The 57,671-nt window shown below is 42.5% G+C and carries 51 protein-coding genes, 1 tRNA gene and 6 pseudogenes; 29 read left to right on the forward strand and 29 right to left on the reverse strand.

Annotated elements, in window-relative coordinates; genetic code table 11:
• Positions 1-182: 182 nt before the first annotated feature.
• Both nadC and V7L05_RS30395 read left to right on the forward strand, forming a co-directional pair.
• Positions 183-1,049: a carboxylating nicotinate-nucleotide diphosphorylase gene (gene nadC, locus V7L05_RS30390; protein ID WP_335169794.1), complete on the forward strand. Its 867-nt coding sequence runs from the start codon at positions 183-185 to the stop codon at positions 1,047-1,049.
• A gap of 145 nt (positions 1,050-1,194) precedes the next feature.
• Positions 1,195-1,461, forward strand: coding sequence for a hypothetical protein (locus V7L05_RS30395; protein ID WP_335169796.1), 267 nt, complete (start codon positions 1,195-1,197; stop codon positions 1,459-1,461).
• A gap of 488 nt (positions 1,462-1,949) precedes the next feature.
• Here V7L05_RS30395 and V7L05_RS30400 read toward each other — a convergent pair.
• The 5 genes and pseudogenes from V7L05_RS30400 to V7L05_RS30420 all read right to left on the reverse strand — a co-directional run.
• Positions 1,950-2,536 (reverse strand): annotated as a pseudogene (locus tag V7L05_RS30400) (Uma2 family endonuclease).
• Positions 2,537-2,605: 69 nt separating this feature from the next.
• Positions 2,606-3,781, reverse strand: coding sequence for a DNA double-strand break repair nuclease NurA (locus V7L05_RS30405; RefSeq protein WP_334789673.1), 1,176 nt, complete (start codon positions 3,779-3,781; stop codon positions 2,606-2,608).
• Positions 3,782-4,192: 411 nt separating this feature from the next.
• On the reverse strand, positions 4,193-4,978 hold the full coding sequence (locus V7L05_RS30410; RefSeq protein ID WP_335169923.1) for an HAD family hydrolase: 786 nt from the start codon (positions 4,976-4,978) through the stop codon (positions 4,193-4,195).
• Positions 4,979-5,115: 137 nt separating this feature from the next.
• The gene (locus V7L05_RS30415) at positions 5,116-5,685 is read right to left on the reverse strand and encodes a Rieske 2Fe-2S domain-containing protein (RefSeq protein ID WP_335169799.1); all 570 of its coding nucleotides are present in this window, start codon (positions 5,683-5,685) and stop codon (positions 5,116-5,118) included.
• Positions 5,686-5,740: 55 nt separating this feature from the next.
• Positions 5,741-5,938 (reverse strand): annotated as a pseudogene (locus tag V7L05_RS30420) (metal ABC transporter permease); the annotation flags it as partial.
• Positions 5,939-6,014: 76 nt separating this feature from the next.
• Here V7L05_RS30420 and V7L05_RS30425 point away from each other — a divergent pair.
• From V7L05_RS30425 to V7L05_RS30435, 3 genes and pseudogenes are all read left to right on the forward strand, one after another.
• Positions 6,015-6,312: pseudogene (locus tag V7L05_RS30425) on the forward strand (metal ABC transporter solute-binding protein, Zn/Mn family); the annotation flags it as partial.
• 141 nt (positions 6,313-6,453) lie between these two features.
• Complete coding sequence (locus V7L05_RS30430; RefSeq protein WP_335169801.1) at positions 6,454-6,786, forward strand: hypothetical protein; 333 nt, start codon at positions 6,454-6,456, stop codon at positions 6,784-6,786.
• A 236-nt stretch (positions 6,787-7,022) separates the two neighbouring features.
• Positions 7,023-7,718: a prolyl oligopeptidase family serine peptidase gene (locus V7L05_RS30435; protein ID WP_335169803.1), complete on the forward strand. Its 696-nt coding sequence runs from the start codon at positions 7,023-7,025 to the stop codon at positions 7,716-7,718.
• A 35-nt stretch (positions 7,719-7,753) separates the two neighbouring features.
• Here V7L05_RS30435 and V7L05_RS30440 read toward each other — a convergent pair whose 3' ends face one another.
• A complete protein-coding gene (locus tag V7L05_RS30440) occupies positions 7,754-8,995 on the reverse strand; it encodes a PDDEXK nuclease domain-containing protein (protein ID WP_335169805.1) in 1,242 nt (413 codons plus the stop codon).
• 276 nt (positions 8,996-9,271) lie between these two features.
• Between V7L05_RS30440 and V7L05_RS30445 the strand changes: the two genes are divergently transcribed.
• From V7L05_RS30445 to V7L05_RS30460, 5 genes and pseudogenes are all read left to right on the forward strand, one after another.
• Positions 9,272-10,618, forward strand: coding sequence for a GTP-binding protein (locus V7L05_RS30445; RefSeq protein ID WP_335169925.1), 1,347 nt, complete (start codon positions 9,272-9,274; stop codon positions 10,616-10,618).
• Positions 10,619-10,855: 237 nt separating this feature from the next.
• The gene (locus V7L05_RS30450) at positions 10,856-11,221 is read left to right on the forward strand and encodes a DUF1818 family protein (protein WP_335169807.1); all 366 of its coding nucleotides are present in this window, start codon (positions 10,856-10,858) and stop codon (positions 11,219-11,221) included.
• A gap of 50 nt (positions 11,222-11,271) precedes the next feature.
• Positions 11,272-11,345 (forward strand) — tRNA-Pro (locus V7L05_RS30455).
• 63 nt (positions 11,346-11,408) lie between these two features.
• Positions 11,409-11,660 (forward strand): annotated as a pseudogene (locus V7L05_RS34905) (family 10 glycosylhydrolase); the annotation flags it as partial.
• 67 nt (positions 11,661-11,727) lie between these two features.
• Positions 11,728-12,159, forward strand: a complete 432-nt coding sequence (locus V7L05_RS30460) for a DUF2358 domain-containing protein (RefSeq protein WP_335095072.1) — start codon at positions 11,728-11,730, stop codon at positions 12,157-12,159.
• A 357-nt stretch (positions 12,160-12,516) separates the two neighbouring features.
• Here V7L05_RS30460 and V7L05_RS30465 read toward each other — a convergent pair whose 3' ends face one another.
• Complete coding sequence (locus V7L05_RS30465; protein ID WP_335169810.1) at positions 12,517-13,140, reverse strand: TenA family protein; 624 nt, start codon at positions 13,138-13,140, stop codon at positions 12,517-12,519.
• Positions 13,141-13,205: 65 nt separating this feature from the next.
• Positions 13,206-13,976: a pentapeptide repeat-containing protein gene (locus V7L05_RS30470; RefSeq protein ID WP_335169812.1), complete on the reverse strand. Its 771-nt coding sequence runs from the start codon at positions 13,974-13,976 to the stop codon at positions 13,206-13,208.
• 538 nt (positions 13,977-14,514) lie between these two features.
• Between V7L05_RS30470 and V7L05_RS30475 the strand changes: the two genes are divergently transcribed.
• From V7L05_RS30475 to V7L05_RS30485, 3 genes are all read left to right on the forward strand, one after another.
• Positions 14,515-14,781, forward strand: coding sequence for a type II toxin-antitoxin system HicA family toxin (locus V7L05_RS30475; RefSeq protein ID WP_335169814.1), 267 nt, complete (start codon positions 14,515-14,517; stop codon positions 14,779-14,781).
• Positions 14,765-14,977, forward strand: a complete 213-nt coding sequence (locus tag V7L05_RS30480) for a type II toxin-antitoxin system HicB family antitoxin (protein WP_335169816.1) — start codon at positions 14,765-14,767, stop codon at positions 14,975-14,977. The genes V7L05_RS30475 and V7L05_RS30480 overlap by 17 nt, the downstream gene beginning before the upstream one ends.
• Positions 14,978-15,315: 338 nt before the next feature.
• A complete protein-coding gene (locus tag V7L05_RS30485) occupies positions 15,316-17,109 on the forward strand; it encodes an ABC transporter ATP-binding protein (protein ID WP_335169817.1) in 1,794 nt (597 codons plus the stop codon).
• A gap of 19 nt (positions 17,110-17,128) precedes the next feature.
• Here V7L05_RS30485 and V7L05_RS30490 read toward each other — a convergent pair whose 3' ends face one another.
• Positions 17,129-17,455, reverse strand: a complete 327-nt coding sequence (locus tag V7L05_RS30490) for a helix-turn-helix domain-containing protein (RefSeq protein ID WP_335169819.1) — start codon at positions 17,453-17,455, stop codon at positions 17,129-17,131.
• Positions 17,452-17,832: a type II toxin-antitoxin system RelE/ParE family toxin gene (locus V7L05_RS30495; RefSeq protein WP_335169821.1), complete on the reverse strand. Its 381-nt coding sequence runs from the start codon at positions 17,830-17,832 to the stop codon at positions 17,452-17,454. Before V7L05_RS30495 ends, V7L05_RS30490 begins: the two co-directional genes overlap by 4 nt.
• 294 nt (positions 17,833-18,126) lie before the next feature.
• Here V7L05_RS30495 and V7L05_RS30500 point away from each other — a divergent pair, with 294 nt between their 5' ends.
• Both V7L05_RS30500 and V7L05_RS30505 read left to right on the forward strand, forming a co-directional pair.
• Positions 18,127-19,917 carry an ABC transporter ATP-binding protein gene (locus V7L05_RS30500; RefSeq protein ID WP_335169823.1) on the forward strand — a complete coding sequence of 597 codons (1,791 nt, stop codon included), beginning with the start codon at positions 18,127-18,129 and terminating at the stop codon, positions 19,915-19,917.
• Between the two features lie 645 nt (positions 19,918-20,562).
• Entirely contained in the window at positions 20,563-20,859 is a 297-nt protein-coding gene (locus tag V7L05_RS30505; protein ID WP_334947791.1) for a hypothetical protein, read from the forward strand.
• A gap of 162 nt (positions 20,860-21,021) precedes the next feature.
• Here the strand turns inward: V7L05_RS30505 and V7L05_RS30510 are convergent, their stop codons facing one another.
• The 3 genes from V7L05_RS30510 to V7L05_RS30520 all read right to left on the reverse strand — a co-directional run bounded on the left by V7L05_RS30510 (position 21,022) and on the right by V7L05_RS30520 (position 24,950).
• On the reverse strand, positions 21,022-22,650 hold the full coding sequence (locus V7L05_RS30510; RefSeq protein WP_335169825.1) for an outer membrane protein assembly factor BamB family protein: 1,629 nt from the start codon (positions 22,648-22,650) through the stop codon (positions 21,022-21,024).
• A 1,210-nt stretch (positions 22,651-23,860) separates the two neighbouring features.
• A complete protein-coding gene (locus V7L05_RS30515; RefSeq protein ID WP_335169827.1) occupies positions 23,861-24,409 on the reverse strand; it encodes a GIY-YIG nuclease family protein in 549 nt (182 codons plus the stop codon).
• A 211-nt stretch (positions 24,410-24,620) separates the two neighbouring features.
• On the reverse strand, positions 24,621-24,950 hold the full coding sequence (locus tag V7L05_RS30520) for a hypothetical protein (RefSeq protein ID WP_335169829.1): 330 nt from the start codon (positions 24,948-24,950) through the stop codon (positions 24,621-24,623).
• A 658-nt stretch (positions 24,951-25,608) separates the two neighbouring features.
• Here V7L05_RS30520 and V7L05_RS30525 point away from each other — a divergent pair.
• On the forward strand, positions 25,609-25,839 hold the full coding sequence (locus tag V7L05_RS30525) for a hypothetical protein (protein WP_335169832.1): 231 nt from the start codon (positions 25,609-25,611) through the stop codon (positions 25,837-25,839).
• An 89-nt stretch (positions 25,840-25,928) separates the two neighbouring features.
• On the opposite strand, the gene V7L05_RS30530 is transcribed toward V7L05_RS30525, so the two are convergent.
• Positions 25,929-28,199, reverse strand: coding sequence for a RelA/SpoT family protein (locus V7L05_RS30530; RefSeq protein ID WP_335169834.1), 2,271 nt, complete (start codon positions 28,197-28,199; stop codon positions 25,929-25,931).
• Positions 28,200-28,477: 278 nt separating this feature from the next.
• Here V7L05_RS30530 and patD point away from each other — a divergent pair, with 278 nt between their 5' ends.
• On the forward strand, positions 28,478-28,831 hold the full coding sequence (gene patD, locus V7L05_RS30535) for a heterocyst frequency control protein PatD (RefSeq protein ID WP_335169836.1): 354 nt from the start codon (positions 28,478-28,480) through the stop codon (positions 28,829-28,831).
• A 349-nt stretch (positions 28,832-29,180) separates the two neighbouring features.
• On the opposite strand, the gene V7L05_RS30540 is transcribed toward patD, so the two are convergent.
• The gene (locus V7L05_RS30540; protein ID WP_335169838.1) at positions 29,181-29,813 is read right to left on the reverse strand and encodes a TetR/AcrR family transcriptional regulator; all 633 of its coding nucleotides are present in this window, start codon (positions 29,811-29,813) and stop codon (positions 29,181-29,183) included.
• Positions 29,814-30,054: 241 nt separating this feature from the next.
• Between V7L05_RS30540 and V7L05_RS30545 the strand changes: the two genes are divergently transcribed.
• Positions 30,055-31,644, forward strand: coding sequence for a DHA2 family efflux MFS transporter permease subunit (locus tag V7L05_RS30545; RefSeq protein WP_335169840.1), 1,590 nt, complete (start codon positions 30,055-30,057; stop codon positions 31,642-31,644).
• A gap of 543 nt (positions 31,645-32,187) precedes the next feature.
• Here the strand turns inward: V7L05_RS30545 and V7L05_RS30550 are convergent.
• A complete protein-coding gene (locus V7L05_RS30550) occupies positions 32,188-33,498 on the reverse strand; it encodes an ATP-binding protein (RefSeq protein ID WP_335169842.1) in 1,311 nt (436 codons plus the stop codon).
• 157 nt (positions 33,499-33,655) lie between these two features.
• Positions 33,656-34,192: a methanogen output domain 1-containing protein gene (locus V7L05_RS30555; RefSeq protein WP_335169927.1), complete on the reverse strand. Its 537-nt coding sequence runs from the start codon at positions 34,190-34,192 to the stop codon at positions 33,656-33,658.
• Between the two features lie 709 nt (positions 34,193-34,901).
• Between V7L05_RS30555 and V7L05_RS30560 the strand changes: the two genes are divergently transcribed.
• The 7 genes and pseudogenes from V7L05_RS30560 to V7L05_RS30590 form a co-directional block, all read left to right on the forward strand.
• The gene (locus tag V7L05_RS30560) at positions 34,902-35,063 is read left to right on the forward strand and encodes a hypothetical protein (protein ID WP_335169844.1); all 162 of its coding nucleotides are present in this window, start codon (positions 34,902-34,904) and stop codon (positions 35,061-35,063) included.
• Between the two features lie 104 nt (positions 35,064-35,167).
• Positions 35,168-35,893 (forward strand): phosphoadenosine phosphosulfate reductase, encoded by a 726-nt coding sequence (gene cysH, locus V7L05_RS30565; RefSeq protein ID WP_335169845.1) that lies wholly within the window; start codon positions 35,168-35,170, stop codon positions 35,891-35,893.
• A gap of 244 nt (positions 35,894-36,137) precedes the next feature.
• A pseudogene (locus V7L05_RS30570) lies at positions 36,138-36,335 on the forward strand (ABC transporter ATP-binding protein); the annotation flags it as partial.
• A gap of 9 nt (positions 36,336-36,344) precedes the next feature.
• Positions 36,345-37,508, forward strand: coding sequence for a bifunctional glutamate N-acetyltransferase/amino-acid acetyltransferase ArgJ (argJ, locus tag V7L05_RS30575; protein ID WP_335169928.1), 1,164 nt, complete (start codon positions 36,345-36,347; stop codon positions 37,506-37,508).
• A 555-nt stretch (positions 37,509-38,063) separates the two neighbouring features.
• Complete coding sequence (locus V7L05_RS30580) at positions 38,064-39,266, forward strand: AAA family ATPase (protein ID WP_335169847.1); 1,203 nt, start codon at positions 38,064-38,066, stop codon at positions 39,264-39,266.
• 129 nt (positions 39,267-39,395) lie between these two features.
• On the forward strand, positions 39,396-40,232 hold the full coding sequence (locus tag V7L05_RS30585; RefSeq protein ID WP_335169849.1) for a GNAT family N-acetyltransferase: 837 nt from the start codon (positions 39,396-39,398) through the stop codon (positions 40,230-40,232).
• Positions 40,233-40,266: 34 nt separating this feature from the next.
• Positions 40,267-40,414, forward strand: a pseudogene (locus V7L05_RS30590) (pyridoxal-5'-phosphate-dependent protein); the annotation flags it as partial.
• 93 nt (positions 40,415-40,507) lie between these two features.
• On the opposite strand, the gene V7L05_RS30595 reads toward V7L05_RS30590, so the two are convergent.
• The 6 genes from V7L05_RS30595 to V7L05_RS30620 form a co-directional block, all read right to left on the reverse strand.
• The gene (locus V7L05_RS30595; protein ID WP_335169851.1) at positions 40,508-41,320 is read right to left on the reverse strand and encodes an SDR family NAD(P)-dependent oxidoreductase; all 813 of its coding nucleotides are present in this window, start codon (positions 41,318-41,320) and stop codon (positions 40,508-40,510) included.
• Between the two features lie 690 nt (positions 41,321-42,010).
• Entirely contained in the window at positions 42,011-43,240 is a 1,230-nt protein-coding gene (gene cbiE / locus V7L05_RS30600; protein ID WP_335169853.1) for a precorrin-6y C5,15-methyltransferase (decarboxylating) subunit CbiE, read from the reverse strand.
• Positions 43,241-43,290: 50 nt separating this feature from the next.
• Complete coding sequence (locus V7L05_RS30605; protein ID WP_334947822.1) at positions 43,291-43,734, reverse strand: SRPBCC family protein; 444 nt, start codon at positions 43,732-43,734, stop codon at positions 43,291-43,293.
• 65 nt (positions 43,735-43,799) lie between these two features.
• Positions 43,800-45,239, reverse strand: coding sequence for a 9,9'-di-cis-zeta-carotene desaturase (gene zds, locus V7L05_RS30610; RefSeq protein WP_335169854.1), 1,440 nt, complete (start codon positions 45,237-45,239; stop codon positions 43,800-43,802).
• 426 nt (positions 45,240-45,665) lie between these two features.
• Positions 45,666-45,827 carry a CopG family transcriptional regulator gene (locus V7L05_RS30615; protein ID WP_334947826.1) on the reverse strand — a complete coding sequence of 54 codons (162 nt, stop codon included), beginning with the start codon at positions 45,825-45,827 and terminating at the stop codon, positions 45,666-45,668.
• A gap of 1,481 nt (positions 45,828-47,308) precedes the next feature.
• Positions 47,309-48,952 (reverse strand): DUF6930 domain-containing protein, encoded by a 1,644-nt coding sequence (locus V7L05_RS30620; RefSeq protein WP_335169856.1) that lies wholly within the window; start codon positions 48,950-48,952, stop codon positions 47,309-47,311.
• Between the two features lie 329 nt (positions 48,953-49,281).
• Between V7L05_RS30620 and V7L05_RS30625 the strand changes: the two genes are divergently transcribed.
• The 3 genes from V7L05_RS30625 to V7L05_RS30635 all read left to right on the forward strand — a co-directional run bounded on the left by V7L05_RS30625 (position 49,282) and on the right by V7L05_RS30635 (position 50,596).
• On the forward strand, positions 49,282-49,638 hold the full coding sequence (locus tag V7L05_RS30625; RefSeq protein ID WP_292823481.1) for an iron-sulfur cluster assembly accessory protein: 357 nt from the start codon (positions 49,282-49,284) through the stop codon (positions 49,636-49,638).
• A gap of 123 nt (positions 49,639-49,761) precedes the next feature.
• Complete coding sequence (locus V7L05_RS30630; protein ID WP_335169858.1) at positions 49,762-50,184, forward strand: tetratricopeptide repeat protein; 423 nt, start codon at positions 49,762-49,764, stop codon at positions 50,182-50,184.
• A gap of 166 nt (positions 50,185-50,350) precedes the next feature.
• Entirely contained in the window at positions 50,351-50,596 is a 246-nt protein-coding gene (locus V7L05_RS30635) for a hypothetical protein (protein ID WP_334947832.1), read from the forward strand.
• Here the strand turns inward: V7L05_RS30635 and V7L05_RS30640 are convergent.
• Together V7L05_RS30640 and thyD are read right to left on the reverse strand one after the other, a co-directional pair.
• Positions 50,590-50,712 carry a hypothetical protein gene (locus V7L05_RS30640; RefSeq protein ID WP_335169860.1) on the reverse strand — a complete coding sequence of 41 codons (123 nt, stop codon included), beginning with the start codon at positions 50,710-50,712 and terminating at the stop codon, positions 50,590-50,592. The genes V7L05_RS30635 and V7L05_RS30640 overlap by 7 nt on opposite strands.
• Positions 50,713-50,718: 6 nt before the next feature.
• Positions 50,719-51,639 (reverse strand): thylakoid membrane protein ThyD, encoded by a 921-nt coding sequence (gene thyD / locus V7L05_RS30645; RefSeq protein ID WP_335169862.1) that lies wholly within the window; start codon positions 51,637-51,639, stop codon positions 50,719-50,721.
• Positions 51,640-51,969: 330 nt separating this feature from the next.
• On the opposite strand from thyD, the gene V7L05_RS30650 reads away from it, so the two are divergent.
• Complete coding sequence (locus V7L05_RS30650; protein ID WP_334827109.1) at positions 51,970-52,317, forward strand: hypothetical protein; 348 nt, start codon at positions 51,970-51,972, stop codon at positions 52,315-52,317.
• A 75-nt stretch (positions 52,318-52,392) separates the two neighbouring features.
• Here V7L05_RS30650 and V7L05_RS30655 read toward each other — a convergent pair whose 3' ends face one another.
• The 4 genes from V7L05_RS30655 to V7L05_RS30670 all read right to left on the reverse strand — a co-directional run bounded on the left by V7L05_RS30655 (position 52,393) and on the right by V7L05_RS30670 (position 57,108).
• Complete coding sequence (locus V7L05_RS30655) at positions 52,393-52,890, reverse strand: FHA domain-containing protein (RefSeq protein WP_335169864.1); 498 nt, start codon at positions 52,888-52,890, stop codon at positions 52,393-52,395.
• 81 nt (positions 52,891-52,971) lie between these two features.
• Complete coding sequence (locus V7L05_RS30660) at positions 52,972-53,310, reverse strand: hypothetical protein (RefSeq protein WP_335169866.1); 339 nt, start codon at positions 53,308-53,310, stop codon at positions 52,972-52,974.
• Positions 53,311-53,612: 302 nt separating this feature from the next.
• Complete coding sequence (locus V7L05_RS30665; RefSeq protein WP_335169868.1) at positions 53,613-56,081, reverse strand: heavy metal translocating P-type ATPase; 2,469 nt, start codon at positions 56,079-56,081, stop codon at positions 53,613-53,615.
• Positions 56,082-56,832: 751 nt separating this feature from the next.
• Positions 56,833-57,108 carry a TM2 domain-containing protein gene (locus tag V7L05_RS30670; protein ID WP_335169870.1) on the reverse strand — a complete coding sequence of 92 codons (276 nt, stop codon included), beginning with the start codon at positions 57,106-57,108 and terminating at the stop codon, positions 56,833-56,835.
• Positions 57,109-57,671 lie beyond the last annotated feature (563 nt).

Genomic DNA, 57,671 nt, shown 5'->3' on the forward strand with positions numbered 1-57,671 from the left:
TCACAGCGTCGCTTTTTCTCGCTTCGCTTCAGGCACTTATTCAATATAGCGAACCTCTTTTATCTTGTCAACTATTTTTCCAAAAATATTTTTGGACTGCTTTCCAGTCCCCATCAAAGCCCTAGAGAGTAAGGGTTTTAGGCTATAGTATTCCTGGAAGTGACTAAGGAAGCAATAAGGTTGTGAGAAAGTCTGGTGTTTTGCCGCCTTGGCTGGTTTTAGATCCACTATTGCGTGGCTGGTTGTTGGAGGATATTGGCAGGGGCGATCGCACTACAAATACGCTACTAGTAGAAGATGTGACGCTAGGCTCGGCTAAATGGATCGCTAAAGCTTCAGGGGTAATTGCTGGCTTACCAGTTGCAGCTAGGGTGTTTCAGATATTGAATGAAAAAGTCAGCTTTGTGGCGGTTGCGGCTGAAGGTGCATGGTGTGAGCCGGGACAGGTTGTAGCTGAAGTTCATGGTTCGCTGGATGCGCTGCTGATGGGGGAACGGGTGGCGCTCAACTTGGCTATGCGGTTGAGCGGGATTGCGACGCTGACTAATATATATGTAGAGAAAATTGCTGATTTACCTGCTCAGTTGGTGGATACGCGTAAAACGACACCTGGGCTGAGACTGTTGGAAAAGTACGCGACTGCGGTGGGTGGGGCGATTAATCACCGCATCGGGTTGGATGATGCGGTGATGATTAAGGATAATCACATTGCGGCGGGTGGGGGAATTGGAGAAGCAGTTATCCGTATTCGTTCTCAGATACCTTATCCATTGACTATAGAGGTTGAGACGGAAAGTTTAGAGCAGGTGAAAGAAGCTTTGCAGCACAACGCTGACATTATTATGTTGGACAATATGCCTTTGGATATGATGCGTCAAGCGGTGGAGTTGATTCGCCAGCAAAATAGCCGGGTGAAAATTGAAGCTTCGGGGAATGTGACTTTGGAAACTATTCGCGGTGTTGCAGAGACGGGTGTGGATTATATTTCTACCAGTGCGCCGATTACTCAGTCGAAGTGGTTGGATTTGAGTATGAGGATTGTACTTTAATTGTCAAAATATCAGTAAAAGTTTATAAATACATAGGAAAAATTACATAGGAAAAATATACGTAAATTTTACTATTGCTACTTAGAAAAATGTTGTCATATGTTGTCATATAATGTAAAAAAAGTTACCTGGAGAAAAATATAAAATGAAAGACGAATTAATTGCAGGGATGACGACATTTGCAGGTTATTCATTAGGGTCAATTACCGTCGCTACAGTACCTGTAGTTGTTACTACTACTACATCTGCTGGTGGTATTGCAGGTTGGTTAGGCTTTACAACAGCTGCTACAACAATCATGGCTGCTCCAATTACTGTACCAGTGGGTGGGATTGTAGCAGCAGGAGCATTACTGACTTATGGAGGATATAAAGTATATAAACATATCAAAAGTCGAGAATGTCAATCCTAGACTTTGAATTACTGTGATGAACACTGCTTACCCTAATTTTTTAGATATTTCAAGACATTAGAAGATAATATAGCGGTTTGCAGTTGAGTCCAATACAGACCTAACCCCCAACCCCTTCCCTACAAGGGAAGGGGAGTAAGATTCAAAGCCTCTCTCCTTGTAGTAGAGATGTGAAAACTGTACTGCACTCAGCCAAGAACTGCTATATTGATGCAACTTTTAAGCTAGGTATCTTGGGTAAAACGAAGCGATATGCAGCGTACTATTCTGTAACTGATTTAAAGGAACGTGGCTTGATCAATGAGTAAAAAGTTAGGACAGCAACTAAGGACAATCACCCTAGCTTTCATTCTGTTTTCTGCCATCGATAATTTGTGCTGTTACGGCTACTTATGCAAGCATTAGATTAAGGACTAATTTTTGTTAGACTACGATGTGAAATAAGAAAAGTGAGATAAAAGCGATCGCTGAAATCTAGACTTGATGCTTCAGTCCTCGCTCATCTGAAAATTTACCATTTCATAAATATCACTGAATGAAATTTCAAAATTTAGAGAAACCAGTATTAACAATGCATGGGGGATTCATATTCAGTTAATACCCATTTACCATCTGAGTTTTTAGCAAATTGCTCAACGTAAAATTTGTATTGGTCGATTAGGATATATTCTTGAAATTCAGGAATTGAACGATAACAACGAAACTTATCTGATTCGTCATAACTTCTGGTTGATTTTGACAAAACCTCAATAATTATTAAGGGATTTCTAACAGTGGTAGTGTTGTCACTCTCATACACTGGTTCTCCCGCGATCGCCATCACATCTGGATATGTGTATCTTCTGTAGCCTGGTATCCACAAACGCACATCGCTAGTAAATAAATTATAATTTTACCCTCTTAAAGCAAATTTTAAATGAGCAACTAAATTAACGATGATATGGTTATGATTAGTTGTACCCCCTGCAATTAGCACTATTTCTCCATCTCGGTATTCACTTTTGGATTCGGCTGCTTCTTCTAGTGCTAAATATTCTTCACGGGTGTAGTAGCGTTTTCCTGTCTGTGTTTGCATAAAAACCTCTTTAACAATTCAAAATTCAAAATTCAAAATTGAAGAGAGCAATCTTCATTATTTCCTGATTTAAGCAATACTGCCCCGCTTTCTCGCTTCTTTGTAGGAAGTTCCGACATTTTTCAAACCAGCTTTAATCATTTGTTGTTCGAGGAGGGCAAAAAAACGCGCTCTATCGCCACCTTTTACTACTGCTTGATTATGCGCTTCGGCGATCGCTACAGGATAGCCATATCCTTTTTGTACTTGTGCTAGCATTAGTCCCAATGCTTGATCTAACATGGTTGCATTCTCCGCTACCCATGCCGGAACTTCGATTCGGGCGATTTCAGTACCAACGTGGACATAGCAAAAGTAAATGGTTTGATCTCCGTATAGTTCGAGAATGGGGGAATTACTGCGCCACAAGGTACTGCGTTGTCCTGGTTTGAGTCGGGTTGCCCAAACAGAAGTATCTCGCAACTGTTCAAAAATTTTACAAGGTACTTTTTCTAGCTGATTTGGGCAATGACTTTTACAGTCTGGCGCTGGATGGGGACAAGCCAGCAACCGTAAAAAGTTCATTGTTTCGATGCTGCGAGAGGCGCTGAGATAGCCCATCAGGGGAATTTGAGCATCACGCATCTGCTGCCAAGCTTCGAGGATGGGAGGTAAAATGCGATCGCGTGCATCCATCGGCAATTGTTCTAAAAACCAGTAAATTAATGAACCATCTACCATCGCCAATGCTGGCGCTTCCCCCTTGGTCGCACACGCAAGTTCTGCCAACACTGTTGTTTCTGAAGCAGTGCGACGAAAACTCATCCATTCCTCGGTTCTAATTCCCCACTGCCGAGACATATATAAATCTTCCGGGCGGTAAAATACCTCTGGCAAACTATCAAGTAGCGGATGGCGATTTTGTCCGTAGTGTAAGACTACTCTGCCGATATTTAGGAGATAACAGTAAGCAATTTCGTGATGGTTGGGGGCAATTTGGGAACCATCGGTAGCGATGACAGTATGAATTTTTGGGGGAACTGGGATATCAATGCAGGTTTCTAGTGGTTCAATTGGGGTAGCATTAGCAAAGAGAATGCGATCGCGCCATTTTTCCTGGCGATCGATTAAATCTTGTTGACACTCGTAAGCATTTTTGAGATGTTGTTGCGCCAATTCTAAACGCTGGCGACTGGCAACAGCTTCTAAGGTAAGATGCTGACTTAAACCCTGCATTTGTCGCGCCAGTTTTGTCAGGTCAAGCATAAAGTTAAGTGAAGAGTCAAGAGTTATGAGTTATTATTTCACTGAAATGTCAGGACGGAAGCTCTGATTTCTAATCCTTGTTATTTACGTAGATATGTATAAATATTCTACTTCGTTGATTTCAGTCCACTTGAGTGGACTTGGGCTATTAGCCCGGAACTTAAGTTCCGGGCAGGATATCGGTAAGGGCAACAATTTGACTGTTTCAAACATCTGGGCAATGACAGGCCCTTTTAGGGTGAAGGCATCAAGAGATTATTGCAACAGGTTTAATACAGCAGAATTCAGAATTTAGGAGCAAAGCTTGGGATTGCTCCGCCGAGGCGTCATAATTCAGAAGTAAAACAGCCTTTATACCTGGCTTTGAGACGAATCGTTGTGTACTTCACCTTCCTTAAAATTTACTGTATATTAAAGCCAACTTGAGAAATCTTTGGCAAATTGAGACAGTGATAACAACTGAATTCGCCGATCATTTTGGGCAGCTTCACGTTCTGCTTGGGTATTATAGCCCCAGTCTGCAAGGAACAGTTTCACATCTTCAAGGTCTATTTGCTGTTGAACTAAGTGCAATGTCGTGAGTCTATCTTCTACAAACCATAGACTAACTGGCTTGTCTGTTTCTGCCTGCTTTAATTCTCGCAGAATTTCGTATTTAGAACGCTTGACTTCTTTCCCAAAAATTGCTGCTGCGGGTAAATTCACTCCTTGCTGTTGCAACAACTGCTGTACAAAACGCCCTTCTTTAGTTGTCACAATGTATAGCTTAACTCCACTGTCAAGAGTTAATTTTATTTTTTCTATTACACCCGGATAAAATCTATGCAGACTTAGCCAACCTTCTAAATCGGTGGTAATCCATTCATCCCGTTGGTTATCTAGTTTTGCACCAATTTCTCTTGCTTGTAGGTTGTCATTTAACAAAAGTTTCGGGGCGATGCTTGGCCATTCATGAAGAATTTTTTCATCAGGAATTCCATCTACCAAAGCTTTGATTAAAAGGGGCATTTCCCAACCTGTTTCAATTACAGGTCGCAGGCGATAGAATCTCAAAGCTAAATCATCTGGTGGTGTGTCATTAACAGGCGACCAAATTTCACAGTAGGTGAGCCATGCTACCTCAAAATATTCAATTAGTCCGTCGCAAATCACTCCATCAAAGTCCAGGGCTAAAATCGTGGGACTACTTGCGGTCATTGTTTTGAGGATTAAAACTGCTGTTGTCAGCTTACCCGACAAATTCAAATCATGCAGTAATTTTTATTAGTCTTTTATAATTTATAACTTGCTTAAAAAGTATGGTGGCATTGCCAATCTGATTTGATATTGGTAGGTTAACGAGGATCTACAGCAGGTTTGCGATCAACTAAACGAATTTGGTTTTGCTTGACTACTACAGTGATTAGTGGCAGAGAACGTTTAGCTGGGCCATGAACGACTCGACCCTGAGAATCGTATTCTGACCCATGACAAGGGCAAATAAAGTGATTCTTCTCAAGATTCCACTCAACTGTACATCCTAAATGAGTGCAAATTGGATTGATCGCGTACTCAGCAATCTGTGGCCCGTCTTGAATGATCAGATAATCAACGCTATGATCTGGCAAGCCTTGGACAAAAATCGGAATTCCGGGCTTTACAGTTGCCAATAGTGCATTAGCGTCAATTTCCTTGTGGTCTTTAGCCAGTGCCACTGAACCTGGAAGATAATTTTGACAGCGTGAATTCTTTGGATACAGTGAGCAAAGGGTTTCTAGGTCTATTTCACGACTTTGGCTGACTTTGGGAAATAGATATCCGATCGCTACTGATGCAACTGTAGTACCTAGCATGTAGGTTAAGAAATCCCGGCGGGTTTTTATCCTCGCTGGAATTTTGTCGTTAGTAGAAGAATGTTCTTTCATGACTTGATTTACCAATAAATGTTTAATATTATACTACGACGCGATCGCATTAGGATTATCCTTTGGTTTTAAGATACTTAGCGGTAAAAATTCCGTATTTAAGACTAGGTAGTAACGCCAACAGAAACAATCCCGATACGACTAAAACGATCGCAGTCCCAGAGGGCAAGTTATAAAAGTAGTTGAGGTACATACCGCTAATACTAGAAAACACCCCAATTACCGTTTCGGGGAGAGGAATGGAAGCGGGGTTTCTAGTATACTTTGCGACTTTTCAAACCTCCTCTTAGCACCATAAGTCCAAAGTTCAGCCGATTGACTGGCAAACTACTTTAATTGGGATGAGTACCGAAGAACAACCAAGCGCTCAAACAGTCGAGAGATTGGTTGAGTCAATTAAAAAGATCGGCGTTTCCGCAATTTTTTCCGAAACTACAATTAACCCAGCTTTAATTAAAACTGTTGCTCAAAAAGCAGGGGTGAAATTAGCACCAAATCAACTTTACTCTGATTCAATTGGTGCAAAGGGAAGTGATGGGGATTCCTACATTAAAATGATCCAAGCGAATACCCGCAGCATTGTAGAAGCATTGGGGGAAATATACGCCATTTCAACTAAAGAAGTAAATTCATCCGATCAAATATCTAACCTCAGAGGTGTTTCGCTCAAATCTATTCTCAAAGTCTCTCCAGAGAAAGAACTCTTTATATCTTCGATTTTCTATAGTGTTATTGGTAAAGCTACATTGTTTAATACCTGAGAAAGCTATGACTGAGAATAATCAAGAAAATCAAATTAATCAACCAGTGAGCGAAGATACACATTTATGCGAAGAACCAAACGTCAAAGAAAGAAACTTAACAGCCAATCCGGGAGATAGAATTGCTGATGAATCTCAATCAGTTGAAGAGAAGGGTCAGCAGGTAGCTGTTGATGATGTACCAGACATTACAGGCGACAAAATCACAGTTCCAACTTACTTCGTTGTGGATGAACCCAACGGCGAAAAGAAGGCACTTCACCACGTTAAAGATGCTGAAGAGATTTCCGACGTAATTCGGCAAGCACGAGTTGACGAAAATGGAAATCGAATTTGGTAGTAGTTTTTCATTGAAAAGACACGGGGACACAGGGAGTTCTTTCTTTGCGTCCCCATATCTGTCTTCTTTGGTCAAGTTAGTCTATTAATAATGCAATCAAAATCTGGAAATTCTTCCAGGATGAACAGTAATGGCAAATGTCACAAGGTTAGTTAAGAGTCAACGAGAAGCAACACAGCGACCAAATTATACAATTGCTGTTCGCAGAGGTTGAACTAACAATAGTTATGAACATTATGCCCTCAACACAACAGCAAGTTACTTCTACTGATAGCTACAACTACCTGCTATTCTTACCCGATGGGCTACGCCCCGCCGGAAGCGATCGCAATGAAATACAACAGACACTTTTGCCAACAATCCTGTTTTTACATGGTGCGGCTGAGAGAGGTTCTGACTTAGATAATGTGAAAAAGCAGGGTGTTGCCAAAATTGTTGAACAACAGCCAGACTTTCCCTTCATTGTGATTTCTCCCCAATGTCCGCGCGGTGAACATTGGAATGTAGAACGATTGAGTGTCCTTCTGAATGAGGCGATGTCTCTTGACTCACCCCAAAGCGGTTACGCATCCTATGTTGATCCAGATCGGGTTTACCTGACCGGCTTAAGTATGGGTGGTTACGGAACATGGCATTTAGCAGCAACACAGCCCGAAAGATTTGCTGCGATCGCGCCTATCTGTGGCGGTGGGAACCCCCAAGCAGCACGTAAGTTGAAAAATCTTCCCGTGTGGGCATTTCACGGAGCCAAAGATAATGTCGTTCCCTTAAAGGAATCTGAAATCATGGTTTCTGCACTCAAAGCCCGCGACGGCAATGTGAAATTTACAGTTTACCCAGAAGCCAATCACGACTCGTGGACGCAGACATACAATAATCCAGAACTTTATGAGTGGTTTTTACAGCATCGGCGGCAGCCGATTGAGGGTTAAAGATATTTTTCTCTGCATTGGAATACATTATAAATTCAATCAGAATCTTTAGTTGTATTAGCGTTTATTTCGCTCCGAATTTTTGCAACTTCGTTTCCTATTTCTTCTGGTGAAAACTCGGTTTTTTTTGTCCGTAGCCTAAGCCTTTGATATGCTTCATCTAGTGGATAATGTGTTACTTGCATTTTTCCATCTGAACCACTGAGTCCAGTGATTATCTCAATAATGGACACCGTTTCCAACTCAGCTTCTAACTGCTCAATCGTTGGTAAATTTCCTTTCAACGGTTCCGGTAAAGTATCTTTTAGCTGATACGCCGAAACACTAATTGGCTTATGCATATCCCTCAGAGAGTATTCGGCAATTACCTTATTTTTGCTTTTGCACAAAATCATCCCAATCGTAGGCTGATCATCTGGATGTCTCAATAAATCATCTACCGCACTAACATAGAAATTCATCTTACCAGAAAACTCTGGTTTGAACTCTTCAATTTTCAGGTCAATCACTATATAACAGCGTAAACGCAAGTGGTAAAACAATAAATCAATATAAAAATCTTCACCGCCAACTTCAAGATGATATTGGCTACCTACAAAAGCAAAACCAACCCCTAACTCTAGGAAAAAATCACGGATGTGGTTGATTAAAGCACGTTCTAAATCGCGTTCCAGAAAATCTGTCGCTAAATTGAGAAAATCAAAACTGTAAGGGTCTTTCAACAATTGCTGTGCTAATTCTGATTGTGGTTGAGGTAGAGTACGGTTAAAGTTGTTGGTTGCTTTACCCTGACGGTGATACAACTTACTTTCAATTTGGTGAACTAAAACATTTCGACTCCACCCATACTGGATTGTCTGTTGTACGTACCACAAGCGTTCTGTTTGGTCTTTAATGGTATCCAATATACGGACATTATGACCCCAAGGAATTTGTCCAACAACTTGTTGGACAATTTGCTCGTCTGGGTAAGCCTCAGCGAATGCTCTCATGTACATGAGATTAGTACGCGAAAAGCCCTTCATCTCAGGAAAAGCTTTCTGCAAATCAGCCGCCAGACGATTGATAACTTTTGCTCCCCAACCCTGCTGCTGTTGGCGATTCAGAATATCTCGCCCAATTTGCCAGTAGAGTAATACTAATTCTTTATTGACTGCAACTGCCGCCCGTAATTGAGCGCTAGAAATTCGGCTTTTTAATTCAGTTAAAAAATCTTCATAACCAACGATCGCAGATGCGCCCCTTCCTGAAGCTTCGGATTTATCGTCTCTAGGCATAAAAAAGAATTAACACTACTTCTATACTGCCAGCATCACGCAAAATTTTGCTAACCAAATTAGGGATACACTGAGCAGCGAGTCCGAAATAATGGTTTCCGTGCTGAAAGGCTGCGGCGGGAAGGGAAATTTCCAGTTTACCCAGAAGGCGATCGCAATACAACAATCCAGCATTGGCAAAAGGCTTAATTTGACAAAACAGGTTAAGAGCCTGGGAATTAGATCAAAATGGATATGTAGCCTGTTGTTTGTCCAACCTTGAATCAACCTAACTTCGTGCGTAATCTGCAAGAAACTCACTTAAATCGTGCCCGCGCCAGTCTCAGACAAGCGCTGTCTTGGTATGGATATCTTCGCAAGTCAGGACAGTTGTCATCTAACCCAGAATTGGCAGGTTTGATGAAACCGGAATTGGAAACTTTGAATTCCACACTCAATAAGCTGGACTCAAACATCATTAGAATTGCCGCTTTTGGTTTGGTGAGTCGGGGAAAGTCAGCAGTTTTAAATGCCTTGCTGGGAGAGAAGATTCTGCAAACTGGGCCTCTGAATGGTGTCACTCAATGGCCGCGTTCCGTTCGTTGGCAGCCCGGTGGTAAGGTATTAGTAGAGTTAATTGATACCCCTGGATTAGATGAAATTGAGGGTGAGTCACGGGCGGACATGGCACGAGAAGTCGTACATCAGGCGGATTTAATTTTGTTTGTCGTCTCTGGTGATATCACGCACACTGAGTATCAGGCACTACTGGAATTGCGGCAAGCACAAAAACCTCTAATTTTAGTGTTTAACAAGATAGATTTATACCCAGATACAGACCAGGGAGCGATTTACCAAAATTTGCAACAACTGGGTGCAGGAAATTCCCAAGCGAAGCCTCTACTACCTGATGAAATTGTGATGGTGGCGGCGGAACCAGCACCAATGGAAGTACGGGTTGAGTGGCCTGATGGGCGTGTCAGTTATGAATGGGAGACACCACCACCACAAGTAGATGAACTCAAAGAGACAATTCTGAATATTCTGAATCGAGAAGGGCGATCGCTTCTGGCTTTAAATGCACTGATCCAAGCACGGGATGCAGAAGCCGCGATCGCTCAAAAAACCATCGACTTACGCGAACAAGAAGCCGAAAATATCATTTGGCAATTTACCAAATACAAAGCTTTGGCAGTAATGCTCAATCCCATTGCTTTTTTAGATATCCTTGGCGGAACTGTCGCCGATTTAGCTTTAATTCGCGCTCTAGCTAGATTGTATGGTTTGCCGATGACTAGCTATGAAGCCGGGAAAATTTTAAAAACGATTTTATTTAGCTCTGGTGGTTTGCTGCTGGGGGAATTAGGCAGTAGTTTCCTTTTGGGTTTGGGTAAGAGTACGGCTGCAATAACCAGTGGTGACAATCCCAGCAATATTACTGCCTTTGCTGGCAGTGCGATCGCTCAAGCTGGAATCGCCGGTTATGGAGCATACTCCGTTGGCAAAGCTGCTCAGGTGTATCTCGAAAAAGGCTGCACTTGGGGACAGTTGGGCGCTAGCAGCGTCATTCAAGAAATTCTTTCTCAAGTTGACCAGAACACAATTCTCTATCGTCTCCGACAGGAATTAGGATTAAAATTCTAAGATTTTTGAGTTGTGTTCCGAAAAGTTTTCGGTAAGCACATTCAGGGAAAGTTGATGAGTAAAGTCGTAAACCTGTTGTTCCAGGAATTGTATAAAATAATTGTCCTGATGTGAGGTTATTAACTCTTCCTTTGGATGAAGGGTTTTAAGTCTAATTTTTTAGAGTGAAATAACAAGTATCAGAGGCGCTAAAATTGTTCAACCCAATTCTTGATGCACATCAACTCCTAACTTTTTATGGAACGCGTTGTCAAAACCGGATTTGGTTGGCGTATTGGCTGGAACCCTGATGCATCTGAGTTTAAAGGTTTAGTGGGTACAGATGATTGGGCAATTGAGTTAACAGAAGCCGAGTTGAATGATTTTTGCCGTCTACTAGCACAGCTAGCAGACACCATGAAACAACTTACAACTGAATTAATGGAAGAGGAAAAAATTGCTTGTGAAGCCGAAAGCGATTTATTATGGATGGAGGTAGAAGGCTATCCTCATGCTTACAGTTTGCGCTTGATCTTGAATACAGGGCGATGTGTAGAGGGTAAATGGGATGCTTCTGCTGTTCTGGATTTACTGCAAGCTACTGGGATGCTTAAGGTTTTTTAAATTTACCTCTTGATTATCCTAGAGTTTTGATGTATGATAATAATTCTGACCGGGGCGTAGCGCAGCTTGGTAGCGCGCCACTTTGGGGTAGTGGAGGTCGTGGGTTCGAATCCCGCCGCTCCGATTGATGATAAGCCATGCCTGCTATTCTTTTCAAAAGATTGGCAGGTTTTTCAATCAGGTCTATCGCTTCCCTGCATTACCCTGTGAAGGTAGCTATGACGAGGGAATTATCACCCGTTATCGCCAGCGATTTGATTATAATCCGCCACAGAACCCCAAGGACAGACAATAGTTACAGTGGCGTGCAGATATTCTCACTGACTTCTTAGCGCATCTCTACTGGGAGGTGAAACCGGTGAATCGTAACTTGCTAGTAGCGATCGCACCTAATATTTATGATTGGGCATTCCAGGAATATTTGCAAGAGTCACCTACATGACCGAAGCGGGAAATAGTTGATAATAGTTGAGATGATTCACCCGCAGATTTAAGGGAAAAGGCGCGTGGAATTTAAATTGCCAGTGGAACGGATAATTAAAACTCTCAAACAAGATTTACCGACACTGTTTGAAAAAGATATTTCCTATGATATTTATACACAGGATATCTATTTTAAAGACCCAGTGAATACATTCAAATACAAATTTAATTATCGCATTATATTTTGGACTTTGCGATTTCACGCTCGGCTATTTTTTACCCAAATTTACTTTGATGTCCATGAGGTTTATCAGTCAGCCGAAGACACTATTTTAGCAAAGTGGACGGTGCGGGGAGTGTTGCGTGTTCCTTGGAAAGCAGGTTTGCTTTTTAATGGCTATTCAACTTATAAACTCAACCAAGATAATTTGATATACGAGCATATCGACACCTGGGATCGCAAACCTGGCGAGATTTTAAAGCAGTTTTGGCAAAGGGGAGAGATAGCTAATTAGATAATAAAATATAGTAATCCGCTTTGATTTTTGTTCGCGCAGCGTGGCGTAGCCATAATTATTTGCGTAGACAGGGAGTAGGGATTGGGGAGTCGGGAGTGGGGAAGAAACCTTTTCGAGGTGTACTGATTTTTTTCAAAAATCAAATACGAGTCCTATATGACAAAGACTCCTGAATTATGACTTCTTCTTCAATTTAGCGATGCCTACGGTGGTAACAGAGCTTACCGAAGTGCTGACTACGCCTAAATATTTGTTACTCCAGCGATGCCTACGGCGGGCTTCTCTACGAGTTCTTGATAATTAGACATAAAATTTAGATAAATTGAATTTCTCTCGCCAACTTAATTAAGCAGACTACTCCAAAATCCATGCAGCCTGAAAAAAGTCGCGCTCACAAAACATCGCATAACGATAGGTTGAATGCACAACAGGATTGGTAGTGGCATAATTGTCAACTAAACTTTCTAATTGTTGTGTTGGTAGTTGAAAGTCTGCGCTGCTGTAAGTACGAATCCAGTCTGTATATTGATGATTAGGAATACCGTTACGAGCTAACTGTTCTCCTAAAAAGGCATACAAACGCATACAAGGAGACATCGCCGCCGCAGTTAAACCCACATCTGGACCCCAAGCAGTTGCTAACAAAAAGTCAGTATAGCGGCGGGTGGCAGTTCCTGGTTCCACAGAATGCAAATTGACTCCCCATTCAGAAGCATAGCCACTATGCAGCCGCAGTTCTTCTAAAACTCCACTAGCTAAGTTATGAAATGTGGTGAAACCTAACCAATCTGGTGCTTTAGCTGCGGCGATACTATACGCACGGGCAAAAGCTTCTAAGAAAAAAGCATCTTGCCCTACGTAGTAAGCAAATTTAACCTGCTCAAGAGTACCATCGCCAATGCCTTGAACGAAAGGATGCTCTAGGCAAGCTTGGGCTAAGTCTTGATTTGCTGCCCATAATTTGTTAGATAAAGTCATTTGTCATTTGTCATCTATATATTATCTCTCTGTTGTTTCAAATCTCCCTTTCAAAAAGGAAGTACTCAAAAAGGGAAGAACTGGAGCAAAATTGAGCCAAGACTTCCCAAAAATTCAACGAAACTGGGGCTACCAGCACTTACTTTATCATTTACGGGTGTTTGCAGTTCTTTAATAAAAGCTTGGGCTGTTTGCGTTCCCAGGCTGTTGTTTTGAGATGTAAACAATTTTTGAGCAACTTGGGCATCTTGGAATGCACCTTGCTTATCTAGTATTTGGTAACGGGCGACACCACGAGCTAAAAAAGCACCCGCATATTCTGGTTTAATAGCGATCGCTTGATTAAAATAACTAATTGCTTGCTGTTGGTTGCCTTTTTGCCCTTCTGCTACACCCCAAGCATAAAATTCTTCTGGTGAAGCAATTTGTGATGGTATACCAACTGCACCCTGAAAGTTAGCGCCATTCAGGTAAGCACCAGTCAGTTCTGCATTTGCTAAATAAGTATTTCTCAAATCAGCACCCGTCAAATTTGCCCCACCAAGTTTAGCTTCGCTCAGGTTAACACCAAATAAACTAGCGCCACTCAAATTTGCACCCCGCAAATCTGCGCCGCTCAAGTTTGCACGGCTGAGGTTAGCACCTGTGAGATTAGCACCGTTCAAATTTGCTCCAGATAAGTCAGCCATCACTAAACCTGCACTAGTCAAATCACAGTTTTGACATTGTTTGGTTGCCAATAACTGTTTAACATGTTCAGAATTTGCTGCTTGTACGGTTGTTGTCAAAATAATTGTGGTTAAAAATGCGGCTGTGCCGAGAATTTGATTTTTCATATTCGCGTAATATTTCTTACTCAATATTAAACATTGACTGAGACGGATTTATACTTCAGCCTATGATATGAGCAATCTTAACAATTTACCCTCTGTAGTTGCCTATATCACTTATAAATTTGAGTATAGCGGTTCTCAGTTGGCTTAAATATTCCCGCTTCTTGAGGAGTCAGGAGAACTCTAGATTGTAGCTCCTGGCTTATTGAAGTTAGGTGTATTTTATTCATCTAAGAATCGCTATAAATACTCGCTGGTTGTGCAAGTTCACTTCTCCAGTCTTCTGGTTTGGAGAAGATAAACTCAATTTTGCAAATAAGCTCAGGGTGAATGTTAGAATAACTGCTGTCAAACTGCTAATTATTTATACTGAGGTTAACCCTTGATAGGCGTACTGTTGCCTTTACAGCCTAAGTACAAAATCTCGTTAATGTGTAGCGAATTCTCCGCGTGCATATACGTTTAAATTGCAACCCTCAATTCGCCACGATTTTACGCCTCCACAATAGTCAAAACAAACATTAAGATAGTCAAAAAAAACGTGACTCAGCAAGACAAAATCTTAGAAAAAATTCTCTCTGGGATTTCTGATACAGATATCCCTTTTGCCCAACTATGGCAACTTTTATATAGACTAGGCTTTGATGAACGGATTCGTGGCGATCATCGGATTTTTATCAAAGCCGAAGTTGAGGAAATATTGAACCTACAACATAAGAAAGGAAAAGCCAAAAGCTATCAAATTAAACAAGTTCGTGCAGTGATTATCAAGTATAAGCTAGGAATTAAAAATGATGTTTCGCTATGAAATTATTCTCTACTGGAGTGAATTAGATCAAGCCTTTATTGCTGAAGTGCCAGAGTTATCAGGCTGTGCTACTGACGGCGATACTTATCAAGAAGCCCTGCATAATGTAGAATTAGTTATGCAGGAATGGATAGAAACAGCTAAGGATTTAGGGCGTCCAATTCCTGAGCCTAGACCGCGTTTAATGTATATTTAATTGATGCACAAGCCAACTCCAATTGATTTTTTAGCAGCATCATAAATATTTAACACCATTTTTAGATACAGACAAGAAAAATTTTCGCTTAGAGAGATTTATCCTCTGATTTCTAATGCATAAATTCTCCCTAAAACTTTTTCTTTGGAAAAAATAGAGTAGAACTCAAAACTTGGTTTTGCTATGCAACCGATAGCAGTTGAGATATCCGAGGGGAGTTGGGAATTGCAATGAAAATTTTGATCCAACCTCACACAATCGCCTTGCTCCCACTGACCAATTGATTTTTTACAATCAAAATACGAGATAATTTTTCAAAGATACAAGGGTGAATACCATTGGTTCAGCAACCAGAACTCCAGGAAACTTCGTCGATCCAGTCAACCGGGCGCGTGCTTAAAAGTTTGAGTACTTACCGATGGACTTCGCTGGGAGCCTTAGCCAGCCTGTTGCTGTTGACGATCGCCAACGCACTTACCCCGCAACTATTTCGCTGGGGAATTGATCAGGGCATCATGAAACAAAACCTCCAAATTGTGCTATATAGCGCCGGTTGGATGGTAGTCGCCGCGATCGCTCGTGGTTTATTTAACTTTGGACAAAGCTATTTGGCAGAAGCAGCGTCTCAGGGTGTAGCCTATGACCTGCGTAACAAAATTTTCAGCAAGATTCAAAATCTCAGTTTCAGTTATCATGACCAGGCACAGACTTCCCAACTACTAACCCGTGTCACCAGCGACATTGAGCAGATTCGTACCTTTGTTGGCACCAGCTTAATTCAGGTAATTGGTGGAGTTGTGACGTTGGTGAGTGTTTCAGTGATTTTGCTGGTGATGAACTGGGAATTAGCACTGATTACGCTAACAGTAGTACCCCTAGCCGGATGGTTGATGGCGCGATTCATCACCCAAAATAATCAACTTTTTCGGCAAGTACAAGAACAACTGAGCGACCTGAATGCTGTATTGCAAGAGAACTTGCTAGGAATCCGGGTAGTGAAAGCGTTTGTGCGAGAGTCAACTGAAAGATCGCGTTATACGAGTATGAATGATGCCCTAATTAAGGCAAACATGAAGACCATTAGCGCCATCCGTAATACCTTCCCGTTGATCTTTTTGCTGAGTAATTTGGTAACACTGGCAGTTTTCGCCTACGGGGGAGCGCAGGTGATTGGGCGTAGATTTTCCATTGGCGAACTGGTGGCGTTTAACTCCTACCTAGCGTTGATTCTCCAACCGATTTTGTTGATTGGATTTGCAGCACCCGCGATCGCTCAATCAGCTGCTTCCGCCGAACGAGTCTACGAAGTTGTAGATGCGGAAGTAGAAATTCGCGATCGCCCCGGTGCTGTCCCATTTGACACTTGCGGTGGTAGAATTACCTTTGAAAATGTTTCCTTTCGTTATCCAGGAGCGACAACCGAAACTCTCAAAGAAGTTTCCTTTGAAACGAAACCCAACGAACTAATCGCCGTTCTAGGGATGACTGGCTCAGGAAAAAGCACAATTATGAACTTGATTCCCCGTTTTTACGATGTTACAGGGGGAGCAGTTCGCATTGATGGGCGAGATGTAACAAGTTTCACACTAAAAAGCCTGCGATCGCATATTGGCATTGTATTTCAGGAAACCACCCTCTTCTCCGGCACAATCCGCGAAAATATTGCCTATGCAAAACCCGATGCAACCTTAAAGCAGGTGATTGAAGTTGCAAAAACCGCACAAATGCACGATTTTATTACCAGTCTACCCGATGGCTACGAGACAATTGTGGGTGAACGGGGCGTGGGCTTGTCTGGTGGACAAAAACAACGAATTGCGATCGCTCGTACCTTACTAACCGATTACAGCATTCTGATTTTGGATGATAGTACCTCGGCTGTGGATGCCAAAACTGCTGCCCAAATTCAAGCCGAACTAGATGACTTAATGCGCCAAAAAGCTTGTACAACCTTTGTAGTAGCTCAACGCATTAGCACCGTCAGGAATGCCGATCGGATTTTTCTGATGGATAAAGGACGATTGGTAGCACAAGGCACTCACGAGGAATTGATGCAAACCAGCCCACTCTACGGCGTGATTTTGGAATCTCAGGTAAAGCCGAAGGAGAAAAATGATCTCAAATTAGCATAATTAGTCTGTCCGAAAATTTTTATAGCAATATCACAATTTCAGCAGACTGTCCCGGCGCATGACGAGGGCGAAGATGTAAGGTGATTTCCGTATCGAGTCGCTTGAGAAAAATGAGGAGTTTGCCCTCGCTGAACCGTTGAAACTCTCCTTTCATCAAATGAGATACTTCTGGCTGGGTAATGCCAAGAAGTTCGCTGATTTCGCGCTGTTTCAGGTTGCGTTGAGAGAGGAGGCGGAGTACCTGAATCCCTATCTTGCCCCGCGTAAAAAGTTCTGAAGCATCCGACAAACCAAGGTCAGCGAATACGTTGCCACTGCTTTCTTCAAAAACGGGTTCTTGTGTCATTGTGATTGTTGTTTCTCCCTTGCCACTGCGTCCTTATAGCGTTGTTTAATTAGGTCAACATCAGCCTGTGGGGTTTTAATCCGCTGCTTTGATTTCTTCTGAAAAGCGTGCAGTACATAGATTTTCTCTCCAATCTTTACCGCATAGACTGTCCTGTAACTATCGGTATCGTAGCGTTTGACGATTTCATAGACACCGCTTCCAACCCCTTTAAAAGGTTTGGCATCCATTGGTGTTTCCCCTGCTTGCACCAATTGCAGCGCATAGCCTAATGATGCACGCACATCTTCAGGAAATGAGCGGATATTTTTGAGAGAGTCTCCCATCCAAACAAGAGGTCGTAAAGGAATTTCTCTAATATCGTCGTCATCGTCCATTTTATATGAAATTTACTATAAAATCAGTCAGACAATAGCATGAAATGTCCTCGTTTTGGAGGTGGATTGCTCATTTACCCCCATATTCAAGTGCTGATCCCTAAAATTTTGGCAATTGTTGACACGGCACAAAAGGGTACAGCCACCGTGGTGAGTAAATAAAATATCATCTATATAACAAGTCACGCCTAATAAAGACTTTTAATCTCTTCGAGTTCAGCAGTCGCTCATGGGGGAAACCCCCTGTTCCCGCGCTGCTTCACCAAAATCCCAAATCTAAAATCCAAAATTTTTATGAGAGTCACAGTTCCCGTTGTTGCATCTGAGCAGGCAAGTCAGCAACTCTCTACCCTGCGGCGTTTTTTGCAATACCTGCTACTCTATCGCAAAGAAATTCCCATCGCCCTCACACTAGTATTCATTGGTGCAGTAACCCAGGCAATTGGCCCATTCTTTATTGGCTGGTCGATTGATCACCTAATTGCACAAGGGAATTTGCAAGGACTACTGCTGTTATTAGGGCTACTTGGGCTGAACTATGGACTTGGTGTTTTGGCAATCCGGGGTCAAATTATTCGAGTCGGCTGGATTATGCAGCGATTGCTGGCTCAACTAAGGCAAGACATTTTTATTAAAATTCAAAGTCTGCCACTTAGCTTTTTCGATCGCAGTGAAGCAGGCGATTTAATGAGCCGCTTGCTGAATGATGTCAATACCGTAAATCAGGCGTTTGGACTGACGATCGCCCAAATGCTGGGCAACACTTTCAGTTTAGTCGGCATAATCATTGCGATGCTCTCAATCAACCTGGAACTCGGTTTGTTGAGTAATCTGGTTGTACCACTGATGATTTTTACCACAAGCTTATTTGCACGTTGGGCAAGAGCCAGATTCCGCGTCACCCGACTAACCATTGGGCAGCTTTCCGCCAAGTTAGAAGAAGATATTGGCAGCGTGCGAGAAGCACAGGCATTTAATCGTGTACAGATGAACATCGCAGAATTCGACATTCTTAACGCCGCCAATAGAGATGCCAACGTTGAGGCTGTGCTAATTACTTCAGCTTTTCTGCCCTCCATCGATTTTCTCAACACACTAGCAACCGCAGGCGTGCTGGCCTATGGTGGCTATCTCGCAGTCACCGGAGCTGCAACAGTGGGTGTGGTGACATCCTTTTTACTTTACGTCCAGCAGTTCTTCCGCCCGATCCAAATTCTCAGCCAGTTTTACACCCAAGCTCAATCTGCATTTGCCGGATTAGAGCGAATCTTTCTATTACTAGATGAACCGTCAGAACTCAAAGACGCACCCGATGCAATAGAAATGCCGCCGATTCAGGGTGAAGTGACATTTGAAAATGTCAAGTTTGGCTACAACCCAGATCAACTAGTTCTCAAAGGGGTGAATTTGCACGCTTATCCAGGGCAGATGGTTGCGTTAGTCGGGCAGACTGGTTCAGGAAAAAGTACAATTATTAACTTGATTTTGCGCTTCTACGATGTATCTAGCGGTGCAGTGAAAATTGATCGTATTGATGTGCGTAGCGTTACTCAAGCAAGTCTGCGGCGTCAAATTGGCATTGTCCTGCAAGACAATATTTTGTTTAGCGGCACCGTCGCCGAAAACATTGCCTTTGGCTCTCCCCATACTACTCAAGCTGATATTGAAACGGCTGCACAGATGGCAAATGTGCATGAGTTCATTACCTCACTGCCACAGGGTTATACAACTCAATTGGGTGAACGGGGCGCACCCTTGAGCCAGGGACAGCGACAACTAATCAGTATTGCTCGTGCAGTGTTGATCAACCCCCGAATTCTGATTCTTGATGAAGCCACCAGCAGCATCGATACCCGCACAGAAGCGTTAGTACAAAGTGCGATCGCTCGCTTGCTGCAAGGTCGTACCAGTTTCGTAATTGCTCACCGCCTCAGTACAGTTACTCAGGCAGATCAGGTATTAGTAATTCAGCAGGGACAAATTGTAGAGCAGGGTACTCACGCCGAACTCGTCAATCAGCAAGGTGTCTATGCCAACCTCTATGCCCTGCAACTAGGTGCAGCAGACACAATGGTTCCAGGATGACTGGGGTAAACTTAGCTGGTGTGAGTAGCCAGACGGTAGCCAACAGCGTTAGTTGATGATAATAACACAGAACAAGTTCACCTGAGTAAAACGACATAACCAATGAACACCCAAGGTAACAACACTGGTTCCGCCTACAATCCTCCTAATGTCGCACTTATGTTAGAAAGCGAACGTGTTTACAAAGCTTTTTGTCGGGCTATCCAAGTGAACACAGGGCTGAAAGGAACTGCTCTGAAACAAAGGATTGAAGAATGCCATAGGGTCTATTGCTCTTGTCTGTCCCAAGGCAACTAGTGTCCCAAGGTCGGGACAGGATCGCGCACCTTCCCCTTAGCACTACGGTGTACACACAAGTCCTAAAAACCTACCTTAATGAGGCTTTACTCGTTTACTCGTTCCCAGTCTCCACTGGGAATGCATTCATTGAGTCTCTGACTCAATTTCTGGAGGCAGAGCCTCTAATCAAGCATTCCCATGCAGAGCATAGGAATGAGATACGAGATAAATGACGAAAGTTACTCTCTACATTCGACTTGTGTGTACACCGTAGCTTTATTCCCTAACTCGTGCGTAAGTCCTAAAGTAAATCTTGAGCTTGTAGGGTACGTTACAATGCGTTAACGCCATTGATAATGCTTGGGAATGAGAGCCAAAATAGAAAATAAAGTGCTTTTTATCCACCACGAAGATTTGCCAGAGTTTAAGAAAGGTGGCTCTGTGGTGAGAAATTCATATTTTTGGGCGCTACGTTCAATTGCTGGTAAAGCTTCGCGTTATCGTGATTGGGAATACGAACTGGAGGTTTGGTTAGCACTTTCACGAATGCTTTTGTCGTTTGCTGAATCTGGGTATTTGGGTCATAGAGAAACCTTGCTGGAGTTTCCCTTATCTCAAGGGGAAATTCCTAATTTGCTACGAGATGTATCTACTTGGGAGTAAAAATGCATAGCTGTCGGGGTTAGAAAAACCCTTGACTTTGCATTAGTCCACCGAGGTAAACTTTACTTGTGTAATAGCAAATGACCTTCGCCAAAAGCCCAAGAATTGTGTTTTTCGCCCCCATTTTCGAGAGAATTTTAAACATTATTACTTATTGACATCTTACCGATGCTTCGAGACTGTGAATGCGTAAAACTTATTATTAGACTTAAACCCGCCTGGGATGTGGGTGTACCCAGAACCCCAGTAAACTGTACCATCAACCACTGCTGCACCTGCAACTACTGATCCTCCACTGTTAAAATTCCACAGAATCTTACCAGTCTTTGCATCTAATGCATACATGTTATTCTTATCGGCTGCTGATGCCATCGAGCCAGCATACACCACTCCATTCGCTACTGTCATTGGAGCCATATCCCTTTCACCTGCTGGATCTGCTGTCTGCCAGATAATTTTGCCCGTCGCTGCATCAAGCGCACTCCATGACCCACCGTTAATAGTCTTACCTGAAGGCTCTAATGTGTACTTCTCAAATCCGTAGTTTGAAATCGCGACATAAATTTGTTGACCATCCGTAGCCGAACCCCACTGTATTCCACCAGCAGGACCACCAGGGCCAACAATTCGGCTCCAGACGACTTTTCCGGTATCCCGGTCAAGCGCCCAAAAGACACCACTCTTCTGACCAGCACCAAGTAAATCACGCGATTTTCCCGCATCTTTCACAGTGAAAAGCATCGGTGCCTGAGCGAAATCATAATCTGGTCCTTTGGGGTCAGGGCAATTGGAGACACCGCCAAAGTAGCAGGCAACAGTCCAGGTATCGTATCCCTCTAGTTTATTTGCCCACTTAATCGTGCCAGTATCGAGATCAAGTGCCATGAGCGCGTCAATATAATTCTTGGAATCGAGGCATTGCGACTCATCAGGAGCTGTCTGTGAGGAGAGTTTTGCAATACAATTTTTTACCGTTTTAGGCACATTGTAGTTATTACCTGTTCCTATATATACCAAATTTCGCTTTGGATCGATTGCTGGTGTGCTACCCCATACTGCTCCACCTGAATAGCCATCCGGTTGACCATAATTTTTCGGTACAGTGTAAGTTTTCCACAGAAGCTTTCCGGTATTCAAATCTACCGCCGTCATGCTTCCACGGAATGTGCAGCATGGGTACTTCGGATCGTTAGCCGCTGTTTCCTCCAAAGAGGAAACTCCAACATACACACGATTGCCATAAATGGTCGGTGATTGAGTAATAACAGCATACGGGTGTTCGTCAAGTTTTGTTTTCCAGATTAGCTTCCCAGTATCTTTGTTAACTGCGATCAGGAAAGCATTTTCCTGGCTACCAATAATCACTTTATTCCCGTTAACTGCTGGATTTGTGCGTGAGACAGCTTTTGGGATACTTGGATCATTAATATAGCTGGCAATGCTATATGCCCAAATCTGTGTACCCGTCTGTGCATCAATCTTAAAAAAATTACCGCCCCAGTCTGGTATATATACAGTTTTATCTACAACTGCTGGTGTAGCAGAGAGTTCACCACTTGCACTAAAAACCCATTTGGGAGACAAGTGTTTTACGTTCTTTGGATTGAGGTATTTCTCATCTGCTTGATAGCGAGTATTGTTTAGGTTCTGACCACCCAACCTCCACTGATTATCGGACCTACACGGACTTTCTTTAGCACTACTACTAATTGTTGGCATGATAAAGACTAATGCCAGCGTCACAATTCCAAGCGCTTGTTTACAGGATGAATAAGTTTTAATCACAGTCACTAATGTCCTCCGCCACTACTAAAAATAATGTGCTATAACTTCACCGCACTTTTAGTGAAAAATCTCAGCTTACAGAAGATTTTGATAAAGTAACTAATTAGACTTTCAATTAACACCTCTCATGAGCTTTAATCCACTTTTTACAAATTTAATGACTATAGGGTTAAATGGTAATAAGGCGATCGCTACTATCATTCCGATAAACGGCAAAACATCAAAAATAATGAAGTGTCTGCGCTATATTTTATGTAAATAGGGGCTATCAATGACACGCAATAGGCAATACTCCTAAAGAAAGCGAAGCTATTATTAACCAAAAGCAGGCGCTCACTTGCAGTCACCCTGAAAAACTTACGCAACTGTTTCATTAGTTTTTCAAAAGCTACCGATGAATTTTATTCAGTAATACAGCAGAATTCAGAATGCAGAAGTAAAACAGGGTTTATACATGACTTTGGGACGAATCGTTGTGTACTTCACTTTCCTTGAAATCTGCTGTAATTTCCAAAATTCGAGCAAAATAGCTTATTTGAATAGTTTTTTTGAGTACTTTAATTTTGCTTAGTCAACATACCTGTATGTTTATCACTATTCCCAGGTCAAGTAAACTTCTTTACCCAATCTTTAAGATGTAAACTTCTGTAAAATCTAATACATTTTAAACTTTTATAAGCTAAATTTTATCCTTTGTAAAAATGTATTTCGTTCGCTTATTAAAATTCGATATCTTGATGAAATTTCGTTTTGTTCTTGGCAAAAATGCAATTTCTTCTTCTATCAAAAATAATTTTGTGATATATGATTGTGCTGAAAAGTACATAAGTTAATTTTATATTTAAGCTGAAGAGATTTATTGTCAAGCAATAATCAAGTTTATACAAGCTTTATATAATCCTGTTCCCTGTGGTAAATCCGCTCATGACCTCATGAATATGTTTTAAGGACAATTGAACTCACGCCCCTCTCAAAGGGAGCAAGCGTCCCTGTAGCTTTACAACACCATCAACACGTTCCCCAGTACACCAATCTATCGTGCCAGCAGTTGTTTGGGTTCGTTAACTGACCCATGCCGTAGTTCATGTATGGCTTGATATAACCCTGTGTGGGCATTAGTCGCGCCAGCGAAACAATCGCCGTTTGCTAAATTTGTAAGTCTATCAATTACGGTATCGTTTAAGCAGACTCTAAACAAATTTCCCCATAACTAGCTTCATTTCAAATCTAGTAAACCTTCTTCTTTCAATTTAGGATTGAAGCGAATTTGCATTTGTAAACCACGCCCTTCTAGCAATTGCGTTGAAATTTCTGCTTCTACTCTCCGTGCCACATTTTTAATAATTTTTATTTGTGCTAATTCATCATTAGCTGGATTTTGATATTTTGCCTGTTCTTCAGGTGTCATGATCGCTTTAACATCAATAGGATGAGTCCATTTTTCTTTGTTATCCCCATTTCCCCAAGGTACACTGCCATTTTCAGCAATCCAAGCATTTTCAGTATTTTCTAAAATTGTGCGACTAGGGCGTTCAATAGTTTGAATTTTGACCCAATAGCATTGCTGTGGCTGACGAACTAAATGCTGCTTAAGGCTGAGATAAACATCACGGGAGTATCCGACAAATTGAAGTACTTTTGCTTGGTCAAAGATAGCATATACCCCGATTTTACCCTGAAATTGTTCGGGTAATTGACCGCGATCGTCAATGTAAGGAATGTATTCTAGGGATGCTAAAGAAGAAAGATTAGTTTCAAAAGCCATACATCAAATATTAAACTTCTTATTTGCCTTCAGAATTGAGAATTACTATAGCGCTTATTAGTTGAGTGCAATACAGACCTAACAATAACAGCCCCAACCCTTGTAGCGTTGGGGAGTAAGATTCAAAGCCTCTCTCTTTTTTAGGAGAGAGTCTAGACTGTATTGCATACAAACGATAAGCGCTATTTTTAGGAAAAACTTATTTTGTAAATTACCCATTATCCAATTTTTGGTAAATTGCACAAAGGCGACTGGGTTTAAAAATCTTAGCACTAAACATAAAATTTGGTGGGACGTTGACGATGGCATATTCATCAGATTCATGATACTTTTCAAATTCTGCTGGCATTCCTTTAGTGGTAGTTAAGCTATAAGGAACTGGTTGGAAAAGTAATTCTGTAAATTTAACTTGCTTACACTGCAACTGTTGACAAATTTGGTTTAAGAAAGCAACGCTTGTCAATAAATTGAATAGAGTTTCTTGGGCTTGTGCTTCCAGGGTAAAACTGCCATCAAAGTTCTGAACGATTTTAAGGGGCATTTTCTGTATAGGTAGTTATTAACGACTAAGCGATGATAGAGGATAGGTAGCATATTGCACATGGTGAGCAAAAAATGCTAGCCAACGAAGCCTATCTTTTTGTGCAGATGAGCATTGTGAAAAATCACCACTTTAAGATCAGCCTATTGGATTGTGTGACTTCTGTCACGCGATCGCTTGATCTATTTTAGGACTTACGCGTTGACAAGAAATACTAAATATGCATAAGGTTAAAAACCACATCTTTCGTAAGGGCACAGCATTGCTGTGCCCCTATAGCATGCTCTATTGATCACAGGATAATTAATAAAAGCCTGAAAACTTCCTATTTTAGCTAGCGCATATCATGATGCATTTGTACACTGCGTAAGTCCTATATTTGATCTATTTCTCATTTCAATGCGATTAGAAGGATATAAGCGTGGGTAATGGTTCTTGCCTTGTGCTTGCTTTTTTAATCAGCATTCATCCCCCACTTATTCGAGTCAGTGGGGATGAATGCTGATTAAGCGATATTCTCAATTTGTTTTCTTGTGGGGATCTTTGAGGATAAAATGGTTGTCAACTTTTACGCTCATCACCTGTGCAGCGAATTGATAAACGTTCCTGATCGGCTTTGATAGCTAAGAGGTCGAACAAACAATAGGAGATTATACTCATGTTGGAGATTGAAAACTTGGGAGTAAGTGTAGAAGAGTATTTGGATGGATTGGCAGCAGGTATTGATATTTTAGAATTGAAGCGGTTAGAAGCAAAGGGAATTCCCACAAATCTGGCTCTAGAAGTTATGGCGATTGCACCAAAGGTAATCAATGGCACGGCTACTCCTGAAGAAGTTGTTAGAGGACTAATGATTCTAACACCATCGCTTAGGCAACAAGTTGAATAGTTGATAGTTGAGGGTGCCGAATGTGAGTTCAACCAGAATCCGAAATTGGTGCGTTAGACTGCGTTAACGCACCCTACCAATTAGGACGCTTACTCGTTAATTTGCCCAACGCGGCGGATATTCAAGATGTCGCTCATTTTTTTTATTTGGACGAAGACTTGCTCTAGTTGAGAGCGATCGCGTATATCTATTCCTAAGTCCATCAATGCCGGTTGATCAATAGAGGTTTTCACTTGGGCATGGCGGACATTGATCCCTTGGTCACTCAACCGTGACAAAATATCCTTTAGCACCCCTACGCGGTCAAGAGCTTCAATTTGAACATCAACTGGATACGTGTGCGGACGACCACTATTTTCGGCGGTTGGGTTCCACCTAACTGGTACTAAGCGCTCATACTCCACACTCTCCAGATTATGGCAGCCTTGGCGATGAATTGAAATCCCCCTACCTCGCGTCACCACACCAATAATCGGTTCGCCAGGAATCGGGGTACAACACCCAGCTAAATAATACACCAAACCTTCCACCCCAACAATTGGCGAATCTGTGGAACGGGAAGTAGTTGCTGGTGCATCTCGCAAAGCTTTTGATGTACTTGGTTCTTTGGGGATAAATAGCGGCACTGTGGAAACTGGTTGTTGTCCCTTCGCCACTTCTCGCCAACGATTTAACACTAGGTTCAACGTCACTTCACCGTAACCTAAACCAGCAAGTAAATCTTCCACGCTATGGTAGTTACACTTTTCGGCGACAGTCTCCATCGCATCCGACTTCAGCAAACTATCAAAACCAGTTTTACCAAGTTCCTTTTCTAACAATTCCCGTCCACGGGCGATATTTTCTTCCCGGCGCGATCGCTTGTACCATTGTTTTATCCGATATTTCGCCGCCGAAGTCCTGACAAAGTTCAACCAATCCAAACTCGGATGGCAGTTCTTTTGGGTCAAAACCTCTACAATATCGCCATTTTGCAGCCGCGTTGACAGTGGCACCATTCGCCCATTCACCCGCGCCCCTGCACAGTGGTTCCCCACTTCCGTATGAATCCGATAAGCAAAATCTACAGTGGTAGCACCGGGACTTAAAGGAACAACATCCCCCTTAGGGGTGAAGACATAGACATCATCTTCAAATAGATTATCCTTGACACTATCAAGATATTCTTGGGCATCCTTGAGATCAGTTTGCCATTCCAGCAGTTGCCGCAGCCAAGTAAACTTGTCATCTGTGGCTGTCAAATGGCTAATACTAGAACCTCCTGTTTCTTTGTACTTCCAATGGGCAGCAATCCCATACTCGGCGATATGATGCATTTCGATTGTCCGAATTTGCACCTCTAAAGGACGACCAGTTAGGCCAATCACCCCAGTATGCAACGACTGGTAACGGTTAGGCTTTGGCAGTCCAATATAGTCCTTAAATCTCCCAGGAATTGGGCGAAAAGCATCATGAACCACCGCCAACGCCCGATAGCATTCCTCATTGGTTTGAACAATAATCCGCAGCGCTGCCAAATCGTAAATTTCATGAAATTCCTTTTGCTGTCGGTGCATTTTTTGGTAAATGCCATAAAGGTGCTTGGGACGGCCACTGATATCCTGAAAGTGGATTCCGGCTTGCTGCAAACGTTCCCGCAAAATGTCTGTAGCTTTGGCCAACTTCTCTTCTCGCGCCGTCCGTTTTTCCGAAACATGCTCCTGCATTTCGCGGAAAGCTTCCGGTTCCAAATATTTAAAAGCCAAATCTTCCAGTTCCCATTTAATCCGCCAAATCCCCAAGCGATTGGCTAAGGGTGCAAAGATATCTCGCGTTTCTTGGGCACTGCGGCGGCGGCTGGCCTCTGACATATATTGTAAAGTTCGCATATTATGCAAACGATCTGCCAATTTCACCACAATGACTCGAATATCTTGCGCCATTGCCAAAAACATCCGCCGGAAGTTTTCGGCTTGGCTTTCGGTTTTGCTGGTGAAATTGATTTTAGAAAGCTTGGTCACACCTTCGACTAATTGCCGTACTTCTGGGCCAAAGCGCTGTTCTATCTCTTCACTTGTAACTTCTGTATCTTCAACGACATCATGGAGAAATCCAGCTGCTATCATAGCAGCACTACCTCCCAAGTCACGCAGCAACTCAGCCACAGCAATGGGATGAGCAATATATGGTTCTCCAGATTTGCGGTATTGACCTTGATGCAGTTGGTAAGCAAATTCAAATGCTCGACCAATTAAGACTGCATCATTATGCCTTCGGTCATCTTCCGTTTCGCCGCTACTTGTCGATGACTCCTTCAAACATTTTTTTAACCATTCGGGAATGGCAAGATCAACTGATGAATTTATTGTTATGCTGCTCATAGAATTGGGTTTAGAGAGGATCGGTAGATAAGTGATAAATAAAACTAGCAGCATCGTCGTGAAAAGATGCTGTTGCTCGAAAAAAACAGTGTCAGGATGATTCTCCAGCCAATGTAGTCATCCAGTTTGAGTTTCAAGGATCATAAATTTCAAAATCCATTGATGGCAAACAAAGCCTCAAATCACGACTTGAGGCTTTTAGTGCTGATAAACGCTTAAGTAAAGTTTATTGTAGAAGAAAAATTACTTGACATTAATACTATCTTAACTAGCACTGGATGTCTTTAAACCGTGAGAAATATCTGACACTCGTAACCTTGCTAGAGCAATTACGCTCCGATGCCACAACTACCCAAATTGTTGCACCCGAACTGCGACAGCGTGTAGCCTCGTTGCAGCAATTTTTCCGGCAGCAGATTGTGCCTTTGGCTGATCAAGACTGGCGAGTACAGTCTTATCAAACGGAGATGAGCAAGCAATTGCGCCTGTTGGAAATAGATGTGATGTTTTTGCAAGGAGCGCGGCAAGCATCTACTGCACAAACGAGACTTCAGACGATTAGCGATCGCTTGACAATCCTCATTCAATACTGTGATGCTATTCTGCAACCAGAAGCGGAGGGAGAAAAATAACAATTATTTACCTTTTTCTCTAATTACTCCATCATCTCATTTATGACCTATGCTGAAAAGTTATTTTGGCAACAAGTTGGGAATGGGGAGTGGGGAGTAGGGAATGGGGGAAGAATTCTTATAACTCCAAACTCTTAACTCCTAACTCCTAACTCGTAACTCACATCTTGCACCTAGCCCTAGCGATTAGAAATCGCGGCTATACAAACAAAGTCCACCTCCGTGGACTAAGAGGAAATCAAGGGTTTTTAACCCACGGAGGTGGGTTTTGCCTGTGTAGCCGCGACTTCCAGTCGCCTGGTGCAAGATATAAGCTAACTCTTAACTCCTAACTCCTAACTCCTAACTCCTAACTCCCCACTCCCCACTCCCCACTCCCCACTCCCCACTCCCCACTCCCAATACCTTTGAGCAGAAGATTCATTGTGCGGCGCATATACGCTTCTACTGGCTCGGTTGTGGGTTTGAAGATCAGTGCATAATATAGTGATCCGCTCACAAGATCGATAATTAAGTCTACGTCTGCATCCTTGTGAATTTCGCCTCTAGACTTGGCACGTTCAAGTATTTTAGCAAAGGCTTCACGTCGGAGTTTGGTATATTTTGTCCAATAGACCTCGGCAAACTGAGGATTGCTAGACGCTGTACTAATGATCAGGGCGAGTGTCTGACGACCAAGGGGACTATCTATTTTTTTGGCGGCATTATTGATTAAGATATCCATGTCTCCCCAAAAGCTGCCAGTATCGGGGATCGCTAAATCATCTCTCAGACTTTCTATAGCGTCTGCAACTAGTTCTTCTTTGGAAGTGTAACGCCGATAGATGGTCGTTTTACCAACTCCAGCACGGGAAGCGATCGCTTCTATACTCATACTTTCATATCCTACCTCTGCAAGCAAGTCTAAAGTCGCTTGCAGAATAGCTTGGTCGGCATGGATGCTGCGTGGGCGTCCAGAGGGGCTGTTGATTTGCTTACTCATAAAAATATCATCCCTAAGCAATATCTTTTTGACAATTTGCTACCTTTGGGCATAGAACACAGCCTATGGAGAATAAATCAGTCGAGAACTCATTTCCCATGCACGAAAACAGCAATAGTGACCATCCATCTTTAGCATAAGTATTTCTGCCACTTTTTATTCAAGACTCTCTTGACCGATTCTATATGATACGCTACCGTAGCGTATATATACAATACTTAATTTTAGCTTTGTGCTAACAATGGCTACCAATATTAAACGTTCAACTTTTGATCAATTTGGTTATGTGCAGGGGCCATTGAAGTGGGCGATCGCTTTCACGGCTTCCCTTGGTGCAATATTAGAAGTAATTGATACTAGTATTGTTAACGTTGCCCTGACTGATATCCAAGCCAGCCTGGGTGCAACTGTCAGTGAAGTAGGTTGGGTGGTGACAGGATATGCGATCGCAAATGTCGTCTTAATTCCCTTATCTGCATGGCTGGGAGATTACTTTGGACGCAAAACCTACTTCATCTTCTCGTTAATTGGCTTTACCCTTGCCTCAGTTTTATGCGGCTTGGCATTTAATCTACCGATGCTAGTTTTTTCTCGAATTCTTCAAGGTTTATGTGGTGGCGGGTTGCTAGCTAAAGCACAAGCGATTTTGTTCGAGACTTTTCCACCGGCTGAACAAGGTTTCGCACAGGCAGTTTTTGGGGTAGGTGTAATTGCTGGGCCAGCAATTGGCCCAACATTAGGGGGATTCTTGGTAGATGGTTTGGGCTGGCGGTGGATTTTCTTTGTTAATATTCCCTTCGGGATCATTGCAGTGGCGATGTCCTTGGCATTTTTGCCCAAAGATAAAGATAAGAAAGAGACACAAAGCCAAGCCGTCGATTGGTTCGGGATTGGGTTTTTGGTGATTGCTGTTGGCTGTATGCAAACTTTGTTAGAGGAAGGAGAGACAGACGACTGGTTTTCCTCCAATTTCATCACCACCTTAGCGATCGCTAGTATTATCGGTTTGGGGTTGTTTATTTGGCGAGAACTGAAAACAGATCACCCGGCTGTGGATTTAAGAGTTTTGCGTCACCGTTCTTTAGCTGCGGGAAGCGTTCTTTCAGCAGTGGTGGGTATGGGGCTTTATGGCACACTCTTTGCTGTGCCGATATTTGCTCAGAGTGTGCTGCACTTTACGGCAACGCAGACAGGACTATTGTTAGCGCCTGGGGCTTTAGCGTCTGCGATCGTGATGGTTTTATTAGGCAAACTCTCTAGTAAAATAGATGCCCGATTTTTAATTGCAATGGGCGCTGTCGGCTCATCTGGAGTCATGTTTCAATTAGCAGCAATTACCCCACAAACCGGCATAGATGATTTATTTTGGCCATTGGTATGGCGTGGGGCTTTTACTGTATTGATGTTTCTCCCTTTGAGTTTGGCAGTTTTAGGCCCGCTACCCAAGCAAGATATTTCTGCCGGATCTGGTTTCTACAATCTCACCCGACAACTCGGTGGTAGCATTGGCATTGCCCTACTCACCACTCTGCTTGACCGACGAGAAGCTTTTCATCGAGCCATTCTATTAGCAAAACTTAGTCCTTATGATCTAGAAACCAATCAGCGCCTCGATGCGCTCAATGGGGCACTCCAAGGTCAAGGCATAGATGCGGCAACAGCGCAACAACAAGCACTAGCTTTATTAAGTCAAACAGTAGATACCCAAGCTGCCGTTTTATCTTACGCAGATTGCTTTCGAGTCGTAGGGGTAGGATTCCTTTGCTCATTACCTTTGTTACTATTCCTGGGCAAAGGCGGTGCAGGAGTGAAAGCACCAGTCGGTCACTAGTACCGCTTCGCGTAATTCGTAATTCGTAATTACGTTTTAGCAAGGGTTTCAGAGATTACAAATGGTGAACCAGCGCTGCGGGAGGGTTTCCCGACCCAGGCAACTGGCTTTCCCGTTGGGGTGGCTTATTTACGCCGTGCGGTACTAGGGGTAGAGTTAGTCTTATAGGATTTACGCAAAAAATCTCTCAAACTCTGATTTCTCTGTGCCCTCTGTGCCTCTGCGGTTCGTTATTCCGTAACTTGTGCATAAGTCCTATCTTAGTTGACAATTAAATTTTTCTTGCCGCTTGTATGGGTTGCGAAACTATTCCAAAGAAATTAAAGACAATCTTAAAAACGCCAGTTGCTACAACGGATAGCGCAGCTCCTTCGAGTCCCCGATCGTCGGGAACCTCCCTTCGGGTGATGCCTCCGGCACGTCAAGGGCGAACGGCAGTTCCTCATGGGGGAAACCCCCAAGACCGGACTGCCTCACCGCAACGCACTGGCTCCCCTACGTATATTTCAAAAATAAAAGATGACTCCTATAGTATAGTTTTGATCAGTAAACAATGGGTAACTCAATACTAAATTCAGTTCCCGAAGCTTGCTCAGATATCACATTAATTCGACCATGATGGCTCTCGATGATTTGGTAACAAATTGATAATCCTAATCCTGTCCCTTTGCCGACTGGCTTAGTAGTGAAGAAGGGATTAAATATCTGATGATGAATCTGGGTAGGGATTCCGCTACCGTTATCCTTGATGCGAATTCCAATGTAGCGATCATTTAGTTTCTCCGTGCAAATCCAGATCCGACTAGGATAATTTTGCATTGATTCTGGCGATCGCACTTGTTCAGCTTCTTCTAAAGCATCGATCGCATTCTTCAGAAGATTCATAAACACTTGATTGAGTTGTCCAGGAGAACAAGAAACCCAAGGCAATTCTCCATAGTCCTTAATCACTTCAATACCAGAATGCCGCCCGCTAGGGTTGAGGCGACTTTGTAAAATCATCAATGCAGCCTCTAAACCCTCATGAATATTAACTGCTTTGAATGTTGCTTCGTCTAATCGAGAGAAGTTTCGGAAAGATTTAACAATCTCGCTAATCCGCTCGGAACCTGTCTGCATTGACTGGAGTAATTTTTTAATATCTTTTTGAATAAAATCAAGATCCAGGGCTTCAATTTCCTGCTGAATCACTAGGCTCGGCTTGGGGTATTCTTGCTGATAGAGGTGAATCAGTTTCAGTAATGAATCATAGTATTCACTCGCATAGGTCAGATTTCCATAAATAAAGCTAACCGGATTATTAATTTCATGGGCAATCCCTGCAACTAACTGTCCTAGCCCAGACATCTTTTCTGTTTGAATGGCTTCAACGGCATTTTGCAGTTTGATCAGAGTTTGTTTTAAGGTTTCATTCGATTGTGCGAGTTCTACCTGAAGGTGTTGGCGCTGTTGAATTTCTTTACTCAGCGCCTGAATTTTTTGGTTAAGGACAACGAATTGATTACTCGTTCGCTTTTCTAAGCGCAGTAAATTGATGGCTGGACTTTCTGGCGATCGCGGTTGGATCACAGCTCCTTCACTACGACAAGCAATTCCCTCTCCCTGGGCTTGGTGGATGGTTAAAGTTCCCAAAATCATTTGGCGACTTTGGGAGCAAACTCGAAGATAGTCGATGATCTTCTCTGAAGAATCAGTGACAAACTCGGTAAGACGTTGACCTATGAGTGCTTTACTTGTCTTGCTAAAGAGTCTAGCAGCAGGTTGATTGACGGCCAAAATTTCACCTGCGCTAGTCACAAGAAGCAGAGGTTCTGGTAAAGTCTGGGCAAAGGTTAAAAATTGATCAGGTGTCATCGATCTTCAGGTATTGAAGCAGGGATCTTTACCATTGCTCGTAGCACTGATGGGGTAAAAATAAAGAGGCTAAACTATGCTTTGGGGGATCAACTTCAGCCGGGACATATTACAGGAAGAAGGTTATAGTCTGCAAATGTCCCCCTTAACGCTGTTACTATGCTTTGAAGTATTCCTGTGCTGGAAACTCGTCTAATACTTCGCTAGGCTTGAGATAAATGACGATTTTGCATTCCTGCGCGCCTCTAGCAATCGTGTCTTGTAACTCGACTCTAGCGTAGCCGAGATTGTCGGCTGCGATCGCGCCAAAAATATTAGATGTCATAACACACATGGCTTCGCGCCCTTCTACCTGTTCTGCAAAGGGGCATTTGCGATTGCCTAAAACGATCTTCTCATCAGTTTCTTCAATCACGTAAAAGTCGCCTTGAATCCGGCGTTTCCAATCTACAAGGACGGCAGTTACCTGCTCCCGAGAAAGATTTGACAGTTGCAAAGCGTTCTGGTATTGCTGATTGACATGTTGACCTGTTCGATAGCCAACCACATTCAAAAAGCCCGCTGCCTCTTCAATCCCAACGACATCTTGTAAGGTTCCAGCCAATTCTCGAATCATTGTACGCAAAAAGTGATCGCGCTCAATCGGTAATTCTAAGGATTGTATTTGGTTGTCGATCAAAGATATGTGAACCATGATGGTGTTATTTTCTGGATGTTTAGATAGGACAAGCATCAATGTCGCTTAGTTAAGCGAAAGTCAGGGACACCCCAAAATCTCTTAATTAAGTACCATGTATAGCTATAATAGTTTTCCCTAACTGGCTACAAAACTAACAACAACGCCAGAATGGAATGGTACTAAGTTTAGTTATTTGTTGAGGCAAGCTCTTTGAGTGGATTCAGCCGGGATACCTGCAAAATCGAACAATAGACATCTGGTAGAAAAATATGCGTTATCTAGAACCCTTGTAGAGAGTTAGCATTGCTACGTCTCTGTACATTCTTTTTCACTTCTATGTTTAATAGTCAAATTCCTGTCAATACGTAAGTCTTGAATTATTCTCTGGCGAAAGTCACAGAAGAGGTTTAATATACACCGATATATGTGGAGCAGAAAAGTAAAAGTCCCACTCAGTTTTGAGCGGGACTTTGTAAAATCTTATTGCTAAAATTAGAAATATATATATCTTAGAAAAAGTTCATTATTGTAATAATACTAACGCTGGTCAACATCATTAAAGCGCCCATAATGATAGATTCACCTAAAGCATTGGGCAATTTTGAATTGTTCATTTAAGTAAAATCCTTTTTGTTAATAATTCCTTAACCATATCAGGATCAGTATAAATATCTATAAAATTCCTGTAAAACTTAAATTACCGTAAACTTTCTTAGTAAACACTGTGATTTTTACTTATGTAATGATTTTGACTGACCATTGGTTATTTCCCCATGCCCCATGCCCCATGCCCCATGCCCCATGCCCCATGCCCAATGCCCCATGCCCAATGCCCCATGCCCAATGCCCCATGCCCCATGCCCCATGCCCCATGCCCAGAATGTAGTAATTTCCGAACAAAATTATTACCTTATATCCGAGCGGAATACGCGCCTTTATGGGATAAGATCAAAATTAATCAAGGTAAAAATATTTGAATAGAAGATTATCATGACAGTCTCCACAGCATCTAGAAACCAAACGATCGCTTTTGACTTAGAGAAATTAAATGAGCAATTTGAAACTGCCACTCCCAAAGAGATACTGGCATGGTCTATAGAAAATATCCCAACGGGACTGGTACAAACCAGCGCCTTTAATGTGGATGACATGATAATTACCCATATTCTTTACAGTGAACTGAAGCATCCAGTTCCTGTGATCTTTCTCGACACCTTGCACCACTTCCCTGAAAGCCTAGAATTAGTTGCCAAAGCCAAACAAATCTACAATCTGGATCTGCAAACTTACAAAACTCCAGACCTAGACACCCGCGAAGCCTTTGAAGCCAAATACGGCGAAAAACTCTGGGACAAGGATATTGCCCAATTTCACCACATTACAAAAATTGAACCACTGCTACGAGGTCTAGACGAACTCAACAGCGTCGCTTGGATAACTGGACGCCGCCGTGACCAAGCAGTAACCCGTGCGAATATGCCCATATTTGAATTAGATGGTAAAGATCGGCTGAAAGTAAATCCCATAGCTACCTGGACACGCCAAGACAGCTGGGTTTACGTGGCTGAACACGGAGTCATCTACAACCCTCTACACGACAAAGGTTATCCCAGCATAGGCGACCAACCGATCACCACCAAAGTCGGCGAAGGCGAAGACGAACGCGCCGGACGCTGGCGGGGAAGTGATAAAACAGAATGTGGAATTCATATTTAAGGGGGAGTAGGGAGTGGGGAATGGGGAATGGGGAATGGGGAATAGAAGAAATTTCCCCCGACTCTCCCCTTCTGGGAGCATCTTAATGAGTGCAAATATACCAGATGAGAAAGAAGATTCTTGCTCCCTCTCCTTGGTAAGGAGAGGGTTGGGGTGAGGTTTGACAAGGCTTTTTACACTCATTGAGATGCTCCCCCCTTCCCTGCTTACTCTGCGCCTCTGCGGTTAGATAACACTGTTACACCGTGCGGTTTTGCTAAACCCGCGAATCTTGATTTTGGACGCAGCACCACTAATATTCACAGCCAAACAGAAAATTTAGTTCAAAAGGCGATCGCTAATTTACTTAAAGGGTCGTACCAGCTTTATTATCGCTCACCATCTGGCTACTGTTACCAACGCAGACAAGGTATTAGTCATCCAGCAAGAGCAAATTATTAAATACAGAAAAATGTCATTAACTATATCTTCCTCGCCTCAGGGTTTTAGTGCATTTATTACTAATTTAGGAATACGAGATACAACTGATGATTTTGTATTTATTAAATCATCAGTTCCTTGTGTTGCTGATGGAGTCTTCACTCAAAGTCTTTTTGCCGGGCCAAGTGTTACTATTAGCCGCGAGAACTTAAAAAATTCACAAGCACAAGGAATTGTCGTTATATCTAAAAATGCAAATGTAGCTAATGGTTCTGTTGGCATCGCTGATGCCCAAGAGGTTCTACAATTAGTTGCAACTGAAACTGGAATTGCTGCACATAATATTGCGATCGCTTCTACAGGTGTAATTGGCAGACGTTACCCAATTGAAAAAATCCGGGCAGGTTTATTAGGATTGGGCAAAAAATTGACTGCTGCTGATTTTCATGCCGCAGCCCGTGGTATTATGACCACCGATACAGTAGCGAAACTAGCTACACGGCAAATCGGAAATGCCAAGCTGGTAGGAATTGCCAAAGGCGTTGGCATGATTGAGCCTAATATGGCTACCCTCCTAACTTTCTTTTTTACTGACGCTGCAATTTCTGCAAATAGCCTTCGTTCTATTTTCCGCTCTACTATAGATAAAACCTTTAACTGTCTGAGTGTAGACACTGACACTTCTACTAGTGACTCCGCCGTAATTCTAGCTAATGGTTTAGCAGGTGAAGTTTCCGAATCAGATTTTGCTAGTGCATTGCAAGAAGTTGCACAAGAATTGGTGCTGAAAATTGCCCGAGATGCAGAAGGTGCTACCAAGATTATTGAGGTAACTGTAGATTCAGCAATTAATTATGCACAAGCTAAAACAGTAGCTAAAGCAATTGTGAATTCACCATTAGTAAAAACCGCAGTTTATGGAGCAGATCCAAATTGGGGACGAGTTGCTATGGCTATAGGCAAATGTGAAAATGAACAGCAGATAAATCCAGAACGAGTTGTTATCAGTTTTGATAATGTGAAAGTTTATCCTAATAGCTTAACTGATGAAAATCTGGAACAGTTGCGCCAAATTATGTCCAAAGATCAAGTAGATATCCATGTTAGCCTCAATATTGGCGAAGCTTCTGCAACTGTATGGGGTTGCGATCTTTCAGAGGGTTATATAGAAATTAATGGCAAATACTCAACTTGATTAACGTAATTTGTAATTGATAATTACGCGTAGCCAGGGCTTTCCATTTCAGACAAACCCTGATACATAAGGATTTCTCGTTATCTCGTTATCTCGTTATCTCGTTCCCAGTCGGAGACTGGGAACGAGATAACGAGAGGCTCCGCCTCAAGACTTGCGGCAGAGCCGCGATGATGTGCATTTCCAGCCAGAGGCTGGAAACGAGGTTTTAAAAGGCTTTCACGTTAAGTTGACACCAATGAGCTTTTTCTGTGCCCCTACCAACCTATTTGTATCATTATTAGTGAATGAGCAGCATTTCCAGCCTCTGGCTGGAAACGAGGTTTGAACCCCCACTTAGCAATTGCTTTGTCAAAAAAGTTGACGCAGGTAGTAACTATGTAATATAGTATGTTACAGAGGGAATGAGTTAGATTAAAAAGAATTCCTAGCCAGTACAGCACGGTGGAAATAAAATTACCATTTGTACGCAGTTAGTTTATATTACGAGAAAACTTTTTCAAAATCTCCTATTTCACACAAAATAACTCGACTAACGCTGCATAACTAACAAATATGGATTTTGACTATTTTAGAAGCAATGAAGGCACTCCTACAAATAATAGTCGGCAAAGCTTGCTTGCTAGCGGTTGGCGACCGTTTAACCGAGAATTAGACTGGGGGTTTTTGTGGCAATTGTTATATAGTGACTCCCGCGAATTAAGTCAAAAAAGTTTGAATTTAGCAAGTAATGTTGCTGATATTTTGGGACGAAATAATTATGCTTGGTGGGCTAACTTATTAAGTGTTGTATCTGATAATACCCGCTATGAAGTTGAAAAGTTTTGGAATTACATCACGCCAGATCCTCAATCACCAGATCATCGCTACAAAGATGTTTTGAGTACGGAAACACCCATCGTCCAATTTGTCAGTCGTAGTAGCATTCCCATTGATTATGTTCTTAACCGACTGCAAGAAATTACTGTACTCCGAGTTTTAAATGTGTTGGGTAGTCCCGACATTATTACCCAGTATTATTCAGAAAGAGATTTTTATTTTCCTATAGATAAATTTGTTAGTTGGGAACGCTTAGATGTTCTCAATACTGTTTATGCTTACTGGTCGAAGTCTGACGTTTGGTTGCAAATTGACCCCTACGATCGCGGGCGACGACAATATAGTTTAATGGCGAAAAATCTCGCGCCACTAATTAACAAAGCGACTTACGACTTAGCTGTGATGCTGAGTGGATATCAAAGTCGTGTAGGCAAAGTTCACAGTCAATTTTCCATCCGCACATTTCCCGCAGACATCCAAAATTTTACTGATTCTGTACAGCAAGCGATTCTGAATCAAAACCAGTTAGCGGTTGTTGTGCATGGGGAACCGGGTACTGGTAAAACAGTCTGGACACAGGCAGTAGCAAAAGAAATTCTTGTACCTTTAGGGTATGTAATTTTTATTTTAGATCATGATGCGATCGCTAATTTTGTCCCACCGACTTACATAGAGCGAATCTGTATCGTGATTAACGAAGCTGATAATCTAGCGCAAAATCGTGCTTCTGAGGTAGCGCAATACAATAACAAAACCGAACACATTCTCAGTTTGCTGGATGGTACTTTGTATCAGAGTGTAATTGATGATTCTGGTATTCAGATGCAGCAACGGTTAGTTGTTTTGATGACTTGCAACACCACCGAAAGATTAGATCCAGCCATGTTACGTAAGGGCCGGGTGGATTTAATGTATGAGTTTACGCAACTGTTTGTGTAATATCAATCTGTAGCAACACGCCGTAGGAGTGTACATCTGTGCATTGGTGTTAAATGCTTTCTCAAGTTGTAGTTTTGCGAGAACAAATGAGCAGTACAACTATTGATAGCTAAGGCTTAAAAAACTAGGATGAAAGTTTATCGATTTCAAAATGCTACTCAATTTTATGCAAGGGTGAAAGACTACTTGCTGAATCAGGAGGCACTGCATAACCTGCTGTTGGAAATTAGCCATGCCTTGATTGAAAATCCCGAACGCTTTGACGAAAAGCCTTATTTGGCAACAGTGGAGGCAAATGGAGATATTGTGGCTGTAGCCATGAGAACACCACCTAGACTATTACTGCTCTCACAGATTAAAGATTTCAAAGCAGTAGAGATACTCGCCCAAGATTTATCTATCTCCTACCAATCACTACCAGGAGTAAATGCTCCCACAGATGAGGCGCAAGCCTTTACTCTGGCGTGGCATTCCCTGACTGGTCAATCCTACCAGTTGAAAGTAGCCTTGCGTGTCTTTCAACTAAAAAAGGTACAGCCGATTTCTCAAATCAGAGGTTATTTACGTCTAGCTACGGAGGATGATCAAGAACTTCTTAAAAATTGGTATGAAGCCTTTTCGCTAGAAGCTTTGGGCAGTATTGAGTCGGATACAGAACGCTGGGTTAAACGAGTTTTGCAGCAAGATACTGCTTACCTTTGGCAGGATGAAGTACCGGTTTCAATAGCTTGTCATGTTGGAATCACGCCTAATGGTGCGCGGATTGGTATAGTTTACACACCGGCAGAGTATCGGCGGAAGGGCTACGCCTGTGCTTGCGTGGCAGCGTTAAGTCAAACTTTATTGAACCAGGGAAATCGGTACTGCTTTTTATTTACCGACTTGGCAAACCCAACATCCAATCATATATACCAGGAAATTGGCTACCAGCCAGTAGGCGATTGGGATAATTACTCACTCGTCTGAGAATAAAGAGTAAGAATCTTTAATACTGCCGTCGATGCCTCAGCATAACTCCATTACTATAACTGATGTCCAGGCAGATTGCCCACCGCACACCCGTGCTGACTTCTAGAATTGTTAACGATCGCACCAATAGCCAGGTATTTTTTAAGTGCGAGAATTTCCAACGCACAGGATCGTTTAAATAGGGAAGGGGGGAAAATTCAAAGCCTCTCCCCTTGTAGGGGAGAAGAATAGAAGTCAGGTTTCTAGATAAGAGTGAAAAGTCAGATATCGGGCTACCTATTTTTTTTGAGTTCGTGCATACTTCTCACAACCTTTGTGACTAAATTTCTGGGTGTAAATCTGACGCTTTCAGTCAATATTTTATTTCTCATCCCAGGAACGACAACGGTTTTGTTTGTCATTAAGCCCTGATAACCAATCCTAGCAACAGTTGCCGTATCCATCATTCTCTTAACGTTAGCAATCTTTGAATCTTCCATTGCAGCAGTTTGTTGAAATTCCGATGCTGTTGGCCCTGGACAAAGAACTGTTACGCTGACACCTGTGCCTTCTAATTCATTAGCGATCGCTTCTGAAAATGATAACACATAGGCTTTAGTAGCGAAATAAACTGCCATTAGAGGCCCTGGTTGAAAAGCAGCAGCTGAGGCCACATTTAATATTTTTCCATAGTTTTGCTCAACCATATTCTTGAGAAATAACTTAGTTAAATGAGTCAGGCTGACCATATTTACCTGTAGCATTTTCAGTTCAAGGGTGAGGTCTGTTTCGCTAAATGCTCCATAAGTACCAAAGCCAGCGTTATTAACCAGCACATCAATCTTGATGGATGCTTGCTGTAGTTCTGTGAAAATTTCTTCTGGGGATGTTGGGATAGATAAATCCTTAACAAAAATTTTCACAAAAATGCCAAACTTTTGCGGAAATTCATCGATGATTTCAGTAAGTTTTTGTTCATTCTTATCCACTAAGACCAGATTATAATTATGACGGGCAAAAATCTGGGTTAATTGATAGCCTATCCCACTAGCTGCTCCTGTAATTAAAGCAGTTCTTTTTTGCCGACTTTCGGATGTTTTATTCATGTTACAAAAATGGCTAATTTGAGTTAATTAATTTAACAAAACAGAATTCAGGAATCAGGAGCCAGAATTCAGAATTGAATTTAAATGGTTTAAATCCCCCCACCGATTTTAAAATTTAGTCGTCTTCAATTAGCGGCGATAACAGAGCTTTGCCGAAGTGCAGGTCTGAATTACCCTGACTTTTCACGGGATCTGGAAAACCTCTCTCTAAATCAATACGGTTCAGTTAAGGCTAAAACTCTTTGTAAAAGTCATTTTTTTAACGAACCACAAAGGGCGCAAAGGACGCAAAGAAGAGAAGGAAGAGAAGGAAGAAATGCTTAACTGAACTGTATTGCTCTCTAAATCTCTCTCCTATAAGGAGAGAGACTTTGAATTTTCCCCCTTCCCGTGTCGGGAAGGGGGCTAGGGGGTTAGGTCAATCGTAGGCTTTTCCACACACATGACATGAAAAGTCAGCTGAATTCCCCACTAATTTATTCTGACTTCTGAATTCTGACTTCTGGATTCTTATTTAACTTTTATAAATTTAGCTACAGCAATATTCTCATATTTGCTATAGCTATTTTTATGGGGACAATAAATGATGCTATCCATCTGAAATGAGTATGTTTCAATCCAGCATATTAGGCGCAAATATAAAAATCTGTATCTATATAAACAAGAGCAAAAATTAGGACTCAGAGGAATCTAATGTAGGTTCAATTTTTCAGATTTTACAACCATCCATTGCGTCACCGGTGCCATTGCTCGCCAGCCCAAAAATTTACCAATAGGTTCCGCCCGTTGGATGGCAATACGAATTAAATCACCACCGACTTGTTCATGCCATTTAAATAAAGTTTGCTCACCTTCTACCGTTACAACATTTGCTACCAAACGCCCACCCGGTTGTAGTGCCTCCCAGCAAACATCAAAAAGTCCCGTTGCTGTGACTCCACCACCAATAAAAATAGCATCTGGTGTAGGCAAGTCTTTCAGGGCATGGGGCGCTTTACCTTGAATGATTTGCAGATTTGGAGTACCGAGAGTGGCGGCATTATCGGCAATATAAAGTAGTCTAGATGAGTTTTGTTCGATCGCGATCGCCCGACACCGAGCATTACTCCTCATCCATTCGATAGAAATTGAGCCGCAACCCGCGCCAACATCCCACAATAATTCTCCCGGTGTGGGAGCCAAAGCTGCTAGAGTAATTGCCCTAACTTCCCGCTTCGTTAATTGTCCATCGTGGTGGTAGGCGTTATCTGGTAGCCCTGGTAACTTTGGTAAAGGCACAACCCCAACATCAGCAATACAATCAACTGCGATCGCATTCAAAGCAGCAATTTCAGTTTGACTCCAGGATGCAGCCGTACCTTCCACAATTCTTTCATGAGCGCCGCCCATGCGCTCCAGTACGGTAATTGTACTGCCACCATAACCACGATTTGTCAAAATTTCGGCAACAATGGCGGGTGTATCCTTCCCTTCGCTCAAAATCAAGAGCCGCGCTCCCGGATAGATGTAAGACTGGAGTAGGGAGGATGAACGACCATTCAAACTCAAGGTTTCCACTTCAGTTAAAGACCATCCAAGTCTGGCACAAGCGAGGCTAAAGGTTGAAGGTGCGGGGATAATAGTCATTTCCGAGACGGGAATTCGCCGCATCAAGGTAACACCAATGCCGTAACACATCGGATCGCCGCTTGCGAGTACGCAAATGGACTCACCGCGACGCCGGATGATTTCCTCAACTGAGGCACTAATGGGGGATGTCCAGACTAGTTTCTCACGTTGGTCATCTGTAGGGAGCATTGCCAAATGGCGATCGCCTCCCACAATTACTCTAGCTTGATCGACTAGAGAACGAGCGATCGCACTTAACCCCTGTAATCCATCTTCCCCAATACCAACGATCGAAAGCCATTTCTCTGTCATCCTGAATTCTGACTCCTGAATTCTGACTCCTGAATTCTGTTTCCAGAAAATCAATTAGCTTTAACATTCAGCGCGTATTCTTTAAACCTTTCCAAATCAGCTTGAATTGTCGATTCAACTATTCGTCCCAAAAATAAGTTATCCATAATTTTCCCAAGAATGCCGGGGATGGCGTAGGAAATGGTCATTTTGACAATGCTACTACCGTTGCGATCGTAAAAGCGAATCGCTCCCTGATTCGGCAAACCATCAACAGATTCCCATTGGATAATTTGGTTGGGAATAACTTTGAGAATTCGAGATTTCCAAGTAAATTCTAAACTACCCGTCCTTAATTTCCAAAGAGATATATCTGGATTATCTGGCGGAATTTTCACCGAATCAATCCACTTCATCCACCGGGGCATTTGCTCCAAATCAGCCCAGAGGCTCCATACTAAATCTATGGGAGCTTCTACTTCTACCTGTACAGTATGCTCTAACCAGTCTGACATCTCTCTTCTTCCTCCTTCGCGTTCTTCTCTTCGAGACACTTCGTGAACGCGCCCTTCGCGGTTCGTTATCTCTTCAAACTCTCCAAAATCACTTTTGCCGCCCGCCGTCCAGAAATAGTTGCTCCTTCCATGCTGTCGATATAGTCTTGCTGAGTATAACTCCCTGCAAGGAAGAAATTATCTACTGGTGTTTTTTGGTTGGGACGGTACGCATCCATTCCTGGCGCTTCTCGGTAGAGAGACTGAGCAAGTTTTACTACACTGTACCAAGTCATATTTAGCTCCCGCGACGAGGGAAACAGTTCATGAACTTGCTTGAGAACATGTTGCGCGATCGCTTCATTAGTTTGGGCAATAAACGGATCTCCCGGTGTCAGCACTAGCTGCAACAAAGATCCCTGTCCTGGGCGATAATAATCAGCAGGGCTAGTCAACGCTAAATCCGCAAAACAAGAAAAGTCAGCATCGGCTGTATAAAGTAAATTATCGATTCCAGCCGCATGATTTAGCTGTTTACGTTGCTCTCCATCGTTCAGTTCCGTTACCCAACCATCGAAGCGTAACTGCACTGTAGCCACTGGCACTGCATCTAGTTTGTAAATATTGTCAAATTCTGACCACTTCCGCCACTCGTGGGGTAGGATGCGTTGAATTCCTGGAACATCGCAGGCAAAAACATAAGCATCAGCAGTGATAGTTTCTACGGTATCACCTTGGGCAACTACTATACCAGTGACGCGGGTTTGTTCGTCTAACTCAGTAAACTGAATTTCCCGCACTTGCCGACGCGTGTAAACTTTGGTGCCTCTAACTTCCAGATATTCCAGAATGGGCTTGTGTAAATACTCATCGGGAGAACCTTTCAGCATTCGCAAAACTGAAGCTTCAGTTCTGACTGCAAATAACTGGAATATGGTTAACATACAACGGGCAGACATATTTTCGCAATCAATAAATCCCAATGCGTAGGCGATGGGGTTCCACATGCGCTTAATGCTACCATTGCTCCCACCGTGACTGCGGAACCAGTCGGCAAAGCTAACTTTATCTAATTTGCGGATGGTTTTCATCGCCCCGTTAAAGTCTAGCAATCCGCGAACTATCGGACTAGTACCCAAAGCGATCGCATTTTGCAATTTATCTTGCAACGATAGTTGAGAAGTGGTGAAAAATGCCTTTAAGCCGTTGAAAGGGGCACCCGTAAGGAAGCGAAAATCTAAAGCACCAGTGCGCCCCCCTTTATTAATGAAAGTGTGGGTATGTTCCTTGAGGCGTAAGTTTTCTAACACCCCCACTTTCTTCATCAAGTCAAATAGTTGGTAGTAGCAGCCGAAAAATACATGCAACCCCATTTCTAGATGGTTGCCATCTCCATCAACCCAGCTGCCAACTTTACCACCGATAAACGGACGAGACTCAAAAATCTCTATTTCACAACCAGCATCAGCTAGATCTACTGCGGTTGCTAGTCCAGCCAGTCCCGCACCTACGATTGCAACGCGCATTCCGTTGTTCCTTTTCAGTTTCTTTACAGATTGTAACTGGGTTGGTGTCGGAATTTGCTACTTGATATCGACTCCAGCAGCATATTCAGGCTAGGCAATGTCGATACTAAAACGTCTTTGTTCGCTGCTTTTAGTCCCCAAAAATGACCAGACGCGAGAAAAACGCGTCTGTATCAGCTAGACAAACTCTTGTCCATTGCGGCGGACTCAAAAAAGTATCATAGCTATTTTTTTGGAGTTCTTCTACCATGTTTGTCGTTAAATTTGACTTAAGCCTAAAGGCTTTAAAAAGCTTTCATCCCCTGCCTGTTCGCGCAGCGCCTCCCCTTGGGAGAAGTACGAGATACAGAGATGTCGCACCTAAGTCTCAAGGGTTTTCAGCATTTTCCTTATAAGTCATGAAAGTAATCTTATTTGTTTACATCTTTAGCTGTCGTCGGAGACAGGCAAACTTCTAATCAGTTCACGAATCACGTCGGTTGCGGGTCTACCTGTTTGTTGACAATATTTTTCTAGTTTTTCTGCTTCCTGTGTTGCGAGATTTACTGTTATGCGTTTAACCGCCCATTTTTTATTTGTCATTATCATGCTATTTGCTGTATGTTTTAACTCATTGAAAGAATCTAACTAAAGAGGAGGACGATAACAATATCAGAGTTTGTGTCACGAAACAAGTAATACCATTAATATTAAAAATGTTCATTTTGTCCCAGGATTGATCATTTTCTAAAGAAATCAAAAAACTAGACTTTATTTGTTACTACTTTGACGGTAAAATAGCACATACTTGCTTTTGAAGAGAATAACCCTACTAACAGCATGAGTAAACCCTGACAATGAAGTTTGATAAATAAATTTGAGACACCTACTGTTGACTCAATCAAGATTTCCAAAATTATTCTCCATTGAAAGCATTTGACCTTCTCTCTTCACCAAGCTCGCCAAATCCGGTTGCAGAGGACATCTGGTACAAAACCAGAGAATAAGGCTTCAGAATCATTATGATGCTGAAATGCTGACTTACGGGCGGGTTAGAGTCATGTGTATAGATCGTAAATCAGCACTTAGAAAGTAGGTAAACAAGCGATCGCTCTAGAATGAACATCCATCTATATCCATTGCAGATATGATGTTAGTTGGCTGTTGTCGATCATAATATTTTAGTTTTGTATCATGCTTTTCCACCAACTCCCTGTAAAGATATAATGAAAATTTGCATTTTTTTATCCTCTCTCTAGCGATGTAGTTTGCTTTAAATTCCGCGATTTTTTTGATTGTTCGTATTCATCTATTTGGAGCTTATACAAATCATTTTTAGCCAATTAGGGCGCTAAAAATTTGACAACAAACCTTCTGCTCGGATTTGAAGTAAGAGATAAATTACTGGCAAGAAAGTTTTGAGTTACAACTATTTATTATTTCTTAAGTATGACCATAAAAGTAATTGTATATTTTAATTTTTTTCGGTAGTCTGTTCATTATAGCTATTATTTATGCGCTTTAAATAATCTTCATTTAGACACTAAATAAGCTAATTTTTCTTCTTTATAAAAGAATTACAAAGAAAAAGATATACATCTGAACTTTTGCTTAATGATATTGATACATAACAAGATGCTCAACTCAAAAACTTGTTAAAAAAAAGATTCCGATATCTAAATGCATCAGCTAGGTTTGATTAAACCGAACTTTGTAGATAAATTTTGATTTAAATGTAGTTATTTATACTTAAAATTATCCAATAAAATGAGTGAAAAACTATGATAATACAGGGAATTCATGAAATTGAGGTAAAGTTAACTTCTAATTATTGGTCACCTACCAGTATTTACATATACATGAATATGGATTACAAAGTGCCGCGCCCTGAGAGGTTCGCGGATGAAGAGTGCTGAATTAAAAGACCACAAAAATTCTGAGTACTTTTTACTTCACTCAGGACGGGCTAAACCCTAGCTATCCGCTAACAGGACTCAGCAAGAAATGCAGTCAATATGCAAATCAAATACACATCAACTGAATTTCTCATAGCCACAATTTGAGATTGAGAATTACGGGAATTCGTGCAACTATTCAAATTCCAGTTGGGGCATTAGTTGAAGAGTGCCAATACCTAAATCTTTAGGTGAGAGCGATCGCGCTTCAAACAAAGCCATCATATCTCGTAACTGAGGATTACCACGGGAAGCTCCCGTTAGTCCTTTAGCAATGATTAAGCCACAGTAGCCCTGAGTATTTTTACAGCGCTGATTCCATTTTTTTCGGGCTTCTACATGAATCGGATCTTCATCTAAAAATTCACCAAATAGGAATAATTCGCCATTTTGAGTTTGTAATAAACCTAAATCGTAGCGATCGCCATCGAAGGGGTCGGCACCTGGATTAAAGCAAACTGCTCTCAGTGCGCCTGCGGCTTCAATTCTTTCAATTACAATCTTAGCCTTGGGTCGGGAAGTTTGAATTAAAATCACCGGCAAACCGTCACCCACTTGTTTGATTTCACCAGCATTATGGTAGCTGATCCCCTTTTTCAGGGACTCCAACATTTCCCAAGACACCACACCTAAGCTGAGGAAGGAATTTTCTGGTATCAAGTCATCTTGCAATGCTTGGAAAGATGGTGAGTCAGGGTTCTCAATCTCCTGATCATCGACATCAAAACCTGCCATTTCCTCTAATTCTGCTGCTAACTGCGGCACGGTAGAGACTGTCACACTCAAAGATTTAGTTGATTCTTCCGACTGCGGCAGAGAAATGCGATAGCGACGGCTGAGGCTAGGGAAGATATCTTCATGAAGCTGGCGACGGTGATCGCGAATAAAGCGGCTCAGGCTTTCGATCGCAACGAACATTACCACTGCTTCCTCCTCATACAAAACAGACCGCAGTCCTTCTAATGGGTGGATATTACCAAAAGTGGGGTCAATTTCCGATAATGGCAGATCCGCCAAATCACCTTCTTCATCCTCGTCTTCATCTTCATCTTCATCAGCACTGTCAAAAGTCAGAAACAGGCAATCTTGCTTGAGGAACGCTTCTTCTAGATGCTCCGTTGATTCTTCATCTGTTAAAACTGCGGCGCGAAACTGTTTTAAAGACTCTTCTGAGCGATAAAACAAAATCCCATACTCCATTCCCAGCATTCCCATAATTGAGGCGTAGAGTGTCCCAACATCCCAGTTATTAATCTCGATTGACAAAATTTGCTGTTCTTGCAAAAATTCCCAAGGTGCTGCTTGCCAAATTGCAAATGCCTTCTCTGGCAAGATTTGTGCATACTGTGGGGGTAAGTCGGGGGTTTGACTATCGAGGATGTCAGTGAACCCGCGAAACAGTTCGTCAATTAAAGGTAGTTCTGGTGCGTAGTCGATAGCAATATCCAAATCTTGCAGCACCCCCCGCAGGTAAAATTGGATCTCCCGATCTCTGACTATAATTCTTTGGGGTCTGGCTGGTCTTGCCGGACTCTGGGGATGCTCCATTGCTTGCATTAAAGTGCGAACTATTGCTTCTGGGCCGATATCTGAAGCTACCACGTCCATTCCTCGGACAATACCTTGGGAGTAATCTACCCAAAGAATGCATTCTCCTTTTGCCTCTGAGTCTGAGTACTGGTTTGGTGATGACAACGGACGGCGATCGCCCTCCCATACAGAAGGAATCTGAGCTAATTTCTTCAACCGACGACTGGTAGAGCGATTAAAACTTGTCATAGAATAAGTTAATCAAAAGAAGCAATTTGGAAGTAAACTTTGGGGGATAGCTAGCCTCGGATTAAGTTTTGATGGCTGCACCTGAAGGGTGGTTGCTTCTGTTGCTGCCGCAAGACTTGAACTTCAAAAATACCGAATCTATAAACACACTAAGTCTCTCAATTCTAGAATAAAAATTTTTGGCTGCTTTTGACGGAGTGTTTACAATTTGGCATCTAGCGACATCTAAGCCGCTAGAATGAATACAAAAACACTCAACGAGCAACCCACAGGCATTAACAAGCCGATACAGGGTAACGCTTAAACTAATTAAGGAGTTTAAAAAGCAGATGACACAAGCAATTCAGGCTCAACAACGCGGAATTCTGTTGAGCGAAGCCGCATTGCACCAGGTAAAATCCCTCCGGGACAGGCAAGGCACAGACTTCTGCTTACGGGTAGGAGTCCGTCAGGGTGGTTGTTCTGGGATGTCTTACATGATGGACTTTGAAGACACCAGTAAGATCACCCCTGAAGATGAAGTTTTTGATTATGATGGCTTCAAAATTGTTAGCGATCGCAAGAGTTTATTATATCTCTACGGCTTGATGCTCGATTATAGCGATGCCATGATTGGCGGTGGCTTCCAATTCACAAACCCCAATGCCAACCAAACTTGTGGTTGCGGCAAGTCATTTGGGGTGTAATATTGTCATTTGTCATTTGTCCTTTGTCCTTTGCAAACGACCAATACTTCTCTACGAGAGGCTGCGCCAACGGCAAGGCTCAGTACAAGTGACTAATGACCAATGACCAATGACTAATGACCAATGACTAATACAGTTGAATCCCTGTTTGATACAGGTTTAGAACGCTATAAAGCTGGAGAATCGGTAGAATCTTTAATCCCTGTGTTTAAAGAAGTGTGCGATCGCGCTCCGAAAACTAGTGCTGCTTGGATTTGTTTGGCGTGGTTGTATCTACTCGATAACAAACCCAACTTGGCTTACAAAGCTGCACAGAAGGCAGTCAAGTTAAATCCCCAAGACCCCCAGGCGAGAGTCAATCTCGCTTTAGCAATGCTGGAAACAGGTCAAAAAGGTTTGCGCGAACACATTGACGTAGCACAACAGTTAATGTTTGTCAATGAAGAATGGAGTGATGAAATAAAAAATAGTATTGAAGACGGTTTAACTAGAAAACCAGATTGGCAGAGTTTGACAAAAGTCAAAAATTGGCTGTTTGAAGAATGAGGATGGGGAGTGGGGAGTAGGGAGTAGGGAGTGGGGACAAGAGGGACAAGGAAAAATTATTGAATAAGTCTCTGTTGTCTACCTTATTTCTTCCTAATACCAACTTCCTATTTCTCATTCCTCATTTCCCATTCCCCACTCCCCACTCCCCATTCCCCTTCCCATCATGAAAGAGAAATTGTTAAATTGGCTAAACATGGCTTTAGTCGCAGATGTTTTTTTAGTTTTGTTTGGCTTTGGCTGGTTAGCGATCGCTGCGATCGGAGATGCGGCGGGAGTAAACCTGGGTTTGGATTTATGGCATAAACTGTGGCAACCCTTGTTTAACCCAGCAATTGGCATCCTCATGGGCGGTGCGATTCTCAGTGGTATTATCAGTTGGGTTTCCAGAAAATTTCTCTCTAATCAATAGTCAAAGAATTGGGCATGGGGCATGGGGCATGGGGCATTGCTGATTTCTCCCTCATCTCCCTCATCTCCCTCATCCCCCCACTCCCCACTCCCCACTCCCCACTCCCCACTCCCCACTCCCTTTTAACTAAGAATTTGCGTTAACGCTGATTGCAAATTCGGATATTTGTACTCAAAGCCTGTTTCCACGGTGCGTTTTGGGATGACTTGCTGACCTTCTAAAACTACTATAGCCCCGTCTCCTAAAAGAGCTTCGATCGCAAAACCAGGAACGGGCAACCAAGAAGGGCGATTCATCACTCGCCCCAAAGTTTGGCTTAAATCTGCCATGCGGACTGGGTTAGGGGCAGTAGCATTATATACGCCTTCTATTTCCGGTTTAGTTAAAGCTTCCAGAATCAGGTTAACTAAATCGTCTACGTGAATCCATGAGAACCACTGTCGGCCACTGCCAATAGGGCCACCTGCGAAGAGTTTGAAAGGTGAAATCATTTTACCTAAAGCACCACCATTGCCCAGAACAATCCCAAAACGCAGAATTACCAATCGCACACCGGCATCTTTTACCTTTCTCGCTTCTGCTTCCCAGGCTTGGGAAACTTGGGCGAGAAAATCGTTACCAGATACACTTGTTTCATCAAAGCTAGCCGTTTCACTGGTGCCGTAGTAACCAATAGCTGAAGCGTTAATTAACACAGTTGGTTTCGGATTAGCATTGGCTATTGCTTCAACTATTTTTTGTGTACCTAACTTCCGGCTATTGAGGATTTCTTGTTTGCGTTCTGGTGTCCAGCGTCCTTCACCAATAGGTTCTCCTGCCAAATTAACTACGCCATCACAACTAGCGATCGCATTTTGCCAAGAACCAGATGCATTTGGTGTATAGGCAACAATTTCTAGATTGGCGTAAGCCTCAGATGGAAAAACCTTTTGAGCAAAGGCAGTGTTCCGAGTTAATACTACTATTCTATGACCTTCCCCGTGGAGTCGTTGTACCAAACGATTACCAACTAATCCTGTTGCTCCAGTAATTGCGACTTTCATTTTCTACCTCAGCCAAACCTTTATTGTAAAGTTTTTGATCAAACTTTTAGCTTACGGCACTTTCGTTGTCGATAGAACAGATGTGACTGTATATCTTGTAAGGGAACTCCAAAAAATAAATTATTCCATCTTGTGGGATGGGCCGAAAAGCCCGTCCAGGGTGATTAGCGGGCAAGATGCCCGCACCACAAGAAATTTTTGGATATTTTTTTATTTGTCAGTCCCTAATCCCTGATCTCAAAACTCAAAAACTTTGCTTTTCTAATCACTTTCCGTTTAGATGCTTCGGTATTATAGGATGGACGGAGTGTTGCAAGGCGTGGGGCTATTATGGCTCGCTATACCTGTTCATTTATTGTTTCTGTTCCTAGTGACCATCTGTTGCCGTTACTTGTAGAACTTTTACAGGAATCTCAGTTGGATATTCAATACCACACGGCGGAGTACATTATCGCTCGTGAGGTTCCCGGCAATGTTCCTTTTCCTAAATTAGTCACTGTAGAAGTACTGATTGATAAATCAAAATCTACTGAAATAGAAACCCGAATGAGTATTGTGATTAAAAATGAAGAACTACCACTCCAACTAGATAATTATTGCCGACAAATGTTTGAATTCATCAAGCAGGCTATTGAAAATAGCCGCCATTGGCATTTGATTGAAAGTCTTGCAGGATAATAGCTTTAGTGATTATATTCCCACTCCCACGACTTGAAGGCGTGGGATTCTCAGACTGTGATTGGTAGTTAAAATTCACTCTCCCACATCCTCTAAATCCTCGGCCATACCTGGGTTTATTAGTGTAATGTCGTACTCACTTGAATCCGTTTGTCCCAAACGCTGATTGTTTCTTAAAATGTAATAAATAGCACGTACTTGAGGGCCAAAAACGATCTCATCTTCATTTTTTAGATCGTGAGCTGGTATCTTACGTCCATTAATCATCAAACCGTTGGAACTAGGCTTACCTTTAGCATCGCCATCTACAATCCGGTAATAGTAGCTATGACTATTATGCTCTCGTGGCAATCTCACTAATGTGGCATGGCGGCGGGAGACAAACTGCGACATCAAACGGATATTACACTCGCGATCTCTACCGATAGAGTAGACGGGGTACTCCAGAGAAAATTCTTTGCGACCTTGATCGTCTTCAATAATCAGTAGATGGTTTTCATTGGTTTCTGCTGCCATTGACAAATCGGTGGAACTGTGATGAATCAATATTTGTTTAGTATCGTATCTTGCCATTTTCACGCACCATAAATCTGTGGTGCTGATCTAAATAAGCTTTAAAATTGCATAATACCTTGAAAGAGTAGAACATGGCCGTTATACTCCAGTAGCTATGATAGCTTTGGTAGGTGTCTCAAGAGGCTTTGTGAACTGGTAAAACCTGACGGGGCGACTTAGTACAGTTTTGCATAAAAGCGTAGCGTTTTTAATCTCAGCTGACGCATTGGCATTGTAAGTTAACGCATTGGCATTGTCAGCCGACGCATTGGCGTTGTCAGCCAACGCATTGGCATTGTTAGCCGACGCATTGGCATTGTTAGCCAACGCATTGGCATTGTCAGCCGACGCATTGGCATTGTTAGCCAACGCATTGGCATTGTTAGCCAACGCATTGGCATTGTCAGCCGACGCATTGGCATTGCAGGGTATTGCCAAATTTAATTGGCTACGAATTGATCAAATGCTGTACTTAGGAATAAGAATTAAATAACATACAATTTATGCCCTGGCTTACCTCACCCTCAATCCCTCTCCTTTACAAGGAGAGGGAGGCTAGAGACAAGATGAAGTTTTGCATTTTATTTAATCCAGGTTCCTTAGTTTATGCCGTGTGCAACTTTCTCTCAAACCTAACCCCCTTCCTTACTAGCGTTGGGGAGTAAGAATCAAAGCCTTTCTCCCTGTGGGGGAGAGGAATGGAAGCGGGGTTTCAAGAATAAGTTGCACATCGCGTTAATTTAACTTGAGATAGGAATGACGGGGGCTTTACGCATCACAACTCGTAATAATATTGAGTTTGTGACGACGCTAACAGAGCTAAAAGCCATTAATGCAGCAGCACCAGATGGGTTAAGGACAAAACCCAGACTAGGGAATAAAACACCGGCTGCTAAAGGAATACCAACTGTATTATATGCAAAAGCCCAGAATAAATTTTGGCGGATTTTATTGAAGGTGGCGCGACTAAGCTGAATAGATTCGACGACATCGTTTAAGCGATCGCGCATTAGAATAATTTCAGCAGTTTCCATCGCCACATCTGTCCCGGAGTGTAAAGCAATTCCGACATCTGCTTGAGATAAAGCTGGAGCATCGTTGATTCCATCTCCCACCATTGCGACAACAGAGTGGGGAGTTACTTTTGTTCCTGCTTGTTGTAGAGACTGTATTGCAGCCGCTTTTTTGGCTGGGGGGACACCTGCTATTACATCAGCGCTATCTAATCCTAGTTGTTTGGCGATCGCGCTAGCTGCTTCTGGGCGATCGCCACTAAGCAACATTACCCTTAAACCCATCTGACGCAATTTGTCTACCGTGGATTGAGCATCTGGTCTTAAGGTATCAGAAACAGCAATTAGCCCAGCTAAAGTTTCCCCAATTGCTACGCAAACAACTGTTTTACCATCTGTTGCTAAATCTTGTGCTATTTGTTGTGCAGTTTCACTAATGGCAATGCCATGCCAGTTCAACCAGTCCCAATTACCCAACAGTACAACTCTGCCCTCTACCACAGCAGACACCCCTAGTCCTGGTTCCGTGTGAAAGTCCACAGCCTCTGGAATAGATAACTGCTGCCGTTGTGCTTCTTGCTGAATCGCTTTTGCTAAGGGGTGGTGAGTACCGCTTTCTACAGCTGCTGCTAGTTGAATGAGGGATGAGGGGGATGAGGGGGATGAGGGGGATGAGGAAGAATAATCATGTTCGCTTACTCCCTCATCTCCTCTAATTAACAGACAATTTGTGACGATAGGATTACCTGTGGTGAGAGTGCCAGTTTTATCAAATACTACGGTATCTAGCTGGTGTACTTTTTCTAAAACGTCGCCGCCTTTGATTAACAGACCCCGTTCTGCGCCCATAGCAGTCCCGACAAGAATCGCTGTTGGTGTAGCAAGTCCCAAAGCACAGGGACAAGCGACTACCATCACTGCGATCGCTAGTTTTAAACTGATTAATAGTGGGGAGTGCTGGGTATTATGTGTAGCGTGGCTGATCATTTCCATGCCACCAGACATGGTGATATCAGTCCAGATGTGAGTGCCAAAAAAGTACCAAAAGACAAATGTTAAGACTGATGCTGTCAGCACACCGTAGGTAAAGTAACCAGCTACTGTATCTGCTAATTTCTGTACTGGGGCTTTCCGAGTTTGGGCGGCTTCTACTAAAGTGACGATTTGAGCTAGAGTTGTATCACTTCCAATACGGGTTGCCTGAATAGCGATCGCTCCTGACTGATTTAGCGTCCCCCCTGTCACCATATCTCCTGGTTGCTTGATTACTGGTACTGCTTCCCCAGTCAGCATTGACTCATCGACGGTTGTTTGACCAATCATCAGTTCACCATCGACAGGGATTTTATCACCTGGCAGTACTTGTAACCATTCACCAACACGCACCTGTTCCGCAGGAATCTCTACACTAGAAGATCCCACTCCTGCTTTTTCTGGGTTGGCAATCAATCGCGCTTTGAGTGGCTGGAGTGCTAGCAATTTCCTAAATGCGGATGCGGCGCGACCTCTAGCTTGTTGCTCTAATGTCCTTCCCAAGAGAATAAAGCCTAGCATCATTACTGGTTCGTCAAAGAAGCACTCCCAACCCATTTGGGGAAAAAGCAGCGCGACTAAACTAGCAATGTAGGCTGTCAGCGTTCCTAATCCGATTAGGGTGTTCATGTTCGGCGCATTTCGCCGCCAGCCTAGCCAGCCATCTACTAAAATCTGGCGACCGGGAATTAATAGCGCCACTGTCGCTAGTCCACAGTGAAACCAAATGTTATTCAACACTGGCAACACTGAGCTACCAAGATTACCAAAATGTCCACTTCCCGACAATATCAGCAATACCGCAGCGATCGCTAACTGCCTGAGTGAAGAGTGCATTTCTCGGCGTTGTCGTTCTGCTGGGTCTGGTAAGGTAGATATCTTGCCTGCTATAGTGCCACTAGCTTTTCTGTGTTGAGTCGGGAATCCAACGTCTGTTAATCGCTGTGCTAGTGCATCTGCATCTACCGCACCAGTTTCTGACTCTACGACTGCTACCTCTGTGGCCAGGTTCACACAGGCACTCTTGACTCCTGCATGTTGGGTAAGCTGTCGTTCTACTGCGTTCACACACCCAGCACACTTCATGCCGCCAACGTCTAGAATAATTTTCTCTAGAATTGGGTCAAGTTCTGGGGCTAGCTTAGTTTTCGGGACAAGTTGCATGGCAAGTGTTTAGATTCGCTACAGAAATTCAACGCCTGACTAAAAGCGTCTCTAATTCGAGCGTAGACGAAATATGGAACTACGACTGAGTGTCAACCATATTTAAATTATTAATTTATCGTACTTTGCTGTGGGTCAACCAATTTTGGATTTTGGAGAAAGCGATTTTGGATTAACCTCGCCCACAAGGGGACAAGGCTTGAAGATTTTGCGAACGCGAAGAGGGTGTCGGAGACAAAAGTTGCGTGCGGTGGACGGGTTTCCCGGCATAAGCAAAGTGGTGAACCCGAAGGGGGGTGAAGGAGTTTGAGCAAACTTTTCAAGACAAATTTGGGATTTTAGATTTATTCCGCTTGACTTCGGGCGGGGCATGAACCAAAAATTCTTTTAATCCAAAATCTAAAATCTAAAATCTAAAATCGCTAGTCAATGACGGCTCCAGCGTAGATAAGTCACATAGATAATAGCTACCACCTGTATTGGCATGATCACAATCAGGCTTTTTAAGAAATAGTTGATTTCCAAATGAGACATAGCACTGAAATATCCTAAGCCCAATATGAGGAACATCACCCAGGTAAGCTGTTGCTGTTTAGGTTTGAGAATGAGCATATCAATAGAAATAAATATAATAGTGTGTCAAGTTGACAAAGTACTAGTAGTCCGTCAATAAATAATTGACGGATAGGTTTGCTGTAGAGACGGCGATTTATCGCGTCTCTTTAACCATCAAAATGAATTTGACAAAGTACTAGAACCAACCCTGCTTATTCACAAAGTAGGTATTTACGAATTCTTCAGGGGACTTATTCAAGTAGATCATGCCTTCAACTAAACCTACAAGTAGCATTATTAACAAGGCGATTCCGTAGGTGAAAGAACCTCCGACTAGAGAAATCACCAACATGATAAAGCCTTCTGAAGGGTATCCTAAAATAAACTTATGAACCCCAAATCCTCCCAGGATAATGCCACAGTAACCAGCTAGAAGTTGTTTGGTTGGGTGAGTGGGGTTGAAATTTGCCATATAAATGCTGCTCCTTGATAACTAAGGTATAAAAATAAACTCTTTATTGGAATTAATTTAAGTAAATGTATTTACTTAATTCCGGGATTTTCAATTTTTTCAGTATAAATAAGCCCCAAGACGAATAATCAAAATTAGCGTGCTTCTCTTCGGGAGGGGACGCTAAGATGTCTTGCGGCATAGCCTGAAAATCTGGCGTTCCTTAATGACTTTTGGTGGATTTGATGATTGCAAACCCTGGTGCGGCAGTTTTGCAGATTTGTAGGCAAGACATTTATCTTGAGAAAAATGAACCTCAATAATCAGCAAAAACTGCTATCTACACCACTTTTTACAAGTCTATCAGTATTATTTCCGGATTTTTTTTACGATCGCTTCCACCGGGACTGAAACGCCATCGCACCAATTACGAGATCAGTAGTGTGGTTAGTGGGAATGTGGAAACCCAAGAGGCATCTTCTAACATCTCGAAAATAGCTAAAATCATCCGAATCAGAATAAATGCTTAACTAGATATTTTGTTGTCTATGTTAACAGCATTCTTTGATTTGCTTTTGCTATTT

The sequence above is a fragment of the Nostoc sp. genome (assembly GCF_036917755.1).
Taxonomy (GTDB): Bacteria; Cyanobacteriota; Cyanobacteriia; order Cyanobacteriales; family Nostocaceae; genus Nostoc.

Bases quoted from the DNA above. Each gene is read 5' to 3' on its own strand.
- zds (WP_335169854.1), bottom strand. From the start codon at position 45,239: ATGCGCGTTGCAATCGTAGGTGCGGGACTGGCTGGACTAGCAACCGCA.
- V7L05_RS30465 (WP_335169810.1), bottom strand. From the start codon at position 13,140: ATGACTTTATCTAACAAATTATGGGCAGCAAATCAAGACTTAGCCCAA.
- V7L05_RS30595 (WP_335169851.1), bottom strand. From the start codon at position 41,320: ATGAATAAAACATCCGAAAGTCGGCAAAAAAGAACTGCTTTAATTACA.
- V7L05_RS30520 (WP_335169829.1), bottom strand. From the start codon at position 24,950: ATGCCCCTTAAAATCGTTCAGAACTTTGATGGCAGTTTTACCCTGGAA.
- V7L05_RS30655 (WP_335169864.1), bottom strand. From the start codon at position 52,890: ATGGCAAGATACGATACTAAACAAATATTGATTCATCACAGTTCCACC.
- V7L05_RS30545 (WP_335169840.1), top strand. From the start codon at position 30,055: ATGGCTACCAATATTAAACGTTCAACTTTTGATCAATTTGGTTATGTG.
- V7L05_RS30440 (WP_335169805.1), bottom strand. From the start codon at position 8,995: ATGCCTAGAGACGATAAATCCGAAGCTTCAGGAAGGGGCGCATCTGCG.
- V7L05_RS30495 (WP_335169821.1), bottom strand. From the start codon at position 17,832: ATGGACGATGACGACGATATTAGAGAAATTCCTTTACGACCTCTTGTT.
- V7L05_RS30490 (WP_335169819.1), bottom strand. From the start codon at position 17,455: ATGACACAAGAACCCGTTTTTGAAGAAAGCAGTGGCAACGTATTCGCT.
- V7L05_RS30555 (WP_335169927.1), bottom strand. From the start codon at position 34,192: ATGGTTCACATATCTTTGATCGACAACCAAATACAATCCTTAGAATTA.
- V7L05_RS30500 (WP_335169823.1), top strand. From the start codon at position 18,127: ATGAGAGTCACAGTTCCCGTTGTTGCATCTGAGCAGGCAAGTCAGCAA.
- V7L05_RS30395 (WP_335169796.1), top strand. From the start codon at position 1,195: ATGAAAGACGAATTAATTGCAGGGATGACGACATTTGCAGGTTATTCA.
- V7L05_RS30430 (WP_335169801.1), top strand. From the start codon at position 6,454: ATGACTGAGAATAATCAAGAAAATCAAATTAATCAACCAGTGAGCGAA.
- V7L05_RS30615 (WP_334947826.1), bottom strand. From the start codon at position 45,827: ATGATAATGACAAATAAAAAATGGGCGGTTAAACGCATAACAGTAAAT.
- V7L05_RS30630 (WP_335169858.1), top strand. From the start codon at position 49,762: ATGACTAATACAGTTGAATCCCTGTTTGATACAGGTTTAGAACGCTAT.
- V7L05_RS30625 (WP_292823481.1), top strand. From the start codon at position 49,282: ATGACACAAGCAATTCAGGCTCAACAACGCGGAATTCTGTTGAGCGAA.
- V7L05_RS30585 (WP_335169849.1), top strand. From the start codon at position 39,396: ATGAAAGTTTATCGATTTCAAAATGCTACTCAATTTTATGCAAGGGTG.
- V7L05_RS30435 (WP_335169803.1), top strand. From the start codon at position 7,023: ATGCCCTCAACACAACAGCAAGTTACTTCTACTGATAGCTACAACTAC.
- V7L05_RS30405 (WP_334789673.1), bottom strand. From the start codon at position 3,781: ATGCTTGACCTGACAAAACTGGCGCGACAAATGCAGGGTTTAAGTCAG.
- V7L05_RS30650 (WP_334827109.1), top strand. From the start codon at position 51,970: ATGGCTCGCTATACCTGTTCATTTATTGTTTCTGTTCCTAGTGACCAT.
- V7L05_RS30410 (WP_335169923.1), bottom strand. From the start codon at position 4,978: ATGACCGCAAGTAGTCCCACGATTTTAGCCCTGGACTTTGATGGAGTG.
- V7L05_RS30605 (WP_334947822.1), bottom strand. From the start codon at position 43,734: ATGTCAGACTGGTTAGAGCATACTGTACAGGTAGAAGTAGAAGCTCCC.
- V7L05_RS30525 (WP_335169832.1), top strand. From the start codon at position 25,609: ATGTTGGAGATTGAAAACTTGGGAGTAAGTGTAGAAGAGTATTTGGAT.
- V7L05_RS30505 (WP_334947791.1), top strand. From the start codon at position 20,563: ATGAGAGCCAAAATAGAAAATAAAGTGCTTTTTATCCACCACGAAGAT.
- V7L05_RS30515 (WP_335169827.1), bottom strand. From the start codon at position 24,409: ATGGCTTTTGAAACTAATCTTTCTTCTTTAGCATCCCTAGAATACATT.
- cysH (WP_335169845.1), top strand. From the start codon at position 35,168: ATGACAGTCTCCACAGCATCTAGAAACCAAACGATCGCTTTTGACTTA.
- V7L05_RS30635 (WP_334947832.1), top strand. From the start codon at position 50,351: ATGAAAGAGAAATTGTTAAATTGGCTAAACATGGCTTTAGTCGCAGAT.
- V7L05_RS30620 (WP_335169856.1), bottom strand. From the start codon at position 48,952: ATGACAAGTTTTAATCGCTCTACCAGTCGTCGGTTGAAGAAATTAGCT.
- V7L05_RS30450 (WP_335169807.1), top strand. From the start codon at position 10,856: ATGGAACGCGTTGTCAAAACCGGATTTGGTTGGCGTATTGGCTGGAAC.
- patD (WP_335169836.1), top strand. From the start codon at position 28,478: ATGTCTTTAAACCGTGAGAAATATCTGACACTCGTAACCTTGCTAGAG.
- argJ (WP_335169928.1), top strand. From the start codon at position 36,345: ATGTCATTAACTATATCTTCCTCGCCTCAGGGTTTTAGTGCATTTATT.
- thyD (WP_335169862.1), bottom strand. From the start codon at position 51,639: ATGAAAGTCGCAATTACTGGAGCAACAGGATTAGTTGGTAATCGTTTG.
- V7L05_RS30670 (WP_335169870.1), bottom strand. From the start codon at position 57,108: ATGGCAAATTTCAACCCCACTCACCCAACCAAACAACTTCTAGCTGGT.
- V7L05_RS30415 (WP_335169799.1), bottom strand. From the start codon at position 5,685: ATGAAAGAACATTCTTCTACTAACGACAAAATTCCAGCGAGGATAAAA.
- V7L05_RS30665 (WP_335169868.1), bottom strand. From the start codon at position 56,081: ATGCAACTTGTCCCGAAAACTAAGCTAGCCCCAGAACTTGACCCAATT.
- cbiE (WP_335169853.1), bottom strand. From the start codon at position 43,240: ATGACAGAGAAATGGCTTTCGATCGTTGGTATTGGGGAAGATGGATTA.
- V7L05_RS30550 (WP_335169842.1), bottom strand. From the start codon at position 33,498: ATGACACCTGATCAATTTTTAACCTTTGCCCAGACTTTACCAGAACCT.
- V7L05_RS30480 (WP_335169816.1), top strand. From the start codon at position 14,765: ATGATGTTTCGCTATGAAATTATTCTCTACTGGAGTGAATTAGATCAA.
- V7L05_RS30580 (WP_335169847.1), top strand. From the start codon at position 38,064: ATGGATTTTGACTATTTTAGAAGCAATGAAGGCACTCCTACAAATAAT.
- V7L05_RS30540 (WP_335169838.1), bottom strand. From the start codon at position 29,813: ATGAGTAAGCAAATCAACAGCCCCTCTGGACGCCCACGCAGCATCCAT.
- V7L05_RS30470 (WP_335169812.1), bottom strand. From the start codon at position 13,976: ATGAAAAATCAAATTCTCGGCACAGCCGCATTTTTAACCACAATTATT.
- V7L05_RS30530 (WP_335169834.1), bottom strand. From the start codon at position 28,199: ATGAGCAGCATAACAATAAATTCATCAGTTGATCTTGCCATTCCCGAA.